Origin of the sequence: Brevibacillus sp. BD137 (assembly GCF_041644655.1) — a bacterium.
GTDB classification, from domain to species: domain Bacteria; phylum Bacillota; class Bacilli; order Brevibacillales; family Brevibacillaceae; genus Brevibacillus; species Brevibacillus brevis_D.
The window spans coordinates 115,344-173,014 of sequence record NZ_JAOTNO010000009.1 but is presented as its reverse complement, the minus strand read 5'-3'; the positions used below and the strand labels follow the sequence as shown (position 1 = coordinate 173,014).

The window sequence follows — 57,671 nt, the reverse complement described above, 5'->3', positions numbered from 1 at the left end:
GACCTGTTGGTTGTTATCTGCGATAATGCGAGATTGCTCTGTGATCGCCTCTACACTGTGGGCACTTTTCTCCATCGAATTCGTCACTTGCTCCACGACAGAAACCACACTACTGATTGTGGAATTCAACTCTTCAAAAGACGCATTGAATTCTTCTAGCAACGTATGGAAACGATACGCATCCAAATTGTACTTCTCCGATGTTTCCATCATGCTGTCATAGTCAGGAATGACTCGCGTTTCAATGAAGTCCAATACGCTTGACGAGTTTGCAGCCAGATTGTCTACGGATTCGCCCGCGACCTGGATAATGCGTTGAATATCGATCACGACCTCAGACGATTGCGTAGCCAGTCTGCGTATCTCATCCGCTACGACAGAGAAACCTCTCCCACTGTCTCCTGCACGTGCAGCTTCTATCGCCGCATTCAATGCCAACAGATTCGTCTGCTCAGAGATCGTGAGTATCGCCTCTGCCAACAGGTTGATTTTTTCCATCGATGCCTTCGAGTCCGTGATCGCTATTTCCGTTTGCGCCTTCACATTCAGATAGAGCTCTGTCGTCATTTTATCCGCAGCCAATGCATGTTCCCTCAAATCAGTTGCCCGCGAGCTGACATCCTGCGCGGTCGCAGCGGCTACTTCCGTTCTTTTCGTAATCGAGTGAATGACGGTCTCCATGTCGTTTAAGGTCGCATTCATCTCTTCTGTAGCCGCCATCGTCTCCTGCATATGGGCGAGCAAGATGCCCGTAGCCTCCGCGGTTCCGCTGGACTGCTCGCTTACTTTGTTGGTAGATTGTTTCACGTTCTGCGCATTTTCAGCGACCGAGTGTGACACATCTGTCAGCTTTCTCACAACCTCGCTCAATTGCTCACGCATGACAATGATCGACTGTGCCGTCAATCCAATCTCATCCTGCGAGCTCTGCTCGTTCACCGCCATTTTTTCCCGCAAATCAAATTGAGCCGTCTGCGTAATGATCTCCCTCATTCGATCAATCGGGCGGGTAATCCAGCGACTCAGCAGGAAGGATAGAAGCAACGCTCCTGCCACCGAACATACCAGCTTCCAGACAACAGACTCTAGATTGTCCGCCAGCTTCTGGTTTAGCTTCGTATTGTCATACACAATCTTGATGACGCGTGATCGGCTGAGATCGTTGGGATCTTTGCCTAGCTTGTACGGGACGAGGCGATAAGTGAGATCTTTCTCCTCTGTTTTTTCATAAAACTCTCTGATTTCTTGTGATTGGTATGCTTCCGTAAAAATCGGCAAGTGACTATCGATCACTCGCAAGGCTTTCCCGTCGCTTCCTGTTCTCCCCAAAGCGTACCCATCATGCGAAAAGACCAGAATGTCTTTTACCATGTCGTATTTCTCCGTGATCGCCTGTGACACAGCCAAGAAATTAAAGGTCTGGAAAAGAGCACTATCCTGCAAATTCACACTGACTTCAAACAGGTACTTTTGGTCAGTCGTAGGGAGATAAGCGAACTTTTTAATTTGACCTGTATTGACGGAAACCTCCATGCCGTCGGCAGAAAACTCGTTGCCATCCATCCGCTTTTTCAACAGCTCCGTAAATGCCCCGGCCTTGCTAAAATCAAGCCCAATATCGGTTTTGACGCTAGAATGAACGACCTTGATATTTCGGTCAATGATGAAAATATCCATCCCATATTGCTCACGCAGGGCTGCATAGTCCCACGTCCCCACCGCCGGATTTTGGCGATAGTTGTTCGTTAACACTTGCAATGTTTGTTGCATGCGAGTTTCCATGTCTTTCTCAAAAACGCCGTACGCCATATCCACATTCTTCACTGCATTCGTAACATGATCCTCTACCAGCTGGTACTGTATTGCTTGGTCAGAAATAATATTCGCCTTGAATTGAACATAGTCAATAATAGACAACACAATGGCTACCAGCATCGTAAATAAAGAAATCATCAAGGTAAGCTTAGTACGAAAAGACATCCACATTCGTTTCATAAGTCTGCTCCAAGAGGTTTTATTTTTTTAACATAACTTAACATAATTTACCACATCTTAACTTGTCAATCCTTTCATGAGTTTACTGTATTTTGGCAATATATACACTAAGATTTACCATTAACACCGTGCTTATAGTGTCAATGAACACCGTATGAACTTATGCCCCAAACCGCACTACACCGCCACTTGTTATGTTAAAATCGGCACGAACAAAGATGTGCAAAACGTATGTAGGAGGACACCCACATGCAAAATCGTCAAAACGAAATTATTATTCCTGAAAATCCTGTTTCACACTTCCTGTTCACCAGTACGAAATCCGCTGCGATCTGGTTGATTATCAGATTGTATGTCGGTTATTCATGGATTACTGCTGGATGGAAAAAAATCCAGTCCGAAAGCTGGACTGGAGATGCGGCTGGCGGAGCGATTCAAGGTTTCGTAAAAGGCTCCTTGGCAAAAGCAGCCGAAGGAAAGGACGTAACCGGGTGGTACGCCTGGTTCCTGGAAAACGTCGTATTGCCAAATGCTAAGGTATTCGGCTTCTTCGTCGCTTATGGTGAGGTACTCGTCGGACTCGGCTTGATCCTCGGATGCCTGACAGGGATCGCAGCGTTTTTCGGCGGCTTGATGAACGTCAGCTTTCTGTTCGCAGGAACGGTCAGCACCAACCCACTCCTTTTTATTTTTGCTACTTGGCTCGTTTTGGCTTGGAAGGTTGCGGGCTGGTATGGTCTTGATCGCTGGGCGCTTTCTTATCTCGGAACACCTTGGACGAGAAAATCGCGCGACGGTGTTTTGCCGATGAACAAGTAATCCTTTCTTTCCTCTCGAATGACAAAGCCACCTTTTGCGGGTGGCTTTTGTTGTCCCTTCAGTTCAATCGTTGCTGACGTAACGGACAAATTGTATGAATTTATTCCAACATGTACCCGTGATTTTTAATGAATATTTATACATGATGTTGAATGACTGTCTGATTGCTGTGCATTATTCTTTTGAGGAACTATAATTTTCTTATTTTTCAAATAATTAAACAGGAGGACTGTATGAACAAGTGGCTACTAGGCATTTCTACTGCTGTTTTCTTATTTAGTCTCTCAATCGGCTGTAGCTCAAAGCCCGCCGACAATCTCCAATCCCCCTCAGCGGAAACGACAGCAAAGCCTACTACCTCAGAGCCAATGGTCTTGCAATGGAGCATCACCGGGGAGCCGTCTACGATGGATGCCGGCATTGCAACAGATTCGACCTCGATGGACATGATCAACCTCACCTTCGAGGGACTGACCACTGTCGACCGTCAAGGCCAGATGATCAACGCCATCGCGGAGAGCTACACGCATACTCCTGACTTCACTCATTTTACTTTTACCATTCGAAAGGACGCCAAATGGAGCAATGGCGACCCTGTAACCGCTCACGATTTTGAGTACGCCATCAAGCGCAATCTCGACCCCAAAACCGCTTCCGGCTACGCGTATCAGCTCTTCTATATCAAAGGGGGCGAGGATTTTTACTCCGGAAAAGGCAAGCCAGAAGACGTCGGGGTAAAGGCAAAGGACGACTACACACTCGATTTCACCTTGCGCTCACCAACACCGTTCTTCCGCGAATTGACCTCATTCACTACCTACTACCCGCTTCATAAAAAGACCATCGAGAGCAACCCCCAGTGGGCAACAGAAGCCAAAACAATTGTGGGCAATGGCCCGTTTGTGATGGATAAGTGGGAGCATAAATCCAAGCTCACCTTCAGCAAAAGCCCTACTTATTGGGACAGCGCCAACGTCAAGCTTGATCAGATCCATATTGTCATCATCGAGGATAACAACACCGCCCTGTCCATGTTTGAAAATGGCGATCTGGATTGGGGTGGCTACCCTTCCTTTGGCTTGTCGCCGGATGCCGTTGGTCAGCTCAAGGAAGAGGGCAAGCTGCTCGTCGCAGATAACCCAGGTACCAAAGCCGTCATCTTCAATACAAAGAAACCCCCTTTTACCAATAAAAAAATTCGCCAGGCGTTTTCGTATTCGATCAACCGACAGCAATTGGTGGATAACATCCTACAGACTGGTGTTCTGCCCGCTTATGGCTGGGTTCCCGTTTCCATGGGGTTGAATCCGGACGGCTACTTTAAAGAGGATGTGGCGAAGGCCAAGCAGCTCTTGACAGAAGGCATGGAAGAGCTTGGGCTGACTCAATTCCCTAAAGTCACGTACTACTACGACACCGGAGAAACGGACAAGAAGTTGGCTCAAGCACTCCAGGACGAATGGAAGAAAACACTGGGGGTCGACATAGACATTCGCACCTCAGAATGGAAAGTGTTCAACGAGGATGTCCAAAATGGCAAATACGACTTTGGCATCTGGCTATGGGGCGCCGATTTTAACGACCCGATCAATTTCCTCGAAATGTTCAAGGACTTGGGTGGCAACAACGTCGTTCGCTTCGAGCACAAGGAATACCGCGATATGCTCGATAAGAGCTACTATGAGATCGACGAGAAAAAGCGCAAGCAACTGTTGTTTTACGCTGAAAGAATTCTCATGGAAGAAATGCCGCTGGCACCGCTGCACTTCCGTGGCAATGCTTATGTGAAAAACGATAAGGTGAAGGACTTTGTGATCCTCCCTCTCGGCGGTTCCTACTTTAAATACGCCTATATTGAAAAATAATAGAGCGCGGGCATCCTCTCTAGGCGAATCAGATAGAGAGAGATGCCCGCGCTTCCATCATAAATACCGAGCGATCATCCGAACTAACTTTGCAGGGAACTCCTGTAAATTGGTAATATCCAAAAATCTTTCATTCCCATAGATTTCGCTGATCACATCTTTGTCTTGACCGATTGCGGCTGCAAGAAAGGTAACCCCTTTTCGTTCATACTCCTGTATCGTCTGTTTCATATCTGTAACCGCATAGCTTCCGGTATAGTCATCCATTGCTTTCGGTTGTCCGTCACTTATGCTAATCAGCAGTTTTGTCTTTTGGGGGGAAGCGGCTAATCGTTCCGCCATAATTCTTAGAGCCATGCCATCGCGATTATTGCTTCTGGCATGAATCCTCATTAACCGGAAGCGATCATTGGCATCCGCTTTATCAAAGTCGGCATAGGCAAAGATCGACATTTGCTCCAATCTGGAAACATCCGCCGTATCGCCGTAGATCAAAATGGGAATATGACAAAGCTGACAATATTCATATACCGCGATTACTGCTCGTTTTGCTGCTTCTAATCTCCCGTAAGCTGACATCGATGCAGACTCATCAACCCTAAGACCAACTACAAGAGAAGGGGATTCCGTTGGCGGACGTTTCTTGGCAAAATACTTGTAATCCTTGTAAGCAACGCTGTCTGCTTGAAATTTGCTGCCATAGTAACGATTCCTCGAAAAGTCGGAAGAGATCTCATGTTCCAGATACGGAAGTGTCTTTCTGGCGATCTCTTGCACGATCGGCATGAGTCCCTGACAAAGACGAACATATTCCTGTTGGTTTTCCTCATCGTAGTCTGGACGGTGAACAATGAGCTTTACTTTTTGATGAATGGAATCGGAAATGACCTCTCTTGCCTCTCGATTCAGCTTTTTACGGAAATCACGTTCCTTTTGTTTGGCTTCCTCTGACATGGATTCAGGATTTGCCTGATGATAGTTGGGAGAGCCATCTTCACCCAATCCCGAACGTTCCATATGAGTAGAATCATCATCAGAGACACGGGAAGAGCTTTCGTCCCCATCGGCAGATTTTTTCAAGGCGATTCCCTTTTCTTCTATTTGGTTGTCTTTGCTAAAACCAGTGTCGTCAATATCTCCCCATGTCCTTATCTCTACGGCGTCGTCAGATTTTCGTTTTTTTTTTGCTCAATCTCTGCTTCTTCCAAGCTGGCAAGCAAACCATGATTTTTCAGGGCTTCTTCCAGAAGTTTTATTTCTTCCGAATCGGTTGTGATCTTGTAGATGACTTTATGATAAAGGGATTCTTTTGCGGAGGCTCCTCCGGCAATCGCATCCACCCAGTAGAAAAAGGAACGCATTCCAGCCACGCCCTTGATCGCATTGGCCCGCGCTGTTCTGTCTAAAACGACAATCATGTCCGCTAAAATACCCAACATCTTTCCATCCTGAAAACCAGTTTTGGCCATTACACGTTCGATCATGATTTCTTTGGTCGGCAGGTCCATCTTTTCCGTATGCTGAACCCTGTCTCGCAGCGCTTCGTTTAACGGTCTGGTTCCCGCATAACTGCGGTTTGTCGTGATAACCGCGATGAAGTCCGGGTGCCTGCGTATAATCTCGGTGGGAAGATTGATGCTCCCATCCAGCTCCAAGGCAGAGTTTAATGCCATTAACACCGCCGCATCACGAATAACGTTTGGTTCTTGAATTTCCAGCAGATAACCGTTTTGATAGGCTCTGACGATCTCGGAAGGGTAAAATCGGTACTCAATCGCTTCGCCATCGTTGTTTTCCGCTGCTGCACGCTCCAATAATTGCTTCATTTTTAAGGCAGCCTGTTCCTGTGTAATCCCCAGTGCTTCCATCAAAATGTCAGATATACTTTGAAACCCATCGCTTTCATATAAGGCTTTCCATAGCGTTTGCTCGGCAGGCTCCATTTTCTCTAGACGTTCAGAAGAAATGACTGGCAAAATAGCGCCGATAATATCCGATTTATCCATATCAGCAAAACAAGTCACTTTTGTATACGGCAGCCCGAAATTAGCGGATAATGCCTTGGCTAATTGTGTTTTCCCAGAACCCGCGTCACCTTCTAACAATAGATTGGCGATTTTCATTTCCCCGCGATGCCAATTGCGTTTGACTTCTTTACTAATGCGCTGTTCTTCTTCACTGACCTTATGCGTGGATGGCTTTTTCCAAACGAGCTTTTTTTCTGCATCCGTCAGCTGTCTTTCGGGTGACAGATGATCGTTTTCATTTTCAGTCATTACATTTCTACTCCCTTCATAGCGCTGGGCCACTCTGATCTTTGCCCCTTTTCTCAACAAATAGAGGAAGCAGCAAAGCCGCACCGATTATAATCAAAACCCCGCTCACCACATATACCGCAACGAGGGATAACGTCTCCTTTAAATAGCCGGATATAAACATGCCAATCACCATCATCCCCATAAAAACAGGCGTGATCGTACCAGATACCCGGCCCATAAATGCCCCTTCTGTGTTCCGCACAAGCAGCGTCTGGATTCCGCTTTGAATACAAGGGAAAAAGAAACCGCTGATCACTAATAGAACAATCATCAACCAAATCGATGTGGTAGCCCCCATTACCATCGTGCAAACGGCAGAGACAAGCAAGCCTACCATAAGCAACATCTGTGGCCTTACCTTTTTGGCTATCCCGATGATAAGAGCCCCTCCTGCCAACATGGCTGCTCCATTGGCCATAACCAACCACTGCAAAAATTGTTTGTCCCGTCCCAAATTCTCGATGACAAGAAAGATTTGAAGCGGCTGTGTCAGACCTGACGCCAATCCGACAGCGAAGAAAGTCAAACAGAGAGTTCGTAAGGATTGATTGGACCCGATATAGCGCAGTCCGGCCTTCAATTCTTCTATGAAGCCGCCGGCATCCTCAGACTTCGGTTCCTCCGCGTCACGGGGAAGCGTCGCTAAGATAAGGGAAGACCCTAGGAACAGAACGGCCGTCAAAATCAGAGAGACTGTAATTCCAAACTGGATGAAAATAAACGTGCCGATGACCGGACCTAAAACCGTAAAGACAGCGACAAGCGTTTGGGACATAGCCATTGCGCCCTGCAATTGTTCAGCCGGTACATGCCGCTTGTAAAGTTTCATGGCCGAGGGCTGAGAAAATTGAGACAGGCTGGCGGAAATAAAGGTTCCGATGAGTAGTGCCACCCATCCCCCATTCATGAGTGTAAGCAATACAGCCCCGACGGACACGGCAGACAGCAGATCGCTCCAAACCATTGTCCGCTTCGGTCGCCATCGGTCAGCAAAGGTTCCGCCAATCAGGCCGAATAGAAAAATCGGGGCGAATTCCGCAACCGAAATCAGTGATACATAAACCGAATTGTTATTCGTCAATTCGCTAACGAAAAGAAGAACGGCATAATTCCGGATCCAAATCCCCAAATGCAGTAGCACGCGGGAGAGGACAATCGTCCGAACATACACATTGGAAAACATTTCAATACCCCATATCCTTTAATAGTTTTGATAATGTGCGTAGGCGTTCGCTGATCATCTCATCGTCGTTACTCAGCCCTTGGCTGAACAGCTTCATATCTTCATGAAGACGCTCATTGTCCGTACAAATCGCCACGTTCATTGCATCCCCTTGCAGGGCAACCCGGTCGATGACGGGCTCCTGTGGGTCATAATAATGCTCATATCTGTATGCGTCGCGAAAGTGGGCCAAAGACCGACAAATCAGTATGGACATATCAAGAACGCGATGGAGAGGCAGTTCCTCTGATTGTTTCGACCATTCTTCTCCCGTGTATCTCCATACTTTGGCAGATAGATCGACCTTTCTTCTGGAGCTGCCCTCCGACACTCCCAGAGAAAGTGCTTTCGCATCTGTGTTCCTGGCGAATCGACCATCAACACGCTCATAGTTATCCGACATGACAACAGGCTTATGGTTCAAGTTCGTCGGTATTTTCATTTCCGTTCCCTCTTTTCGTTTGATTATTGCTCTTTCTTTTTTTCCTGGTGGTATCCGCGTTCTCCGTACGGCTGGATCTGGTCAAGCCATTTTTGTTCCAGTTTCTTCAGGGCATCCTTTTCATCAAAGTATCCGTCTTCCTTCTTTTTCAAAACCTCCAACACTTCAAAGACGAATGCCTCTTCTCCGTATTCATTCCATTCCTGTTGAAGCTGTTTGTTTATATGCGAACCCATTTTGAGAGTGAACAGCTTTCCGTTCATCGTCTTGAGGTTGCGGGTGACGCTGATCCAGACTTTTTGGTTTTGCGTGTTTTTGATCTGATACACCCCTGCCTGCGTTTCCGATTCTTTATACAGTTGTTTCAGTTCTTCTCGATTCATCATTTCTCCCCCAGTTTTTCATGAATGGATTTAACTAGACAAAATTTGTTTTTGTTTATTATTTAATAAACATAATGATTCATCGTCCCTTGATTGTCAAGTGCACAAAAAAACACCGGAACATGTCCGGTGCCTAATTTGGGTCGGGTTACAACGAGTACAGGGCCAATGAATCTCCAATAAACAATTGTGGAAAATGTCTACGCAAATGCTTGTAGAGACTCCCCTTCTATAACGTTTTCACCATATAATAGCGATCGTTTCCACTACCATATTCCGCAATCCGTGTCTCGATAACCGCAAAGCCTGCTTTTTGATAGAGTCCGACTGCTCCAGTATTATCAGGGCTTACAGTTAGACAAATCTGACGGAACCCATCCTCACGCAGCTGCTCCAGCAATTGGTTCAAGAAAGAGAACCCATACCCCATCCCTTTCCGATCTGCCCGGATGTAATACCCATACATGTAGCACTTGTCCGGCTGACGAAAATCCCTCAAGAGCTGGCATACCCCGACAGGATATGCCTCCTCTGCTTCCATGAAAAGTGCAACACAGCCATGTCTCGCGAGTGGTACGAGCACCCATTCATCAATCGCTCCATGTGGGCCAAAAGCCTCCTGCTCCATTGCCTTGATCATCTGAAGCTGGCTCTCTGTCAATGACTCGACGATTTCTATGCGCGTATTTTGCATTCAGTCCTCTCCCTATACGGGTTGCCGCTTCGCTCCGATGACCTGCTCTGACTTAACCGTTATATCGGCAAGCACCGCTTCGTCTAGCTCTACACCTAAGCCTGGCTGATCTGTCACGACAATCTGACTTCCGTGAATCGTAAGCTCGGCCACATCCCGCGAAATGAACGTAGGTCCTGCCAACTCATTGGAAATGATGTTTTTCTTCGCCAGTGACAAATGTGCACCAGCTGCACTGCCAATCGAGGACTCCAGCATCGAACCGATCTGACACTCCATCCCGGCCATTTCCGCCTGATTCACCAATTTGAGAGCAGGATAAATCCCTCCACTTTTCATGAGTTTGATGTTTACTTTATCTGCAGCTTTCTTCGCGATGACTTCCCGCATTTCCTTTGTCCCGTGCAATCCCTCGTCTACCATAATTGGAGTAGTCGTTTGCTTGCGAATATCAGCCAGAGCCTCAAGATCATCTGCCAAGACAGGCTGCTCCATCCAATCAATGTGACAATCCTCGATCTGTTTCATAACAAGCAAGGAGTTCGCACGGTTCTCCCAACCTTGGTTGGCGTCCACCCGCAACCCTACGTCAGGACCAACTGCCTGCCGAACAGCCCGAATTCGCTGGATATCTGTCTGAAGATCAGCTCCCACTTTTATTTTGATCGAGTCATACCCGGCTGCCACTGCTTGCCTGGCTTCAGCTGCCATGACCTCTGGCTCTAAAATGCTTAACACATACGGGAAGGAAAGAGTCGTGTGATATTTACCACCCAGGAAATGGTATACGGGTTGACCAGCTGCCTTGCCCATCAGATCATAGCAAGCGATATCGATGGCGGCTTTTGCTGCTGGTACTCCCCAAACAGCCTGGTTCATCTTCTCGTGGATTCTCTCGATATCAAACGGATTCTCACCGATCACAACAGGCGCCAAGTTATGAACGAGCATTGTATAGGTAGACTCCCATGTCTCTCCGGTGACATTTTGATCCGGTACCGCTTCTCCTAGCCCGACCAGGCCATTGTCTGTCTCCACTTTTACAATAATGGACGGCATATCCTCATAGGAGGCGTACGCGATGATAAATGGGCGTATTAGCGGCAACCTTATGGCATGGACACATACTGACGTTATTTTCATACTCGACTCCCCTCCGCAGCAGCTACTCGTGGAATGATTCGATAATAAAGAGACATGGCTTTAACAGTGCCATCTTCGCCTTTTACAAAGCCAACTGTCAGCTCGCTTCCCTCTCTATCGGTGATAAATTGATGCTCCCCAATTGGTCGCAATAGACAGTTCAGTTGTTTTCCTCCACCAAACACATCCGACGTTTTATCTATCATCATCAGGACATCCTCTACCAGATATACGATGATATCCACGCCTTCCCCACTGACGTATCGACCGACATACTCTTCTAATTGGGGAAGAGGGACGCTGTATGTCTCGAATTGGTACTGTGGCGTATTCAATGGACGCCCTTCTACGGCATGGAGTGCTGTCAATGTGGCTTTTTCGACGGGGCTTCCGATCAAATTGGCCAAAGCCATGGATGTAATTCCCCGCTCTGGAACAATCGCTAAATGGGCGGCGACACCTTTGATCGCTCCACCGTGCTTGATCAAGGTCCCCCCATAGTAGTCGGGTTGAATAGATAAGCCATACCCGTAGTACCTGCTGTAGCTGTTCTGGACATGCGGATAGATCATTTGTTTGACGCTCTCCTCAGATAAAATCCGTTCTTTGCCCACACATCCGCCCGTACGGAATATTTCAGCGTAGTTCAACATGTCATGCACTGTTGAATTCAAATGCCCCGATGCCGCTACCAGTAGCCCATCCTCCCAATTTGGATCAGGGTAAATCTCAGATACGCCATTACTCTCTTTAAAATGATAGATGGTCGTTACATCCGGTAGGTGTGGCAGATCGCTCAGAAGAAAGGTGCTGCTCTTCATGTCTGCTGGTTCCAAAATATGCTCTTTGACATAAACGTCATACGATTTCCCACTCACTCTGGCTATGACCGCTCCCAGGAGAGAATAGCAATCATTTGAATAGCTGAACAATTGTCCTGGAGAGCCCACCAGTTCATAATCTGCCAGAGCAAGAGCATCCATCAGCTCTTCGAATGTGTAGATCGGTTTCTGGTACTCCTTTTTCAAGTACCGGTGTATAGGGTTATCTTCGTCAGGCATGTCATCGAGCATGGAGTTGCGAATCGCCAGGTTATCAATGGGCAGAGGCGGCATGCCCGTCGTGTGCGTCATAAAATGGTGGATTGTCATCTGCTCCGTTTTTTGACGATCCGGGGTACGGAACTCAGGGAGGTACTTGATCACCGGATCATGAACAGAGAGCTTCTTCGCTTCCTGTAGCTGCATGATCGCCATGCATGTAAAGGACTTCGTAACGGAGGCCAATCCCATCACGGTATCAGGCGTGATTTCGAGTTCCTTTTCACGATCACGATAGCCAAAGCTTTTGCGAAACAGGCTCTGCCCATTCAAATTCACCCCCATGACGAAGCCCGGAACTCTGCCTTCCTTCATTTCTTTGTCAACCAGTTCTTCCCATTCTACTAACCAGCCTTGCTGTCTCATTTTTTCCACCTCTTTCGAATGTTGTCATACCATGCCCTACTCGTTCACCCACATGTCCTGAATAATTAAGGAGGCTAATGGATTTGGTTTGACCCCTTGAATCCGGTTACTGACGACCACGAATGTTTTTGCGGAATAGAGCGGAATCCAATAGGCCTGTTCCACGATTCTTTTTTGAATGTCTGCAAAAACCTGCTGTCGCAGTACTTGATCTGTTGTCGTTCGTCCTTTATTTAGCAGGCTATCGAGCTGTTGATCACTGAGGCGAAAGAAATTCAAGCCCCCGATCTGACTCGAATGCAGTAACAAGTGCAAAATATCTGGATCGACACTGCCATGACTCGTTGAGAACAAATCGAACTCGCCCTTCAGTGCCTGTTCAAGAGCTGTCGCTGATTCATACTTTTGGATATGCACTTCGACACCAATCTCTTTGAACATGCTTTGCACCAACTGATGTCCTGGATTTGTATCTTCGGTGAGCATCGTCAGGCTGAGCGTTTTTCCATCCTTTTCCCTTATCCCTTGCGCGTTTGGCTTCCATCCTGCTTCATCCAGCATTTGTCTGGCTTGTTCAGCATTGTACTTGTAGCCGTACTGCTCTACTGCCGCATCGTATCCGATCATCGTTGGTGGGATCGGTCCGTAGACAGGCGCCCCCTCTCCTTGCAAATCCGCCATGATCAATGCGTCTTTGTTGATCGCCAGGTTCAGTGCTTTTCTCACGCGGACATCCTGCAAGATTTCATTTTCCAAATTCATCCCAATGAAGTACTCTGCAGGCTGCATTCCTTCCAGCACCGTAAAATCTTTGTGATCCTTGTATTTCTTCGCGTCTTTCGGGGGTACAGTGGCAATATCAATCGTCCCACTGTCGAGAGCAGCCATCATGGTTTGGTTGTCTTGAATAAATTTCAGAACGAACTTGTCAGGTCTTACAGGTCCTTGATTCAGAGCAAAAGGAGCTGCCCATTTATACTCGTCGTTTCGTACCAGTGTGATTGATTCGCCTGTTTTCCAGCTCTCGAATTTCCACGGACCTACCCCCACAGGATTGCGTCCCAGCTCATTTCCGTATTTGTTTCGTGCCTCTATGGAAATAGGTTGCTGGTAGCCGCTATATGTTAAGTTAGAAAGTAACGAAGGGGAGGGCTCATCCAAATGAAAGATCAATGTGGAATCATCAGGAGCTGAAATGGATTTGATCGAGGATACGTCCGGTCCCGTAACCGGTGAGGCTGTTTTTGGATCGAGTGCACGTTCATAGCTTTGCTTAAAAACTTCCGCAGTGAGCGGTGTTCCATCATGGAACTTTACGCCAGAACGTATCTTGAACGTCATGGTCTTGCCGTCTTCCGAGATCGTGTACGATTCAGCCAGATGCGGCTTCAACTCAAACGTAAAGGGATCGAGGATCAGCAGAGCTCCTCCCAACAAGCCCCCAACAAAATTTCCCGCTGGCAACGACGTCTTTTGCGGGTCCAGCGTATCCGGCTCCATCTGGTAGCCCATGGTGATCGTCCCACCCTTTTTGGGCTGGGAGTTTTTTGCTGGTTGATTTGCTTGCTTCCCGTCTGTAGCCGGAGTGGGAGCAGAGCTACAGCCAACGATGGAAAAGACGAGTACACATATGAGTAAAACGCTGCGAATTTGGCTCTTTAACCGCTCTGATAGCATGTCGCGACCTCCATTTTTCGAGTCTTTTCCATTCGAAGCCTACTTTGTCGGTATATAGTCGCTAATTAGATCGGATTGCTTCTTAGATGAGAGATGTGGGGGTCCCGGATTGCCTTCGCAAACGGAAAACCGGGACAGGTTGATGTTACTTGAGGAGAATCATGGATGATTAAGGCGATACACAGCTCGCGGGCGTCCTTGCTGATACGGCTGTTCTTCTCCGACGATCTCTACGACCTGATGCTCGATCAGCTTTTTCAAGGCTCTTTCCGAGCTGCGGCGACTGATCTGGAGGTAATCGGCTAAATCGGAAGCGGTGAAGCGGTTATCGCGGTGAAGTTTGACATACTGCATGATTTTCGTGATAGTAGCGACACTTGCGCCAGTCTTCTCCGCTATCTCCAGCACTTCCTTGTTCTCGCTTTTTAATTGGAACGTCTTCGATTCGGTGTTCAACGGTCCAATCACTTCTTTTTCATCTGTTACCAAGTACGCACTGCTTTCCTTTGTTTTCTGGGCATGATAAATCGCTATGCGTGCGTTGGCTTCGGCCTCTTTCGCAGTTAGACCAAAACCAAACCCGATGGCAACCGTCACTTTGGCCAGCAGATCGACATTGCCCAATACTTGCATGATCTTCCCATATTCAATCATTTGCTCGATACTGCCTCTCGTGCCATAGATGATGAATTGATCCATTCCCAGCTTTTGAATGGAAGCGTCCGTCTCTTTGACGAGCTCCAGCAACTCTTGCAGCAAAATAATCGTCGCATCCTGCCATTGTGTTTCTACTGGCGGACCATCATTTTGCTGGATCGCTGCAATTCCCACAGCAATCTGTGAGTTTTTGCTAATTTTCAATTGACCATAAGCAATCGCTTGATTGACGGCATCACGAATATTTTTGTCGGGACTAACCAGCGATGCGGAAGGGATGTTCATCTCACGCAATTGGCGATATACGTAATCAACGCCAGTCAAAGCAAAATGGCTCTGTTTCTGTTCCCAAAGCTCCTTGTGGAACAAAATAATCTCCTCTACGTCAAATCTCGTCCCGCCTTCTTCAATAATCTCACTGTAGTCTTTTACATACCAAGGCGTAGAAATAATGCCCAATTCATCAGCGACCTTCTCAATATACTCCGCCTTTGGCAAATCTATCGAGATGCGGTCCAGTCCTCCTGGTACGTTCAGCAAGGTATGAAACAAAGAAAGGGAAATCGTATATTCATCGATCGGGATGTACACGGCAGGCAGCTTCTTTTGCTCTACCTTTTCCTTGGCAAAAAAATAAGGAAGTGGGCCGGCAAAAATCAGCACGTCGCAGTCATGGATTTGATCAACCAACGCAGCGCTCTCTTTGGGGTTCTGGTATGTATACGAGGTCAGTTGAATGTAATCAATGGATTGGGTATGCTTCAAGATCCTTGGCAAAAATTCTTCCGAAGAGATTACCGCTATCGTAATGGTCAATGCCCCACCTCCTCATCTCTCTTTGATTTCCAGACGTCCTTAAACACGCGGATGAAGTTTTTGCCCAAAATACGCTCAATCGCTTCATCCTTGTACCCTCTTTTGGCAAGGGCACGCACAAGCTCTGGAACCTTCGTATGTCCTTTTACGACATCAAAATCTTTGCGTCCTGCTTGGATAAACATATTGGGAGAATCGTATTTCATAAATGGCTCGATAATGTCCAGACCAAGTCCGACGTGTTCAACCCCAACCAGCTTCACGATGTGATCGACGTGGTTGATCATGTGCTCGATATCAGCCTGGTCGTCTGTGTCCGCTACGAATAGATTGACGCCATTGATGCCGATTACGCCGTTGGTGAATGCGATCGCTCTGATTTGCTCATCTGTCAGATTGCGCATGGAGCTCGCTAATGTCCGACAGTTGGAATGAGAAGCGATGATGGGTTTACGCGCTACCTCGATCAGATCCCAGAAGCCTTCGTCATTCAGATGGCTGACATCAATGATGATGCCCATTGCTTCTGCCTCTTCGACGACGCGGATGCCGAACTCCGTGAGCCCTCCCTTGCGCCCTTCCCGTACCGGACTAAAATGACTGCCATCTCCAACGAAGTTTCTCCTACTCCACACGAGACCCAAAAGGCGTACGCCCAGCTCGTAAAAAACACGGAGCATACTCAGATCATTATATAACGGTTCCGCGCCTTCCAGAGAGAGCACAAAACCAATTTTCCCCTGTCGCTTCGCGGTCTCGATGTCGCTCACGCTTTTGCAAACCATGATTTTATCAGGCGATTCATCTGCCTCTGCGTGCAATGCGCTGATTTGTTGCAGTGCTTTTCTCAAGCCCATCTCCGGCAGGAATTTGTTGTCGATATAAATCGCTGCGACAACTGTATGCACCCCACCCGCGACGAAATCAGGCAAATAATCCGTTTCAATCACTTTTCGTCTGCCATGCTCGCGCTGAATGGCAACATCCAGCAAAAGGTCAAAATGCCCGTCGATTCCATGTGTCATGCCTCATGCTCCCCCTGTTATTTCAGGTTTTCCGGGTTAAGTGGTTCAAGCTCTGGTAAAAGAAAGCGTCCGTCTCTGCGAATCAAGTGGTCATCGAACCAAATCTCACCGCCACCGTACTCCGGGCGTTGAATCATGACCATGTCCCAATGGATGTTTGACTTGTTGCCATTGGATGCCTCGTCATAGCATCGTCCCGGGGTAAAGTGGAAGCTGCCGTCGATTTTTTCATCGAATAAAATATCCTGCATAGGCTCCCGGATGAACGGGTTGACCCCCAAAGCAAACTCCCCAATGTACCGGGCACCTTCATCCGTATCCAGAATTTTGTTCAAGCGCTCCGTGTCATTGGCTGTGGCATGAACGATCTTCCCGTCCACGAACTCCAACCGTACCTTTTCAAAGGTAAAGCCTTGATAAGGCGAAGGGGTGTTAAACGACAGGACACCGTTCACCGAATCGCGAATAGGTGCCGTAAACACTTCACCGTCTGGTATGTTATATTGCCCCGGACACGGGATCGCTGGAATGCCTTTGATGGAGAAGGTCAGCTCTGTGCCAGGTCCCGTGATTTTCACGCGGTCAGTTCGCTCCATCAGTTCCTTGAGCGGCTGCATGGCTTTTGCCATTTTGGCGTAATCCATCGTGCAGACATCGAAATAAAATTGTTCGAATGCTTCTGTACTCTTATTCGCCAGCTGCGCCATGGAAGGCGTCGGATAACGGAGATAGACCCATTTCTTTTTGAGACGCACGATACTTACTTCTTTGGAAAAGGACGTAGCCAGCTTCATCTGCTCATCCGGGACATCAGACATTTCGTTGATGTTCAGCCCACCCTCGATGATGATGCACGCTTGCATTTTTTCCATTCGTTCTTTGTCCATCTCTGCCTCTAGACGGAATTGCTCCTCTGTTCCCGCTAGCAATAACTGACGACTAATCGAGGATTCACGCAGATTCACAAAGGAATGCCCGCCTGCTCGCGAAACTGCTTTGACAAGCTCCTTTATCAGAGCGGCGTCCACCTCCATCGCATCGATCAGCACGTTATCTCCCGGCTGTACATTCGTCGAGTAATTTACCAGCACATTCGCCAGCTTCGTAAGACGTGGGTCCAACATCTATCTATCACTCCTGTTCCCTTATTTTTCATAGAGATGACACGCAACCAGTCTGCCGTCTGCTTCTGTTAATAGAGGGGCTTCTGTTTTGCACACGTCCATGCATGCCCAACAACGCGGATGAAACTTGCAGCCCTTCGGCGGATTGGATGGAGACGGAAGATCCCCTGTTAACATGATCCGTTCTTTTTTCTCGTCAGGATCTGTGATAGGAATGGCGGAGAGAAGCGACTGTGTGTAGGGATGCATCGGACGTTGAAACAGCTCTTCTTTTTTCGCCAGCTCAATTACTTCTCCCAAGTACATCACCGCTACCCGATCGGCGATATGCTCGACGACACTCAAATCATGCGAGATAAAAAGATACGTGAGCGAAAACTGCTCCTGCAAATCCTGAAGCAAATTGAGAATTTGTGATTGGATCGATACATCCAGAGCAGACACAGGCTCGTCAGCGATGATGAGCTTTGGCCTGAGCATCAAGGCGCGAGCGATCCCGATTCTTTGCCTTTGTCCTCCGGAAAACTCATGGGCGTATCGCGACAAATGACTTTTGTTCAAACCGACGATCTCCAGCGTCTCCTCGATCATGGCTGTTCGCTCGCGTTTTTGAATACCATGGGCAATCAATGGCTCTGACAAAATGTGTTGGATCGTCAGCTTTGGATTGAGGGTATCAAATGGATTTTGAAACACCATTTGCATATCACGCCGCAGCTTTTTCATGTCTGGCTTCTGTAAGCTACGGATATTTTGACCTTCGAACACGATCTCGCCGTCTGTCGGCTCGATCAAGCGCAAAATGCATCTGCCCAGTGTTGACTTGCCACATCCCGACTCTCCCACGATTCCCAACGTTTCACCTGCGTTGACAGTCATGTTCACTCCATGAACGGCATGCACGTAACTTGGCGGCTGAAACCACCCTTTGCGGACAAGGAACTTCTTATTCAGATTCTTCACTTGCAAAAGAGGCGTCTTCATCCATTCACCGCCGTGCTCTCCCTGTTCTCTCGATACAGCCAACAGCGGCATTCCGACTGCTGATCCACATCCAGTAACGGGGGATTTTGTTCCAAACAAATAGGCATCGCCTTCTCGCATCGCGGAGCAAAACGACATCCTTTTGGGTAATGATCAGGGGTCGGCACACTTCCCGCGATGCTATGCAATCTCTTCAGACCTTTGGCGTTATGTGGCGTTGATTTGATCAAGCCCACGGTGTACGGATGCTTGGGGCTGCGCAGCAGTGTGCGAACATCAGCGGCTTCAATGACCTGCCCGGCATACATCACGAGTACCCGGTCGCATGTCTCGGCGACGACGCCCAAATCATGCGTGATCATGATGAGCGCCATGCCCAGCTCTCTTTGGATTTTTTTCATGACATCCAATATTTGCGCCTGGATCGTTACGTCTAGTGCAGTCGTCGGTTCGTCCGCTATCAGCAGCTTTGGATGGCAGGCAATCGCCATCGCGATCATCACGCGCTGCCGCATCCCCCCTGACAGACGATGCGGGTACTCGTGATAGATTTCATTGGCACGTGAAATGCCTACCTGCGTCAACAGCTCGACCACTCTTTGTCTCGATTGGGCTCGGTTCATGCCCTCATGCTTTTCCAGTCCTTCGCTCAATTGCTTGCCGATAGTCAGTACGGGATTCAGCGAAGTCATCGGCTCCTGAAAGATCATGGCGATCTCTTTTCCTCTGATCTTCTGCATCTCTTTTTCGCTATAGCGCAAGAGATCGGCTCCGTCCAGTTGAATACGGCCTTCAATGCTTCCGTTTTTACTGAGCAAGCGCATCATGGATAGGGAGGCAACGCTTTTTCCACATCCTGATTCTCCGACGATCCCGACCGATTCACCTTTTTTGACCTGCAAACAAAGATTGTCCACCACTTTGAAAGCCCTTTCATTTTTTGAAAACGTGGTAGTCAATCCTGTCACTTCCAACATGTTTGTCACGTTACTCACTCCTTTTTCCGGAACGGAAGCTCGTCAACTATGATTTGGGATCAAAGACATCGCGCAAGGCATCCCCCAGCAAATACACCGTAAAAACGACTGCCGTAATTGCAAGACCGGGAAAAGTAGCGAGCCACCAAGCTTCTCGCAAGTAATTTTTCCCTTCATTCAGCATCGTTCCCCACTCTGGTGTAGGAGGCTGCGCACCCAAACCGATAAAGCCCAGTGCCGAGGTCCCCAAAATGGCACTACCTATAAACATGGTCGTATAGACGATCAGTACGTTCGAGATGTTCGGAATGAACTGGCGCGTAATGATCCACCAATTCGAGCTGCCGATGGAGCGACTTGCTTCCACATAACCCGATTGCTTGATCGAGAGTGCCGCACCACGGATCAGAATCGAAAAGGCCGGGATCGATGATATTCCGATCGCGATCATCGCATTTTCCTGACTCGGTCCGAGTACAGCGACAATGGCTAGAGCCAGCACAATGCCGGGCAACGCCAGCATGATGTCCATGATTCTCATGATCACATTGTCAACAATTCCTCCGAGGTAAGCGCATGTCACACCAATCAGCGTTCCTGCTACAAACGTCATGACAGACGCCAGCACAGCTACGGTCATTGTCACTCGTGTTCCGTACAGCATCCGGGAAAAAATATCGCGGCCAATCGCATCTGTCCCTAGCCAAAAGTCTTTCGACGGTCCTTGCATAAATGCTTCGTAGTACGTTTTCGTAGGATCATGCGGAGCAATCCACGGCCCGATGATTCCAAGCAAAACAATGCAGAGCATCATCAGGAAGCTGTATTTCGCTTTCTTTTGCTGCATGATCTTCTCAAATAATTCGAAACGAGGCATGGACCATTGTCTGCTCCAGAACATGCTATACCCCCTCCTTCGCGGCGTAATCAATGCGAGGATCGAGAACCGCGTACAGGACATCAATCAAAATGACTACGAGGACATACACCGCTCCGATAAACAGCGTCGTTCCTTGAATCATCGGAAAATCCCGCGAGCTAATTGCTTGAATCGCCAAAGTCCCCACTCCCGGCCAGCCAAAAACCTGCTCGATAATCACAGCCCCACCAAGCAAGCCAGCGAGTTCCAAGCCAATGACAGCCACAATTGGAATCATCACATTGCGAAAAGCGTGCCGCAGCAGCACAACTCGCTCATTCATCCCTTTCGCACGTGCTGTTCGAATATAATCATTGGACAAAACCTCTACCATGCCAGCACGGGTGAGTCGGCTGAGTGCCGTCGCCGTCAATGTCCCCAGAGTAAACGCTGGAAGAACCATGTCTTTTAACCCCGTTCCTCCCGCAATCGGAAACCAGCCCAAATGGACGGAGAATACAAGGATGACGAGTAAACCTAACCAAAAGCCGGGTATGGACATCCCAAAGGTGGAAAAGGTCATAATCGCTCCGTCGATGGGTGTATCCTTGTATTTTGCCGCTAGGACACCCAGCCCGATACCGATCACAACTGCCACTACGAGGCTGGCTACTGCCATTTTTGCTGTCGCTGGAAAGCGATCAGCAATTTCTGTGCTGACAGGTCGACCCGTTTTCAGGGAAGTGCCGAGATCTCCTTTTAAAACGCCAGAAGCATAGTCGAGATACTGGACTACCAAAGGCTTGTTCAAGCCCAGCTCTCCTCGAAGCGACTCGATTTGTTCTACAGTCGCCCGCTGCCCCAGCATGATCCGCACAGGGTCTCCGGGGATGAGATGAATGAGCAAAAACGTAAAAACGGAGAGTCCAAACAGGACAATGATGCCCGACAATAGGCGCTTCACAATATACTGCTTCATGAGGTCTTCACCCAGATGTGAGAAACGGTATGAACTAGCTTCTTCTTGTTGCGCTCCTGCACTTTGCTCTCCTCCCTCTTTCTCCACTAACGTCACTTGTCGTTATAGTGTCGTTATTAGTTAAAAATAGTCTATTCCAAATTCACAGAAAGTTCAACTTGTTTTTTCTCGCCCCATTCAAAAAGAGCATGGTCCCTTTCTACCATGCCCTTCTGAAGAATCGTTCCGTCGTCATTCCTTGCCGTGCCTCATCTGTAGCAATACGTTTGCCGTTAGCTGTGGATGACTGAGGGGAAAATGATGAGCAACGGAGAGCCTTTCAATCTCTACATTCGCTTTCCTGAATGCATCCTCTGCTCCTTTTGTCAGCTGATACGTTTTATCCTGAGTTCCCCATACGATCTGGGCTGGAAAAGGGAGAGGCTGTGTCGCTACCGCCATTTGCCGGAATTCGTTCATAAAGTAGCGCAGCACGTCTGTATGCGTCTTGCTGATGCGCGGGGATTGCAGGAGCTTCCCTGCCTTTTCTACATAGCCTTTTGGCATTTCATACGTAGACTGAAATACCCCTTGCTCAAGCATTGCTTTTTCCAATTTGGCTGACGTTAACTGCTTTTGCAAAAAAAGCTGAAGGAGGGCTGGACTCTTCCCCAATCCCGCCTGCAGCCGAGAATACTTCGGGGCATGCAGGGGTGGCTGCAAAAGGTATAGCTTCTCGATTTTTTCCGGTACTCGCTTTGCTGCCTCCCATGCCAAAAACCCGCCAAATGAATGTCCTGCAAGATGAACCGGAGATGGCAGCTGTCGCAATGCCTCGGCCACTGCCTCGATAAAGCCCTCGAGCGGTTTTTCGTGATGGTGATAGGGCGATCTGCCAAATCCGGGCAAATCCAGTAACCATACTTCCTGTTCACCCAGCTGTTCAGCGAGCGGGAGTAAATCGCTCATCTCACTGAAAAGCCCGTGCACGAGCAGCCACGGAGTACCCGAGCCTTCTTTCTTGTACGCGGCCATGCCTGCGATTTGCTCTCGGTGAAAGCAAGGAGGTACTTTCTGATCCTTGACCGACAAACGGTAGTCGAGATCGGCAATCACACTGGGAAGATACGCCGCTACGTCGTATGCATCGATGCTTTTTTTCGCTTTCATTTGCTGAAAGGGAGCGAGCGGGAAGTCTTTCTTTACGAGAAAATCCATCGAATTGGCAGGTACCCCGAGCAAGCGGCTGCCGCCGTTATGGAGAATTTTTTTCAAGACCGATACCGGGAAAGGAATGGTTGGTGGCTTCATCCGTAATTCTTTAGCCATCAACGAAATCAGCTCTGAAAAAGCTGGCGTGGCACTCCGCTCATTTAAGGCGTAATACGTTTGATGCTCGATGTGATTTGTCTCTACAATCCCCACAATGACCTGGGCAAAATCGTCGACGGAAAGCAAGGGCAGCCACCACTCCTTACCACCGGGAAGAACAGGGATCTTACCACGCCGCATGGAGCTGATCACGAGCCCGAATCCATCTGTTTGTTCTGTGTTCCCGGTGCTTCGCGGGCCTATGATCGTACACGGATTTACCACGACCAGCGGCATTCCTTTTTGGTACGCCTCTTGTCTGAGGTATAGATCTGCCAGAAACTTGTATTTCTCGTAGCCCCCTGCCTCTCGATAAAAATCGGTTGGCGCAAAAACATCTGTCGCCAGCTTTCCACTCTCATCGTCAAACGGACTCATGTAGCCAACGATATGAATCAGCTTTTGTAGACGCTGTTGTTTATGCAATTCGTTCGCTAGTGCTGCAAGGTGACTTGCTCCTTGTAAAATCAATTCCCTCGCCACCGTTTCATCCAGCGAAATATCCATCGGGGCACCTGCATGGATGATAGTAGTTGCGCGCAATACCTGCTCGTAATCGCTCGCTGATAATCCCAAGCCCTCCTTTCGCAAATCACCCCGCACGGCCTTGCAATTAGACCTCTCTGTAGGTGTCATCTGCATCAGCAATTCATCCCACTTCTCAGGAGAACGAACTAGCGCCAGCACGGTATGACCAGTTCGTGCCAGTTGTTTTGTTACCTCCTTGCCGATAAATCCAGTCGCGCCTGTTACAAAAACGACAGCCATTGTTTCTGCCTCCTTTATATTTATAGAACTAGTCAGTACTAATTCACTTCAAAAAAATCCTACACTTGAATCAAGTGTAGAAGTGTCTGACCTGCGCCTACGAGTACCTGTGCATGACCCTGCGATTCAGCCATGAGCATCGCTCCCTCCATAATGGTCACGAACAAGACTGCCGTTTGCTGAATCGAGATATTTTCCTTGAATTCTCCACGGGCGATTCCCTCCACGAGCAGCTTTTCCGCTAGGTTCTGCCATTCGATCAGGAACTCGTTGATTCGCGCTTTGACCTCTGGTATTTGTGCCGACAGCAAGGAAAGGATCGGACAGCCTCCTACACAGGAGCGGCCCTCCAGTTCTTCTGCGATGGTGGTAAAAATCAGCCCTACCCGTGCGGAAACAGACAGGTCTGTCCGTTGCAAGATGGCTTCCAGTGCTCCTCTCAGGACGTTGATTCTGTAGCCGAGTACAGCTACGACGAGCTCCTCCTTGCTTTTGAAGTGGTAGTAAATGTTGGACTTGGAGACTTTGCTCTGTGCTACGACGTCATCCATGCTGGTATTCATGAGTCCTTTTTGCAAAAACAAATTAGATGCAGTGGCGATGACATGGTCACGGTTTGAGGATCGTTTCATAATTAGGACTATATAGTACTAGTTGGTGATTGTCAATCAGTGGAGGAGAAGAAAAAGCGCAGTTCTCTTCGACTCTGACACGCCGGCAAGGAAGATTGACTGTCCGTCTCCACTTCAAAAAGGAGACCGTCGAGCCAAAGCCACCCTACGGGCGGAAGGTTCTCGAAGAAGAAGTGTTCGACAAGCGTGGTCCCCTTTTTGAAGTTCCGACTGGGTAGGCGTTGTCAAGGTCTGCGAGCCCTGCGCTTTTTCTTCTTGCCAGCTTTGTTGGTTCAATCGCTACCTTTTAAAACCTCGTATAAAAAAGAAAAGGTTGATGCCGTCTAATACGGTATCAACCTTCATTCATTAACTAATCGCAAACCTGTTACATTTCGTTACGGCAGCAAGCATAGCTGCCGCAAGTTCATTTTCCCGGCTATCTCGTGCCCTTCTGAGATACAGGCAACGCAAAAAGTTTTTGCTGTTCACTCTAGCGATAACCTGAGTATGACTTTTCGGCAGTTCTGCACAGCTTGCTAGACCATTGATCCAGTCAGCAAGTTCCTGTTCTGGAAGCAAGCCTTTGTCTATCATGGTATCTACGATGCTCGCGAGACGTTCGTCCTCTTCGTCATTGAAAATGTGCTTTCCGTTATGTAGCACGCCCTGGATCGCTTGAAGAACGTCTCGCTGTACGGCTTCATCACTCTCTGGGCACTGCACTAGCTCTACGAATACGTCTGCTCCGTGAGCGGTACTGTGAGCCCAGCCCCCCTCGGACAAATAGCCACGCAAATCCTGTTCCTCTTGAAAATAGCGGAGCATGGCATTTTTGACGTGCTGGAAATCGGCAAGCTCCAAAAAGGGCTTCTGTCTGTGACGGCGCAAAATCAATGCAATCGGCAACGAAGAGAATGTCCTCGTAAATACAGATGGATCACCCTCGCTGCCGATCTGATAGAACAAATGCTTTTCGTCGGTCAGTTCTCGCAGAAGGCTGCGCAATTGCGCCTCCGTCAGCTTGTCCTCGTCGAGAATCCAATAATAAAATGCCGGGTAGATGAGATTATCCCGCAATTCCGGGTCGGGGTCCCCAATGTATTGCAACAATCGTGAGACGAAATCCTCCAATTGTTCCCCTTGACGCAGCTGATATTGTTCCTGCTCCAATCTTTGCAGATCCAGCACAAGCTGGGTTCTTGTATCGCTCACTTGTTCATCCCCCTTACCATAATCAAAATTTCCTCCACCACCATTTCCGGTTCATCGTGATGAATATAATGCCCGCTGCGAGTAGCTATTCTTTGCTTGCTTGAGGTTGAAAGCCGCTTGAAATCGGCCTGCAGACGTTGATCGATTGCTAAGATTTCCTCGTTCGGCCATTCCTCGTCCCACACGTCCGGCAAGCCTCTCGTAATAATCGTGACAGGTATGTCGCTTTGCCGAAAAGAGTCAACAATCTCTTGATAGCTCCCTATTTTATCGATCTTCTCGCTGTTTCGCATCGGATTCTCGTAATATTCTCGATTGGCTGCGATCAGGTTGTCAGGTAAAACCTTTTCATAGGCGAGCTCCTTATATTCGGGAACAGCGTCCACCAAAACCAGCCCCGAAACAAGCTGCGGATACAGGTTCGCAAACAATCTAGCAACCAAACCGCCAAAAGAATGTCCGATCAAAATACAAGGCGTCTCCACCTTTATCTCTTGCAGCAAGTCATACAGCTCCTCAACCAGATCCCGGCAAGTCCTTGGGACGACCGCGGCCGCTGGACTCCTGCCAATCCCCGCCCGATCATAGGATAAGGTAGACGCTTCCTGCGAGATGCGGTCTTGAACGATCTTCCATGTCTCCCCGCTATCGCCCATTCCTGCTAGGAAGATTACACTAGGTGTCCCACTTTTTCGCGAATACAGCCTATGTATCCGTCGAGACATGATCCCAGTCATCCTCCATGTAACGAACCAGCCAATTCAATGCTCGGTGTCTTTCCACAACTACTTCGTCATTCAAACCACCCGCAACCACACGATTGTTGATGCGCGCATCCACACACGCCCAGTCATAGCGGTAGATTAAATCTGCTTGGTCTAGAATCTCTTGTTTGCTTCTCACGACCGCATTGCTATAGAAAGTATCATAGTCACCTGCGCTTCTGAGGGCGTCAATCGCGGAGTTCACATCACAAATCTCATCTGGGAAATGGAGCTCTTCCACATAGCCGAGTGCCCACAGCAGTACCCAGTAGCATTCGTACATCCAAACCATCTGAATCATATCGGTTCGGTCTGGCTGTGGATCATTCAAGAAGTCTCTCTCTTTTTCCGTAAAAAATTCAGTAGCGCCAAACTGCTCAATAATTCCCTCGATAAACTCCCGCTCTTCCTTGATTTGTCCGTTTTCGGCAATCCCTCCGGCATATACCGCAATCAGACACAGGGCAATCGCTCGCTGAACCATCTCATCCTTACTCCTGATGACAGCATCCTCATCCCCTACGATGACAGGAAGATGCGGGATGTACGGGATATCTTGCTCCTGCAATAGCTTGATGCTCCGCTCCTTGCGCGCTTCGCCTGACTCGGAGGGCTGAATATGTCCATCGATCAGGTCTACACTGACCGTCACTAGAAAATCGTCCACTTCGGATTCTCCTGCCGTATTGAGAATCAGCCTTCCTTGTTTATCGAGCATGTCTCCAGTAGGGAGAAAGACGATCCCGTGTACTTCTTCGGCGATCTCCATAATGGACGCAAATGTCTTCTGATCGATCTCCTTACTCGCCACGATTCCTACCGCCACATTGAGCGCTGTAATTTGGTACAACAGCTTTTGCTGGACCTTCTCGTGGGTCGTTTCAATCTGTGCGAAGTAGCCGTACATCCCTTTTTTCATCTGGAGAAACTCTTCTTGGTCATCGTCCTCGCGCATAAGATTGAAAGTAATCTTGCTCTTGCTAAACCATTTTTTATCGGTCACGGTCACGGCCCGCTCGTCTGCGGATACCTCTACCAATTGATCACGAAAAGCCTCGACAATGGCAGCGACAACTTTCTCGCATTGTTGGATGGAGACATAGATGGTGCATTGATTCATCTGGCAACCTCCTTTGCTGGGCAAACATTTCTAAAGTGCTGAATTTTGTAATCAATAGTCAATTATGGTATCCTAACCCTGTTTAATCAAGCACAAATCTTTTTAGTTATCGGCAAATCTATCACGACGATTGAAGGTGAAACCTTTGAAAAACATCCTAGTAGAGGAGTTTTCCCCCATTTGTCCGATTCAAGCTTTTGTAGAAGAGGATGAGAACGGCGTCTTTTTTTATTTGTGGGATTATCCCGGTGAGGAGCATGCCAGCATTCGCTCTTGTTGGGTAAGAAATTACGGACCTGCACCGGACTCGATTGATTTCGCTGCCATGGAGGATGGTCAAGCTCCCATGCTTCCACGCGATTGCTGCGCTCATCCGGATGGAGCAGAGAGGCTGGACCCGGAGCAGCTCTCAATCGTTTGGCTGGAGGAAGGCGATGCAGCGGCACTTTTGTATGAGGATGAGGTGCTGTGTGTAATTCCCGGCTGGGCTGGTCCTTCCCCGGACGGCTCGCACTATCCTTCGTATGCGCGAGATTGCACCGGAGAATCTGATTTATGCTTTCCGCTAGGAACACCAGAAACGAACGCCATGTATGCTCGCATCGAGGCTGCCCAGCATTTTTGGGCGAGCTGGGACGGCAACCCTTGGCCTGACATCCAGCAGCAGTTCATGGACGCGATTACCTCGACTCTCGGCCCAGTTAAACAGTATTACGGCATTGATGGCGGACACTGGCCCCCGAAAGCATTGGTGACCATCGAAAAAGGGGACGTTACCTTTGCGATAACCCTCGGCGTATCCATTTTACGTCAGCCAAAAGTCGAGCAGTTTACAGAAGAGCCAGAGCAATTACGCCGATTCGAACTGGCCTTTGCCTGCGAAACCAAATGGCTCGCCCAAAACGAACAGCATTTGCTGGCCTACGTCAGCGGCCAAACCTCTCTACCGTGGTCGTATATGACCTTCCTCGCACAGGGTCACACCATTCCGTGCCAGGAAATCAGTCAGATCAATAGCCGCTTCTCCTCTATGCTGCTCGCAAAACCTGAGGATGCCCCGCGCATTCCACTTCCGCTCATGGCGGGTGATCCTGTGAATCTATTATGGATGATCCCAATTACCGCGGAGGAACAGCAGTATGCAGAAATGCATGGGTCTGAGCAATTGCTTCAGCACTCTGCGGGAGATGGTGCAAGCTGGATTTTTAATGGGGTTGCGAAATTTAGGAAGGAAGCATGAAGTTAGAAAACAGTTTCTAGCGGAATAAAAAGGTTATCAAATGCCGAGCGAAGCTCTCAGCAGATGATAACCTTTTCGAGTAGCGTATCAATGATTGCAATAGCTACCCTTTACCATACATTATTGCCCAAATACATTGAGTTCAGCCGCACTTGTCCATGGGTTATTGTTTACCTCACTTAAGGCACGCAGTTTAATATAGCGACCTGTCTTGGCTGCAAAGCTGGTTTCTTTCAACGTAGTATCATTTGCAAAGGTACCTGTAGCTACAGCTGTTCCCCAATTCACTCCATCACTGCTGACGTAGAACTCATAGTTCTTGATCGTTCCGTTAACTTGACCATCTTGTCTGGGCAGGTAACTAAATTTGGAAATACTATACGTTGCACCCAAGTCAATTTGAATCTCGTGCGGCATTGGAGCTACGGGGCTCCATTTCGTGTGCCAAAACGTGCTGTTGTTTCCATCAAAGGCTTTCGGGGCTTCATTGTACAATTCATCGCTGTCTACATATTTTAGCGTCCAATTCGTTTTCGGAATCAAACTGGCTTCTCCTGTAGTGACTGCCACATTCATGGCAGCATTACTTGTGCTTGTCGTCGTAATGGTTACTCCCGATTTTTCTCCCGTGTAGGTATTGCTGTTCGGATTGGTGTCTGGACTAAAAGTAGCAGCATGGTTATTATTCGTGTAATAGAATGGGTCTTGGTATTCACTCACGGATTGCTCTATGTCAATGAAAGGATGCGGGTCATTCGTGCTATTACTCATGGATTCATCAACGTGCCAAACCGCGATGCCTCCAGAAACTGTTTGCAAGCTAGCATCATATCCAACTTTCTCACGATTCTCAACTAAAAAATACGTATTATCCTTTAAAGGAACCTTTAAAACATTATAATTATTCGGGATGGCTTGTAACGTAAAATTGTTAGTGGCATTTACTACAGTTGGTGTTACAAATCCTAATTTTGCTTTTGACCAGGCATCCATATGAGTGGGTGTCGTTCCAGGTTCCTCCCCTTGGAGATTATTCCAGGTTCCATTTGCCATTATACTTAGACCACTTACATGATTATTGGCACCATAGAGATCCGGAAGGCCCAAGGAATGACCCAATTCATGGGCAGTGATACCCATCGTTGCCATATGACCAAATTGTTTTTCACCCTGCGTCGTATACATCCCTGATACTGTAACACCATCATGATTTGTGTTGGGAGCATACCACTGATGTGCCCAAATATTTGGCACTGCACCACCACTAGCCTCTTCATTACCAGCAAGAACAGTTACAATGTAGAAGCTATCTTTAGAGTCGATGACTTGATCATTATTTGTATCAAAACTAGCAAAGTTCACCACAGGATCCGCTTTATCCAGTGCATCTGTTATAACCGTCCTAATGTCTTTTCCCGATGTATCCGGATGAGCGTAATCTAATCTTACTTTCACAACTCCATCATTGTGCGTACCATATATTTCGGATGCTGGGGTGATCTGTGCTTTTCCATTACTCACTTCATTATAGTAATTCTTTACCGACTTTTGATTTGCAGAAAAGAATTTGTTGCTCCAATCGTTGTCGTTATAGGCGATATCAACATCTGTAAATCCAATTAACAAAACAAGCAATTTTTGGGCTCCTGTAACTGGCGTGATACTTCCGTCGATATTTTTTTCTAGCGATCCCGAAAATTCTTGTTGAAGCTCATTCATGAACTCCTGTTTTTTATTTGCTTGAGGGTCGTACTCATTTATCCATTCCATCAAATTTTTCTCATTTACCGCTTCTGAAGGCTTTTCGTCAATTTTATATTTTATCCCCGTCGATTGCAGATCATCTGATGTAAGTTCAGCGTAATTCCAATATCCCTCCTGATCTTGTAAAAGTACATCGCCATCCTTTGTGCTCGCCCAATGGAACCATTCATCTCCATGCATCACGGCTTGAAACGATTCACCAGACGGTTGCTTCATTTTGACAACTCCATCGTATGCGGGTGCGGCAAAAACATCCGTTTGAAAATACAAAACACAAATCAAAGAAAAAACAGACGTGAACAGGCCTTTAAAACCTCTTTGCATAAATGTTCCTCCCGATTTAGAAGTTGTTATCCTGTTGGAATGGTTTCCCCTATAGATTCATGAAGATCGCCCCCCTTTTAATGGCATGCTGAATATTCCGTCGATAAATGGACCTGATTCATACGTAGAATGAATCGACAGATCATCTATACAGAACTACCAGAATGCCCTTACCTACATTATTGGGAATTTATGGTAACATGTTAACTTTTTCTATAAATCGGGGATTTTTTTTTATCATGAACTAATAAAGCGCCCCCGTTCGGGACTTTCACCCTAGAGACGAGGTCGATTCTAGACGTACTAAAAAAAGCCGATATTGCTACGAAAGCAAATCGGCTTTTACATCATTTATTGGCGGGACACCTTGACGAGCTTCCCTGTCGAAGCATCGATAAAGCTATAGCCACTCTTCCATTTCTGTTGATAGACTAGTTGCGGTTCGGGAGCTCTTTGACCATCATACTGCTCCCACACGTAGACCAGCTCCAGGTCAATTTCTTGTTGGATCGTTTCTTTTGCTTCTGCTGCACTTATAATCTTTTTGGAATCTGGAAGGGTAACGCCCGGGTTGAGTGGGTGGAGGTTTAACTCAGTAATCGTGCCCGTCGTCTTGTCTATACCCACCATATAAAACTCATCAGACACTTCGATCCCGTTGCGTTTTCCGTGAAAAGTGAATGAATACACTTTATCCTCTTCCTTATCCAGCTTGTTCTTGTCTACCCACTCCGGAATATCTTCTTCAGGAGACTCTACGATAAGCGTTAGCTCCGTTAACGCCGGGTCAAGATAAGGTACGAGTGCTGCGATCGCTTTTTTCTTCGCTTCCTCTACACTGATTTTCTGCTCTGTTTTTCGTTCGTCTGGGAAATTCAGATCGAAGTCGATGAGCCGATCACTCTGTTCATCTGTAATGAGGCTAACCATATCAAATGCAGGCGTACCTTTATTTGAATCGTTCATCCACCGATAGGATTCGATTGTCTGAAGTCCTTCTAAAAGATTGTCCTTGTGATCATCGTATTCAAAGGCCGCACCTGAAACATCAATACCAAACTGTGTTTTCAGCCATTTCTCTCCTTGTTCGCGGGAAGCTATTTTGATGCTTTTCCCTTCTCCTTTTACATGAACACTCTCCCTTGCCATTTCTGTTTCTTCCCCTGTGACTTTGCCGGTCAGAGCATCGATCCAACCAATGGTATTCAGTTGATAAATAAGCATCGGTTTCTTTTCTGCCGGTTTTCCATTTTGAGCATAGGAAATCGGTTGCTCCCATACGTATACCAGGTCCATCTTAAGCTTGTCCTTATAGATTTTGCTTGCTTCCTCAAGTGTTATCGCTTTTTTCGGATCAGGCCAGTTCACTTTGCTAGGATCGATGAAACGATACGCTTCATAGCTAATAATATGGCCAGCATGATCAACGGATACGGAGATAGAGTTGTTGGACAGAGGGAGGTTATTGATGAGAGAGTGGTATTGCACAGTGGAGTGAGCCCATTCCAGCTTGTTGCCCTTCCCGTCACCTGATCCTGCTTTTCCCCTGCTAAGTTTTTGAGCGGCTTTCAGCTGTTTGGCTTCCGTACCGAATAAGTCCTCGATAAAAGCGGAAGCCTTCTCTCTGGCAAGCTTTTCTTCGGGATAATCAGCTGAAGCCCAGGCTGGATTTTGGATATCCATGAGGAGCAATCGGCCCGTCTGTGCATCCAGCTCAAGGCTAACGGATGAGTATGCGTCATACTCTTTTTTTTCATCTGTTTTTGGCCTGTTGGTGAAGTGCAAGCTCCAGATCGGTGCCGGATAACGGCGAAAACCGTCTTCCTCATAATGCTTATGAATTAGTCGATACCCTTTCAACTCGGGAATTACCTCGAATAGCTTATCCAGAGAATTCTGAACATCTTGGGAATAATTTTTTTGAGACTCTTTCTTTTTCACATCACTTGCTGCTTGTACTGTTGGTTGATGGGTAGTCCAAGCAGGTGCAGAGGCAAGTAAGCACGCCGCTATAACCGTCATCATGGATGAATTGAGTTTCATTGGGCACCTCCAAATTGTATTCAGATTTGCGGATAAGTTCTGTTTGACCTTACCAAGGGTAAGACGGAAGGGCAATTATTCGCGTCACATATTATTCCATTTTTATTATATAATCCCTTATCTCTATTAAAAAACACGTCCTCGCGTTAATCGGCGAGGACGTGTAGTCTAAAACTATATTTTTACGGAACGTCCCGTTCTATCAGACCCCCTGAAAAGCTCGCGTACCTTCGTTTCCGTTTTCTTGGTTGGAAAAGAGGAAAGCTCATCCTGTGGTACTCCTCTCTGAAACCGTCAACTGCGCGGAGGTTTTGCAGTTTCTTCAAACCGATGTATTCGTTTGTAGAACGTACTTCTGGGGATTCCCAGAAGTTTCGCCGCTTTCGACACATTCCCGTTTGTCTTTTGCAGCGCCTCGACTATTTGCTGCTGCACTATCTTATCGCGAAACGATAGAGAAGCCCGGTGCTCCTCCGTCCTCTGTTCAGGAAAGCTAAGGCTGGTAGAGACGCTTTTGCTCAGCTCTGCGCTTTGATGGAGCAAGGAATGCAGCTGATGTAAAAGGTCGTCGCATCTGTTCATAGAGAGAATCCGCAATTTATCCAGCACATTCATAAGCTCGCGAATGTTTCCTGGCCAGGTGTAATCCATCAGCGCGGCAAAGAATTCCGGAGGGAACACAGCATCCCAGTCATGCTTTTCACAGTAATGGTGAACGAGGTGCGGAATGTCTTCTGCCCTCTGCCTGAGTGCCGGAACATGCACGGGATAGACGTACAGACGATAAAAAAGGTCTTCTCGGAACTTCCCTTCTTTGACCAGTTGGTGGATATTGCGGTGCGTAGCCGCAATCACGCGAAAATCGACGGGTATCTCTTGGCTGCCGCCCAGCGGAGTTATTTTACGTTCCTGCAAGACACGGAGAAGCGCCACCTGCATGGAGTGCGGGATCTCCCCAATTTCGTCCAAGAAAATAGTTCCTTGGTGGGCAAGTTGGAATTTCCCCTTCGCTCCGGTTCGCTTCGCCCCGCTGAATGCCCCTTCCACATAACCGAATAGTTCGCTTTCCAGCAGCTCTGTCGGGATCGCGCCGCAATTCACCGCAACGTACGGCCCGCTTGCCCACTTGCTGTTCTCATGAATCGAACGGGCGATCACTTCTTTTCCGGTGCCTGTCTCGCCTAGGATAAAGACATTGATGTCCGCGGAAGCTACCCGCCCAAGCTCTTCCAGCGTCTTTCGAAATGCACGGCTTGTGCCAGCCTCGCCGCGGAACCGAAACGGCTTGGCGGAATCCTTGTCCTGATAGACGACCTGCCTTACCTGTTGCTCCCCTGCATTCAAAAGGTAGATACATTTTCCGATGAAACCACCGTGCTCCGCAGAGCAAATCGGCACTTCCATCCGATTTCGGTACCCGCGCATGTATATTTCTTCGGTACGCATTCCGCACCAGTTCGGAATGTTCTGACGAATAAGTCTGCTCGCCGCGACGACTTTTTGACGAGGGTTGCAAATGATGAGCGGCTGTTCCTTTTCCAGTACTTCCATCGAACCTTGAATCAATTCCATCTCGTCGTGATGAGAGCGGAGCTTTACTTCTTTCTCCAGCGTATAGGCGGCCTGAGTGACAATCCCCAGCATGTATGGATGCGCCCGGTCAACTGGGCACGAAACGTCGAGGATACCCAGGACCTCCCCGTCATCGTTGCGTATTGGAGCGGCAGCACAGCTCCAACCATGGGAAGCTATGGAATAGTGCTCCGAGCCGGTTACCATAATCGGCTGCCCCAGCGACAGCGCCGTCCCAATTGCATTTGTCCCCATCTCGGCTTCCGTCCAGCGCACGCCCTCTACGAATCGTATTTTTTCGGCTACCTCCCGGACACTTTTGCTTCCCTTCATCCAGAGCACGTAGCCTTCTGGATCGATTAAAAGCGCGATCATTCCCATCTCGCTCGCGATTTGATCCATTTTTTCGAGAAACGGGGCAGCGACGTCCATCAGCAAAGCATTCTTTTGCTGTTGGTGCCGGAGAGATTCCCCGCTCAGAATGTGCCTTCCCCGATCCAAGTACGGGCTGACTTGGGCGTTCCGGGAGCGATACCAAGATTCGATGATGGATTGGTGAATCCGTGAAGAATCCAGTACGCCTTCCTGAACGAACTGCTTCCACATCTGCGAACTTAATGCGAATTCAAACAAGATACATTCCCTCCCTCAGTAACTCGCCTGAAGTAACTCCTGCCAGAATGTATGCAAGGTCGTCTCCTTTTGTCTAAATTCTAATCAATAATGGCAGCGTTTACAATGACTGCAAATCAAAATTCCCCCTGGGTTACAGGGGGCTTTTGGTTGAGTCGATGCTTCAGGCGTGTACAGCATGACCGATGGCAGACAGCAGAGCTTCGTGAACAGCTTCTGACAACGTCGGGTGGGCAGAAATGAACGTTTCCATCATATCCGCCGTCATTTCCCCGTGGATCATGACCGTTCCTTGCCCAATCAACTCCGTCGCCCGCGGGCCTACGATGGACACACCCAGTATTTCGTTGTATTCCGGTTCCGTGATGACCTTCACCTTTCCGATGGCTTCACCGAGAATGATTGCCTTGCCATTAACGGAAAACGGGAATTCTCCGATTCTTACGTCTCCGTATTGGGATCTGGCTTGCTTCTCGGTGAGGCCGACACCAGCGATTTCCGGCGACGTGTAGATGCACCTCGGTACAGCCCGATAATTGGCTTTGGCGTCCAGACCGCATGCATGCAAGGCTGCTATTGTTCCCTCATGAAAAGCGACATGGGCGAGCTGGATGCCCCCGACAACATCCCCGCATGCGTAAATATGTGGCACGTTCGTTTGCATATGCCCGTTTACGGAAATCCCTTGCTTGCCGAATGCTACACCCGCCCGATCCAGTTGCAGTTCAACCGTCCGAGGCATCCTTCCGACAGCAACCAGCATGATCTCTGCTGTGGCTTCCCCGCTACCATCCGGATTCTTGAAACGAACGGTTTTCGTCTGCTGGTCGACCGATATCAATGACGTGGAGGTCAAGATCTTCACCCCGGTTCGTTCCAGCTGATCTCGCAGAACACCCGCAATATCCGCATCTTCGCCGGGGAGAATCTGATCCGCCATTTCAATCACTGTCACGTCGCACCCCATGCGACTGTATATGCTAGCAAACTCGCATCCGATGACGCCCCCGCCGATAATCAGCAATGTCTCGGGAATCGCCGAAAGCGACATCGCGTGTCCGCTGTGGATGATCCAGCGACCGTCAAACGGCGCAAACGGTAGCTCCATCGGCTCCGATCCCGAAGCGATGATGATTTTATCGGCTTCAATAATTTCTTCTCCCTGATCCTTCTCTACCGCTATTTGGCGTTGGCTGACAAAACGAGCCTTACCCATAAGCACCTTGATTTTGTTTTTTCTCATGAGAAATCCGATTCCCATGACGAGTTGCTCTACGATGTTGTTTTTGTAGCTCTGCACTCCCGGCCAGTCAATCGATACTTCCTGTTCGGGCACGCGAATGCCGAAGCGGCCGGCATGCTTTACTTTCTCGGCCATCTCGGCGGACTCCAGGAGTGATTTGGTTGGCATACATCCTTCGTTCAGACAGGTCCCACCCAACAACCGCTGCTCGATCAGGGTGACCTGTTTGCCCTTTTGGGCGGCAACAATCGCCGCAACGTAGCCCGCAGGTCCCCCTCCGATCACTGCAATCGTACTCATCCCATCACGTCCTTCACAAGAGCATCCGGTACGGCTCTTCAAGGTATTTTCTCAGCGTGTGCAAAAATTCAGCTGCCGGTGCTCCGTCCAGTACGCGATGGTCGAACGTCAGGCTGAGCGGAAGAATGCTCCGCCGCTGTACTTCCTCACCGATGAAGACAGGCGTTTCCTGCACAGCCCCTACGCCGAGAATGCCTGCCTCCGGCGAATTCAGCACTGGCGTAAAGAAATCAATTCCGTATGCCCCAAGGTTCGTGATGGAGAAGGTAGACCCTTGCATCTCTTCCATGCCGAGCGTCCCTTCCCGCGCCTGTGCAGCCAGCGTTTTGATCCAGCGGGAGAGGTCCAGCACCGATGTTGATTCTGCGTACCGAACGACTGGAACGACCAGCCCTTGTTCGAGCGCGACGGCTATTCCCAGGTGGACGTGCCCGTACCGATGAATCCGGTCATCGATATAGGCGCTGTTTACTTGCTTGTGCCTTTGGAGAGCGAGAACCGTCGCCCTCGCGATGAGATCAGTTACGGTCAGCTTGATTTCGTGCTCTTTTTGCGTGACTTCGTTCATTTTCTTTTGCAAAGCGATCAAATCCGTGACATCGGCCCGTGTGGTGATCGTAAGCTGGGCGCTTTCCTGCAAACTGGCCATCATTCGGGAAGCGATCACTTTCCGCATGCCCGTGACAGGCAATTGCTCCGTCGTTTCCTCCACGGCAACAGCAGGTAGCCGATCATCCTCCGCTGCTACCGCCTGCTTCGCCTCCCGTTCAGCAATCGCCTTTTCTACGTCTTCCTTTGTGATCCTGCCCACCGGTCCCGTGCCGATGAGAGATTCGACGGGGAGACCGGCCGCCTCGGCCAGCTTGCGCGCGACCGGGGAAATTTTCACTTCTTTCGCACTCGTCGGACTTGCCGCAATCGTGGCCGACTCCGTCATAGCCACGGGCTCCTCCAGCTTTTTCTCGAGAGCAGCCGTCTCGAACGTCGCCGTTGCGGCCGTTTCCTCCGCGATTTGCTCGTTTGGATGACCGATATATCCAATGACCGTTCCAGGCGGCACACCCTCCCATTCCGAAACAGTTATTTTCAACAAAACGCCGTTCGCCGGTGCTTCCAGGTCCGCTTCGATTTTTTCCGAGCTGATGCTAGCGATCACTTCTCCTTTGGACACCAGATCACCGGCTTGTTTGTTCCAATGGGAAACCGTTCCCTCTTTCATCGCCATTCCCATCTTCGGCATGAGCACCTCGACTGCCATCGGTTTTCCCTCCGTTTTCTTCTTTCTTTCTGAATCAGACGCTCAGCAGCGATTTATCGCCAAGCAGTTCGGATACCACTTGAATCACCGTTTTCGGCGTCGGTAAATACAGGTCCTCCAGTACAGGCGAGAACGGAACCGGGGTATGCGGTGCTGTAATCCGCTTGATCGGTGCATCCAGACTGTCGAAGCCTTTATCCGCAACCAAGGCCGCGATGTCGGTCGCAATGCTGCAGCGTGGATTCGCCTCGTCGATGACAATCAGCCGATTCGTCTTTTGAACGGACCCCAAGATCGCATCCTCATCGAGCGGCGACAGGCTCCTCGGATCGACGACCTCCGTTTCAATTCCTTTCCTGGCGAGCTGCTCCGCCGCCTCCAAGGCTGTATGCACCTGTTTACCGACCGCGACGATCGTCAAATCCGAACCTGCACGCTTGATGTCCGCCTTGCCGATCGGAATTGTGTAATAACCGTCTGGCACTTCCCCTGTCATGTTGTATAGCGTCTTGTCCTCAAAGAAGATTACGGGGTCATTGTCCTCGATGGATGCCAGCAGCAGCCCTTTCGCGTCAGCAGGTGTGGACGGAACCACCACTTTAATGCCCGGAATGGCCGTGAACAGAGCATAAAGGCTTTGCGAATGCTGTGCCGCCGCCCGGAATCCGGCGCCGTGTGTCGTGCGGATCGTAACGGGCACCTGTGCTTTGCCCCCAAACATGTACCGGAACTTGGCCCCCTGGTTCAACACCTGGTCCAGGCAGCTTCCGATGAAATCGTTGAACATCAATTCCGCAATCGGGCGAAGACCAGTGGTCGCGGCAGCCATCGCCGCCCCGATATAGCCCGCTTCGGTAATCGGGGTATCCAGCACCCGCTCTCGGCCGAACTCCTGAACGAGGCCTTTCGTTACCCCGAGAACGCCTCCCCATGCTTCTTCATCCTGCAAATGGTCGACCTGTGCCCCGCCAGCTACGTCCTCGCCCATCAAAATCACGTTTTTGTCTCTGCGCATCGCGAGTTTCATCGCCTCGTTGATTGCCTGCGACATGGTTATTTTTTTAGTCATGTTCCCTTCCCCCTTTGCTATCGTTTTTTCAGTACGATACGTATACGTCTGTCAACAGTTCGGACGGCTCCGGGTACGGACTGTTTTCCGAAAACGCGACTGCTTCCTCGACCGCTTTGTCAACAGCTGCTTCGATTTCACCTAGCTCGTTTTCAGTAAACAGCTTTCCAGAGAGCAGATCGTTCTGGAATTTTCTGATCGCGTCTATTTCCGACAGATGCGCCTTCTTCTCTTCATCTTTTTTGTATTTCTGGGCGTCGCCCTCAAAGTGGCCGTAGTTGCGGTACGTCACGCACTCGATCAGAGTCGGCCCCTCTCCCCGACGGGCACGCTCGATTGCTTCCTGTGCTGCCTGATAAACGGCCAGCACATCCTTGCCATCCACTCGGATGCCGGGAATGTTGTAAGCGATCGCACGGTCCGCAATGGTTTTGCAGCTGGAGGCGTACGAAAACGGCGTGGCTTCCCCATATCCGTTGTTCTCTGCTACGAACACGGCTGGCAGCTTCCAAATGGCTGCCAGGTTGATCCCTTCATGGAACGTACCCTGGTTGTTCGCTCCGTCTCCAAAGAAACATACACTTACAGCGCCTGTCTGCTTGTACTTGGCTGTCAAAGCGGCTCCGCAAGCAAGCGGATAGCCACCCCCGACAATGCCGTTTGCCCCGAGCATTCCTTTGTCCAAATCCGCAATGTGCATGGAGCCCCCCTTTCCTTTGCAAAGTCCCGTGGCTCTGCCGTAAATCTCCGCCATCATTCCATTCAGATCGCACCCCTTTGCGATGCAGTGTCCGTGCCCTCGATGCGTGCTGGTAATGGTGTCGCTGTCGTCCAGGTGCGCGCAAAGCCCGACCGCAATGGCCTCCTCCCCCGCGTATAAATGGACGAAACCAGGGATTTTCCCTTGGCCGAACAGGTCGTGCACCTTGTCCTCGAACTTCCGGATCTCCAGCATTTTTTGGTACATCCAAGCTGCCTTTTCACGGGACAACGGAATTCCTTTGACTTGCTGATCCACTTTCGTCATTTGCGTGTCTCCTCCTCGAACATGTTTTATTGGGGTCCGGCCTTTGACACAATTGATATCGCAAAAAGTATGCCAACCGTCGAAGCAGGTCACATTGCGTTTTTTTGTAACCGCTTTCCTTTTGGCGGGAAACAAAAGTGGACACCTGTCTCGTTTTGTCTCCTTTTGTACACTGGCTCACCGCGTGCCTTTGGAGTGTGGCAACGCAAAAAAACCTCCCGGCGTTATACCAGAAAGGCCTCATCTGCAAATCCTATTCTATTACCTGGAGCAGCCTTATGCCGTTCAAAATGACAACCAGCTGTTCGCAGAAATTAAAGTATTGAAGTGACCCATAAAGTTGATGTTAGACTGGCTTTGGTTTTTTGAACGATCGAACCCGGTTGGTCAATGGCAAGGTTGAACGAAAAAAGGCGCCATACGAGCTTGCGCTTCTCGCCCCAGACCCGAGCCAATAAAAACCCCGCCCCTCATGATGAGAAGCGGGATCACCTATGTTTATTTGAATGCCTTTCCTGTTACCGCATCCAGCCTAAAGCCAGAAATCGTGTCCACCGTATAAACTAGAAGTGGCTTTTGTTGCAGCTTCCCATCTATTACCGGAAGCACATACCCCAATTCAACCGGATGGCCCTGCAAAAATCGCTTGGCTGCTTCTTCCCTCGATATGACTGTATCCAATTCCGGAAACGATTCGGTCGGACTCGTGAAATAGTCCATGAAATTGACGATCTCCCCAGTTTGCCCATCCACATTGACGAGGTATTGCTGATCACCAACAATCACGCCATTATGAAGGACGTAAAAGGTGAAGCTGTACGCCGTTGCAGAAGGCATCGACATCTGGGTCTCATCAATCTTTAATTCCTCCACACGGCTGTCCAGATAGGGCTGCAAAAACTCAACGGCTTTTTCCTTGGCCTCCTCATAGCTAAGCTGAGCATTTACTGGATTGTTCTGATGCTGGGTAGATCTGGCCGTCTCTGTACCACGCCGCACCTGAAAACCTGTAATTACCCCGTTGTTTGAGTAGACGGTGATTCTGCCTAGCCCTTTCTTGGCCTTGTAGGACGTCATCTGCTCGCCCTCCATCGTCTTCTTACCACCAGTGAGGATAAATTCGTCCAGATTCACCTGAAACTGTTCCGCCATAGCCTTTGCAACCTCTTCCTCCATTTGCACAGCGACCTTCTTGCCTCCAGGCGTTACCGGGATGGAAGCGGAGTACCGGCTTTTATGCGACGCTCCCCCCCATACCTCTTCTCCTGTCACCGCATTCACGTATCCAGTCGTCTGAAGAGAGTACGTCAGCGATGTCTTCCCAGTATGTCTCGAACTCGCAAAATAGGTAAGCTCCATGAGCGACGCCACTTTCTCTGTGATCTCTTCTTCGGACAATACAGCGTCCGGTTCGGCAAACGACTCCGCAGATATTTGCAGTGGCGCGGCGTCGAACGTATTGACATACGTCACACCATTACGATTGACACCAACGACGTATCGGTCTGAGAAAACGGGTAGCCCATTTGCATAGCGCGTATAGGTCACCGCATCCCAATCACTGCCGCTGGTCTGACTCCCTTGGTATTGCTTGAATTCGTCTCCCAACAGCGCTTGTAAAAAGGCAGCAGATACTTGCTTCGCTTGTTCTTCTGTAGGCGAAGTGGCCCCTTCATTCATCGCTTTCTCATTTTCGTAACGGCTCATTTTCCCCGTGACTGCTACCATCTCTACAGATGCGTACCGCTGTTCCCTTCCTTGCTCCTTTTGATAGAAGACAATCTCATAGATTCCATCTTCTTTTCCGATGACTTTGGGTTCTATCGTCTTTAATTCCGGAACGAGATTGAACAGCTTTTCCAAGGTTTGCTTCGCGGCAGGTGATACTTCCGCCAGCTTCAGCTGCTGACCCTTTAACACGAGCGGAGCCTCTGGCTGCGTCGTCATGATAGATTCCGGATTGGTAATCAGCCGGGTAAAAATCGGCGCCAGCAAAAAGACTGCGAGCAGCACAGCTGCGGATACTCCCAATCGAACTGTCGTGCGTCGCGTTTTGCTTCTGCTTCGATGCTGTCGATCGACTTCGATCAGCTTTCTTTCCAATGTGTGCAAAAACTCGCTCCGGGGGACTGCATCCGGTCTGTTCCGAAATTCCTGTAACACTTCTTCATCGCTAGGAAATTTCATGCACACCAGCCCCCTTTTCATAAGTGTGTAACGCCGTTTCCTTTACCATCTTCATCGCACGGTGAAAGTCTACCTTGACCTTCGCCTCTGTGCAGCCGAGAATTTCCGCTGTTTCCTTCACCGTATACTCTCTGATTCCCCGCAATACGATGACGTTTCGGTACTTGGGCTTCAGTTGGAGCAGCGCTTTTTCAAAATGAGTACGTTCCTCTTTATCCTGCAGCTCTTTTTCCGGCAAACCCTCTGAGCTGGGCAACAGCTTTAGCAAGGTCCCGGCAAAAATTGTTTGCAGCCGTTTCTTTCTGTATTCATCGATGGCAACATGCTTGGCAATATGCAAAATCCAAGTGCGCATACTCGAGCGCTCCTCAAATCTGTGCAAGGATTTAATGACGCGCACAAACACTTCTTGGGTCAAATCCTCTGCGGCTTCCCGACTTCCAATAAAATGATAGAGATACTGATAGACTTCTTTGGAATACATCCTGTATATCCCTGATATGTCTTGCTGACCTCGATCTTCTCGAGCATCCAAGGCTTCTTCCTCCTCTTCTCGCGACAGGACATGATGGAATCCCACTTCTCATGATAAGAAGCGGGATCGAATACGATTATTTGAATGACTTTCCTGTTACCGCATCAAGCAAGAAGTAAGAAACCGTATCGATGGAATAAACCAAACTTGGCTTTGCTTGCACCTTCTCATTCTGAACAGGAAACATGTACCCGAGCACAGCAGGAAGGTCTTTCAAAAAGTACTTGGCGGCTGCTTCTTTGGAAATGGCGGTCTTTTTGTCCGGGAACGGAGCAGATGGCTTCGTAAAGGAGTTCATGTAATTCACGATTTCCCCGGTCTGTCCGTCTACGTTGACGAGGTAATTCTGATCCGTAACAATCACTCCGTCATGCAGCGCGTAGAAGCTAAAGCTGTATGACGTTGCAGATGGCATCCTGATCTCTTTTTGATCGATCTTCAGCTCTTTTACACTAGAGTCGAGGTACGGCTGTAAAAACTGCACCGCTTTTTCCTTGGCTTGCTCGTACGAAAGCTGGGCATTTGCCGGTTTGTTGCCATGCTGTATGGCATTGGCCATCTCGACTTTCCCGCGGACTTGGAAGCCGGTCACTTCGTTGTTGTTCGTATAGACCGTAATTCTGCCATCTCTTCCCTTGGACCTGTAAATCGTTTCCCCTTCCCCTTTCATTTCCGCTGGAGTATGTGTATCCGTCTCTAACGTGATTCCATCCATCTGGATTTGAAATTCTTCTGTCAGCACGCTCATCGCTTCATCGGCATTGCTGGCTGTGAGCTTTTTGCCGCCTGGCTTGACCGCAATGACATCCGAGTAACGGCTTTTAAGGGAAAAGGCACTCTCGATTTCTTCTCCTGTCACAGCATCCAAGTATCCGGTCGACTCCAGCGAGTATTTCAAAGCCGGCTTTCCTGTCTCCTTTTTATGCGCGGAATACGTAAGCTCCATGAGCGAAGCTACTTTCCCCGTCACTTCTTCTTTGGACATTACCTTTCCTGGCTTGGCAAACAAGGAAGAGGCTGCTCGGAGCGGGGCGCCTTCAAACGTGTTCACGTACATGACACTCGAACCGTTGACACCAACGACATAACGATCGGTGAAAACAGGTACACCATGCTCATGGCGCGTGTAGGTAACAGCATCCCATTCACCTTTTGTTGTCTGAGTGGCTTTGTACTTTTTGAAATCATCGCCCAAGAGCTTTTGCAAAAATGCCGCAGATTTTTGTTTGGCCACCGGTTCCGATGGCTGATTGTTTTGCTTCTGCATTTCCTGTTCGTTTTCGTAGCTATGCAAAGCACCAGTCGTTGCATCGAGGACCACCATGGCATACAGCTCCATCTTGCCTGGGGCAATTCTCTTGTCAAAGCGCAGCTCATACACGCCGTTTTTCGGTCCGTTCATCTTTTTGTCCATATTTTTTAATTCAGGCTGGATGGTGTAGAGTGTTTGAAGTGTTTTTTCTGCTGCTGGTGAGAGCTTCACCTGCCCTTGATTGTCCGCAGCTTGTACGGTCATTGTTGGGTGTTGCAGCCATAGCGGAGTTATCGCCAACAGGCTTGCCATAAGTAACATGCTTGCCAATTTCTTTGTATGTTTCACAGTTGTTCCCTCCCGAGGAATTTTGTGTTTGTTTTTTTGTCCTATGTAATAGTCGGAAAAACCACCGGGAGGTTACAAAATAAAAAAACCACCCTTTCAGGTGGCGATTTTCATGACCCGTGAGCAGTAGATAGAGACTCTTCTGGTGCCTCTGTTTGAAAATGCTCTCCCCATTCTCGCAAATACTCAATGACAGGTCCCAAGCCTTGCCCTAGCTCAGTCAATTCGTACTCTACTTTTGGCGGAACGACCGGATACACTTCACGCTTGACGATTCCCGCTTCCTCCAACTCTCGCAATTGTTCTGCCAGCATTTTATGATTCACACCGATGATATTTTTCTTTAATTCTCCGTACCTTTTTTTCCCTTTGGACAGCTGACAAATGATGGATACCTTCCATCTTCCCGCAAAAACCGAGACGGCAAGCTCGATTGGGCAAGGATATTCCTTGCCATTTAATAGGTACCTCATTGCTGGTTTCTTCTTCATCCCACTCACTTCCCTTTTCGTAAGTATTAACCGAAAAAGTGCGTACTTACTTTTCTTTAGTGTATTCGGTATGCTTATTTTTGTAAAACACTTTTACTGGAGGGAGCTCATCATGCATAAAGATCAAATTATAGAAGCCTATCAATTCAGACATGCTTGCAAAGAGTTTGATGAAACTAAAAAAATTACGACGGAAGACTTTGACTTTATTATGGAGACAGCTCGCCTGTCGCCTAGCTCCTTTGGTTTTGAACCATGGAACTTCCTCGTGCTGCAAGATCCGACGCTTAGAGAGAAGCTATTACCTGTCGCATGGGGTGCGCAAAAACAACTGCCAACCTCAAGTCATTTCGTCATCGTATTGGCGCGGACCAAACAAGAAATGGCCGCTGATTCCGAGTATATCCAACATATGATGAAAGACACGCAGGAGTTGCCGGAAAACGTCGTACAGCAAAAAGGCGCTGCATACGATCACTTCCTGAAAAACGACTTCTCCCTGTTTGATGACGAGCGAGTCATGTTCGAATGGGCATCCAGACAGACCTACATCGCGCTTGGCAATATGATGACATCTGCTGCAATGATTGGCATTGATTCCTGCCCCATTGAAGGCTTTGCAAAAGAAAAGGTTGAGGATATCCTTGCAGCTGAGGGGCTTCTCGACAGAGAACGCTTCGGCGTCGCTTGCATGGTGGCTTTTGGCTATCGGAAAAATGAACCCCGTGCGAAAACCCGACAAGCGAAAGGAGAGATTATTCGTTTTATCGGTTAAAATTCAGAATTGGTTACACGTAAAAAGCATTCGTATTCCGAATGCTTTTTGGCGTTCATCGTGACAAAAAAATAGTCGCCCGCAAAAGCAAGCGACTCCCTTCCCTACCTATTTACTTACTCATCCGTATACTGAAAGCCTACGATGCGACCTGCTTCATCCACAGATATCGTGATTCCCTTGCCTGTGCTGGACGGAACGTCACGTCTGCTGTCACAAAGCCATAGTCATAGTCTTCAAAACTGGAACCGCCACCGCCCCGCTCAACCTTTGCCTCTACTTTATACTTGCTTGCTTGGACTTCAAGGAACAGATTCGGAAAAATAATCATTCGCTGTTTCTCTCTATCGTTAGACCCGTTACTTTTTATTTGTCAGACTATCAAAAGACATTTCGCTTTTCCCTAGCAGATGGGTTAATCGAATCCCCATGCGATCCACTCGATTGTGATGTGGAGCTGTCATCTGAGGCCCTGCATTATTGCTTCACCCATTTGTGGGGCTGGAGTACGCTACGGATAAATGGCAGACTGCAAGCGCCAAAAGGTCGGAATGCCCATTTCAAGCGCTTTGTCATGCTCGGTCATGTTGCACAGCTAAACAATTTCAGAATTTATATGGGGTGGAACGGGGCATTTTCGCGTTTTGCGTTAAATTATTTGAGAGAGAAGGTTCGCGACCGCTATATTACGTCAAACAATATATGAAAATAGGTAATTATACTCATTTTACCACAGTTTAAATAAGTGTATTTTATCCTAGTTCCCTTGGGCATGTAAGAGAGGGTGGTATTGTTCGAATATTCGCAATTAACCTCCCGTATTCCCAATATTATGCACCCCATGATAGAATCGGAAAGGAAATTCCGCACATTTCCAATTATGTATAAAAAGGTGGATCAATTCAGATGAAAAAACTAGTATCCGTAGCTTTGCTGCTCTCCATGTTGGCTGTTTCTGCTTGTTCGAACAAGCCAGCTGATACAAAGCCAGCTGAGCAAAATGCAGCACAAACCACAGACGCTGCTAAAACAACTGAAGCTCCAAAAACAGATTCTACTACACCAGCTGCAACAACAAGCGACAAGCTGGAAGCAAAAAAAGTTCTGAACGACAAAGTGGAAATCTTGATTCCAAAAGGCTTTACTGTCATGTCCGAAGAGATGGCAAAAGCAAAATACCCGATGGAAAATCGTCCTTCCTTGATTTATACCGATGAAAAAGGTTCCATTAACATTGCGTTTAGTCATACAGAAACACCTATTCAAGACAACCTTCTCAAAGACATGAAGGACCCAATGAAACAAGCTTTCTCCAACATGTACCAAGATGCGACCTGGTATCGCGATGAAGTTATCCAAATCAACGGGAAAAATGTTGGTGTGTTCGAACTTCTGACTCCAGCTGCTGATACAAAAATTTACAACCTCATTTTCTTTACAGAGCTCGACGGCAAAATGCTGATGACCACTTTCAATTGCACCGAGGCACAAATGGAAGAGTGGAAGCCGCTCGCACAAGAAATTTTGATGTCTTATAAAGTGCAATAAGGAAACAACATTTCCCCCTTATAAAGAGTAAAAGCACCCGCCAATGGGTGCTTTTTCTGTTTGATGCATCCAACTCTTTCTACCAACGAAGCAAGGTCTCCCGATGTGGAAGTAGCGGCACTCCAACGGGTAGAGCAGGAGTTACAGACTGTCGGAAACCCTTTACCACGAATTGAACGTGGCTCTCGTATTACATATCAGTTAATTCTCGATCTCGCAAGGAAACCAAAATAACGAATCCAATCATCACCTCTGTAATGTTAAACGCTACCTGCTGACCATTCCATACTTGTGATTGCCACATGGCGAACCACTCTGCACCTACAATGGCAAATCCGAAAAACCAGATGCAAAAAGCAACCATTTGAGACTCCCACGGCTAAAGCCGCAAGCTGACACCTTCGGTATCAGTAGGATTCTTGGGTGGTAGTCGAAAGTGCATTTCTGCTATCCGTAGTTCCCCCAAGTTTAGGACTGTCTCATCAGCCCATCCTAAGACAGTGCGTATAGCATCTTAGGCTGACAGACTGTTACCATCTGCCACAGGTTGGCGCATGATATTGATGGCTCCAACCCGATCACGATGCCCATGGAATCCGCATGAACATTCGTACATTCTGTCTTTCGCTTTGTTCTTCTCTCTACAGGCTGGACAAGATTGAGAAGTGTAGGCGGGATTGACCTCCACAACTTGTATGCCAGCAAGATTTGCTTTGTAGGAGATAAATTGTTGAAGTTGATAGAAAGTCCAACTATGCAGGTTCTTTGCGTTTTTACGGCTTGTTCTTGCCGTCTTGCGAATATTCTCTAGTCGTTCAAGCTTTATGATTGATACACCTTCCTGAATAGCTGTATTGACAATTTGACGACTGATCTTGTGGTTTTGATCTTTCATCCAACGTTGCTCTTTATTGCCTAGCTTCCGAATGGTAGACAGTTTTTTGAGTTTGCCTAATTTGCGTCTACGCTGTTGGTGCTTTCTTCGTATGTACTTGTTCTGTCTTCCTTTCCCAAAGAAACAAGTCTTACCCGTAGAAGTTACTGCAACAGCAGGAACTTTCAAACCAAGATCTATACCCATGACGTTTTTGTTGATTGTTACGCTTGTAGGCACCTCTACGGAAATTTGAGCGTACCATTTCCCTGACTTTTCAATGATACGCATCAATCCAAATTTTCCTTTGCTTAACAATTCCCTGTCTCGGCTAGTCATCGCAGCACGAAACGCCGTTTTCTTCGTCTTTCCATCTACAACGATAGGGAAAGCAACTGTATTTTCAGATACCGTGTAGTTTTGATTATTGACGAAATATACAGGTTTCTTAAGAATTGGACGACCACCAAGTTTCTTACTTTTACGAAAAACACTCTTAGCATCACGTATGGATTGGTTACAGACGGCTGATGGTAGAATCGTTTCAACATTTTTTGTCGTTGTCTTTGGAAACGAACTAAGTTGTTCAGCTTGTTCCGTGAGCAGATTGACTACACGAATATATTCCTTTCCTAAATGACGAAGAATATCTGTTTGAGCAGGAAATATACGAATCTTAACGGTTAACGCTTGCATGTATTCACCCCCTTGTCTTTTGCTGTTCAACATATCTTTTAATCGTTTCACTGGAAACATTCCCTGCCGTACTTACAAAATAGGAACGTGTCCAAAGAGAAGGCAAATGCGCTAGATGTTTAAACTCCTCTCTTAATTTTTTAGATGTGACCCCTTTGATTTTTGCCATAATATCAGCAGGACTGAATGTTGGCAAAGCGTTTAAAAAAAGATGAGTATGGTCTTTGTCTGTTTCGATTGCGATAATCTCTATTTTCAATTCATCGCAAACATCCTTAACTAATTCCTTAAACCTGATTTCTACATCTGATTGGAGGAATATCTTTTTTCTGTATCGAGGACAAAAAACAAAATGATAGTTAATTAATGATACGGTAGTGGCCGTTCTTCTATAATTATCCATATACCGATTGTATCAGTTCGAATCATTTACTGCAACAAAAACACAAGAGACGTTGGAACATTAACGTGTCTAAAGACACACCTGTTCCAATCTCGCTATCATCCCACACCTAAAAGGAGTGGGCTTTCTCGCTCGAAAAATTCTGTAAGCGATGTATGCGAATGTTTTCGAGTTATTGAACGTTTTTGCATCCTTTTTTACATGACGCAGCATATTTCCTGTAGCGACCCAACCAAAAAGTGAGAATAATCCTTCCGCAATGATAATTCCGATATAAGCTATGGTGTGAGCAGTAGGATCAGTAATCGCTCGCCACATAAGTGCATTCCCCTCAAACGTGGTATCCATGGACAGAACATGTTGAACAAATTGATAGTTGGATTGGTAGTCCATCAGATTCCCTAAGAAAATGGATGTTCCAAATGCTGCGGATAATGCTACAACCAAAACCTTTACATATCGTAACGTCAAATTACTCAATGATGCTCACGCCTCTCCCTATTTCCCATATACTGTCTTTACTCATTCTCGATCAGATTGACACACCCTTTCTATTTGTAAGAAAAATCTATCTATTTTTATCACGAGTATTCATATCCATTAGATGGAAACCTAATCATACTCATTCGGAAATGGAACTAGCCCATTCATTTATGATTTTTTACCCATCCATGTTCAACAGTTTGGAACGGTTTTGTCACATGTATTTTTCTTAACAATGTTATGATGAAATGGATTCCCCCATATAACAAACAATGAATATGTGCAAGGTTGTGATTATTATTTGGAAGCCTGATCGGTCGAGCAGTCAAACTTTATACCACCAAATAGCCGATGAGATTGAACGCAGAATTTCATACGGAGAGTTCCCCCCTGGGAGCCTACTCCCTTCTGAGAGAAAACTGGCTGAGCAATTAGGTGTAAACCGAAGCACTGTTATTCTAGCGTACGAGGAACTCCGGGCATTAGGCATCATTGAGAGCAGAACAGGAAGCGGTACTCGTGTGTGTAAAAATAAATGGGAGGCAACTCCGAAGCATACACCGAACTGGCATCGATATGTAGAAGGTGGTCAATTCCTCCCGAATTTGTCTTATCTGCGTCGGATCAGAGAGGCCTTGCAAAAAGACAGCAGTCTCATCGATTTTGCGAGTGGAGAATTGTCTTCCCAGCTCTCACCTGGCAAGGAGATCAGTACCCAGATGAAGGAAAACCCCTTCACCGAATATTTGGGATACGATAATCCGCAAGGATTTACGCCATTGCGTGAAGAACTGGTCTCCTATTTGTCACGTTACCGGAATGTACAGACAACGGACTCTTCCATTCTGATCACGTCGGGTTCTCAACAATCTCTGTATTTGATCACCCAATGTTTGCTTGCACCCGGCGATGCAGTTGCTATCGAAGATCCCTCTTATTGTTACTCGTTGCCTATGTTTCAATCTGCTGGTCTCCGTCTGTTCCGCCTCCCCGTCAGCAATAACGGCATGAATCCAGAAGATATTCGAGCCTTGTATAAAAAGCATCGGATCAAGATGATCTTTATCAATCCTACTTTTCAAAACCCGACTGGGGTTTGTCTTGATCCCACTCGGCGCATGCAGCTGTTGGATGTAGCAAGCGAACTTGGTCTTCCGATTGTAGAGGACGATCCATTCAGTCTCACTTCCTATGACGGCAAGCCTCCACTGCCACTCAAATCATTGGATCAGCTTGGCTCCGTTCTCTACATCGGTTCCTTTTCCAAGATTGCTGCATCCGGTTTACGAGTCGGTTGGATGGTGGCGCCTCATTCCGTTGTCGAGCGTTTGGCAGATGCCCGCCAGCAGATGGATTTTGGCCTGAGCGTGGTACCACAAAAAATTGCGGCCCAGTTTTTGCATTCCGATAACTTCCTGCCTCATTTAGAGCGGTTACGCATGCATTTACAGTACAGAAGAGATTTGCTTGTGGAGGCACTGCAAAAAGAATTGCCCAATGAGCTTTCATTCACCATTCCCCAAGGCGGATTACACTTGTGGTGTAAAATTAACCCGGATGTGAACGACAACCAATTATTTGAAGAAGCCCTTCGCAGAGGCGTCGTTTTTGTGCCAGGAAGTGTGTATGGATCAGACTCCGGCTACGTTCGCTTTACCTTTGCGCGGCCCAAAGAAGAGGAAATTACGCTTGGTGTTGCTAAATTTGCAGATGCTTTGAAGGCTGTTTTGTCATAAAGATGGTTGTCGGCCAACCGTTGTGGTCGGGGGAAGCCCTGCCACATGTTTTCCAGTCGCCTGTATCCTCTCTGCGTTCGGGCGGTCTCCTTCCAAACATGTGACAGGGCTTTCGTACAGCTTTTGGTTACTTCAAGCTTTTAGACCGTTTTGCATACTAGAACTGGAAGCTTTCATTCACTTTTTTACTACTTGGATTCACCTATGAGTATTTTCTTTCCAAAGCTGCGTAGGAAGAAGCGCATTTCCAGTCAAAGCGCCTCTGGAGCCCATCCCAGCACTGGAATAAATGGCGGGGAATTTCAGCTTCACCTATGGAATACCTCTTTGAAACCTCTACGTTTGAAGCGCTCCCGCCATTTATTCCGGTGCGGACAGGCAAATCCCCCCTTGCGGGGCGTAGGCCGAAGCGTAGACTGGAAATGCGCTTCTTCCCCCACCACAGCAACTAAAAAAGACGACCTCCACCGCTTTTACCAAGCAATGGAGGTCGTCTGCATTTTACAAACGGACTTCCTTCATCCACTTCACATTCTCTTTTTTCTCTTCATTCACCAACAATGTAAAAACATCGGGTCGCGAGTAATGGCCAACGACATCAAAATCGAATTGGCTATAAGCGATATCGCGAATGTCCAGATCAGCGTAAAGAATCTCCTCCCGACCAAAAACAGGCTCGATGATATAGTCGCCCAATGGCCCCACAATCGCACTTCCACCTCTGCTCATCTCGTCTGGTGAAGAAGCAAGATCGTCGTAGCAGGCCAAATCAGTCGGATACATATCTTTTGTTACGTACTGATTGCTCGATAAAACGAAGCATCTACCTTCCAATGCGATATGGCGGATGGTAGCTTGCCATGCATCCCTCGCGTCTGCTGTAGGTGCGATGTAGATTTGAACACCTTTTGCATACATCGCTGCTCGCGCTAACGGCATATAATTCTCCCAACAAATCAGAGCCCCGATCTTACCGTATGGAGTATCGAATACCGGTAAAGTACTTCCGTCTCCTTCGCCCCAAATCAACCGTTCGGATGCAGTCGGCTTCAGCTTGCGATGCACGCCGAGCAACTCACCATCTGGTCCGAAAAATAAGACGGAACAATATAAGGTGCCACCGCTATTTTCATTGTCTCGCTCGATCACACCAATGACGAGATACACGCCAGCCTTGCGCGCTGCCTCCCCGAGCTTGTCTGTCTCTTCACTCGGGACGACAATCGAATTGTCCCAATAACGAAACCAGTCTTTGCGCCCTTCCGGGGAACGACTGCCTACTTTTGCTCCAAAAGTAAGTCCTCTCGGATACGCAGGGATAAAAGCTTCGGGAAAAACAACGATTTTCGCTCCTTTTTCTCCTGCTTCCAATGTCAGTGAAACCGCCTTTTCCGTACTTCCCTCACGATCCATTATGACCGATGCAGCTTGAACAACTGCTACTCGTACGTTCTGTTGCTGAATTGACATGTTACATCCCCTCCCAAATGGAGCATCTGTCTTGCTTTCCTATTATTCGGCGTACCCGACTGGCTCCCCTACTCCTGCAACGCTTTCATATCCTCGATCATTTGAGTGTAGGGCACGTCCGTCATTCCTTCATATCGGTTAACCACTGTTCCCTTTTGATCGACCAAATATAAAAACGTGTCGTGGATGACTTGATCGGAATTAGGGTCCTTTTCTATTGGCGTCTTGAATGACTTGAGAATAAACGTTTTGATCTCATCAAATCCGTAGCCAGTCAATGCATGCCAATTGGAGAAGTCAGCATTGAATTTACCGAGATAGGACTTCAATGCCTCTGGCGTATCTCTTTCTGGATCAACCGAGAACGAAACAAACTCCACATCTACGCCAGCTTCTTTTGCTTTTTTCTGCAATTCAGCCATGTTTGCTGTCATCGTAGGACAAACGGTTCCACAATACGTAAAGACAAAGTTAGCAACCCAGACCTTATTTTCCAGATCTTTTGATGAAAAAGGCTTCCCTTCCTGGTCCGTATAAGCAAATTCATTAACCGGATAGTTGTAATCATATCTTGCTGGACCACACGCAGTTACCAAAACCATCAGGATACTGAGCATGATCAACCAAGCTGTTTTTTTCATTGTACCGCCCCTCTCCTATTCCTTTTTCTCAGAGAGCCACTTCGCTAACCGGCCGATTTCTTCCGCGCTTAGCACTTTTTCATAACCAGGCATGCCATTTGCGCCGACCGTAATGATTTCAATGAGTTTTTCCTCCGTCATTTTCGAACCAACTTGCTGCAAGCCTGGACCCACCCTACCGGATAAATCATTACCGTGGCAGCTCATGCAATTATTTTTGTATAGCTGCATCGCAGTTTTCTTGGCATCTGCAACTTCTATTTGCTCTTCCGTTGCACCATTGCTGCATGCAGTTGCAACCAAGAACAGGGAACCAATCAGGAGATACTTGATGGCTTTCACAGAACCCCCTACCTTTCCTGCGGGAATAACGTTACCTTCCAAAAAGGGACGGCCTGCAACCGAGAATCAGGGCGTACAGCAGTACGCCCCCCGATTGAATTTATGTCATTATAGTGCGACCATGTTGTACATCATGATCCAGATAGAGCCGATCACGATGAGGAAGACGATAAACAACCCGAGTAAAAGCGACATCAAGTTGTAGCGTGGTTTATCCTCTTCTTTCAGGTGCATGAAGAAGAATAACTGGACAATAAACTGGAACAGAGCCGCTCCTAAATAGATGATGAGTCGCTTATCACTATCCAACCAGCCGTTCTCTAGCGCTAGAATAGGAATGATCGTGAAAACAAGCGACAAGACGAAACTGATCACATACGATTTCAGGGAACCATGACCACCGTGTTGTTCTGTCGTGCCATGCACAGATTGCTTGTTCAATTAATTCACCCCCATCACATACACGATGGTGAAGACGAAAATCCAAACAACATCAAGGAAATGCCAGAACAAGCTGATGATGTTTACTTTTCGTTTCGTTACGGGTGTAATACCGTGCTTGGCGATTTGCATGATGACGATGATCATCCACCCCATACCGAGCGTCACGTGCAAGCCATGCGTCCCTACCAATGTGTAAAAGGCAGTCAGAAATGCACTCGTTCCAATCGTTGCCCCTTCACTAACCATATGGATGAACTCGTTGATTTCCAGGAACAAGAAGGATGCCCCCAAAAATACGGTAACTCCCAGCCAGTTCATCAAGGCAAGACGATTCCCCTTATTCATCGCGAGAATCGCAAGACCGCTGGTAAAGCTACTGGTCAGCAAAATAAACGTACTCGCGTAAATCCCACTCATCTGAAACAGATCTTTTGGACCTGGACCACCATCCGTGCTGCCTTGCAGTACGATATAAGTCGCAAACAAGGTAGCAAACAAGATAACATCCGTCATGAGGTAGATCCAAAAGGCAAACGTGCGCAATTCCTCTTGGTCTGGATGATGATCATGATGTCCAGCATTCACATTAGCCATTACGTAATCACCCTCCCTGCTTCCGCCTCTGTACGTTTAATCTCTTCCACCGTGACATAGTAGTCCGTGTCATAGTTAAACGAGTGAACAACCATACATGCAATCACACCGATAAGCCCTGGTACAGCCATCCACAGCCAGTCAAAAATCAAACCGAATCCGACAAAGAACCAGAACATGGACATCACAATCGGAATACCGGAGTTTTTCGGCATATGAATCGGTTCCAGCTCTACTTTCGCTGGCTTTTCCAAGCCTTGCTCGATGCGCAGCTTTCTTTCATGCCAGTCATCTTGAGACGTTACCTGCGGCATGACGGCAAAGTTATAGAACGGAGCTGGAGAAGGGATCGACCACTCCAACGTACGAGCATTCCACGGATCGCCTGTTGTATCTCTCTTCATGTGCTTGATGCTATGTGCAATGTCCCAAATTTGGACAAGGAATGCAGCACCCATGATTACGGCACCAATCGTCGATACCAGGTTCATTTCGAACCAGCCTTTGTCCCAGCCGTACGTGTAAAGACGACGTGTCATCCCCATCAAGCCCAATGCGTATTGCGGCATGAAGCACAGGTAGAACCCGATGTTCCACAGCCAGAAAGCCCAACGGCCAATACGCTCATTTAGCTTGAAACCAAAAATTTTCGGCCACCAGTAGTACAAGCCCGCGAAGAATCCAAATACGACACCCGCAATGATCACTTGGTGGAAGTGTGCAACGAGGAAGTAGCTATTGTGATACTGGAAGTCAGCAGGTGCCACGGACAGAAGGACACCCGTCATCCCACCGATGACGAAGTTCGGGATAATCCCGACCATCCACAGCATCGGCGTTTCGAACGTAATTTTTCCTCGGAACATCGTAAACAGCCAGTTAAACACTTTCACACCTGTCGGAATCGCAATCAACATGGTCGTGACAGCGAAGAACGCATTGACGTCCGCACCGGAGCCCATCGTGAAGAAATGATGCGCCCATACGAGGAACGAAAGAACGCTAATGATGATCATGGCGAATACCATGGATTTGTAACCAAATAGCTTTTTCCGTGAGAACGTCGCAACGATCTCCGAGAAAATCCCGAACGCTGGCAAAACGATAATGTAAACTTCCGGGTGACCCCACATCCAAATCAGGTTGATGTACATCATCGGATTACCGCCGCCATCCAAGGTGAAGAAGTGCCCACCCAAATAGCGGTCGATAAACAGCAGTGCCAAGGTAACCGTCAAGATGGGGAATGCGAAAACGATCGCGATACAACTCGACAAAACCGACCAGGAAAACATCGGCATTTTCATCAAAGTCATACCAGGAGCACGCACTTTCAAGATCGTCACAATGAAGTTAATCCCGGTCATCAAACTACCGATACCTGAGATTTGAATCCCCCAAATATAGAAATCCTGACCTGGCCCCGGGTTAAAGGCTAGCTCCGAATACGGCGGGTAAGCCAGCCATCCTGCATCCGGGGAGCCCCCAATGACGAAGGACAGGTTAAACAGCATCGCCCCTGAGAAAAACAACCAGAAGCTGAGCGCATTCAGAAACGGAAAGGCTACGTCACGTGCACCGAGCTGTAGCGGCACGATGACATTGAATAAACCAAACATAAGCGGCATCGCCATAAACAGAATCATAATGACGCCATGCGTCGTAAAAATCTGATTATAGTGATCCCCACTCAAAAACTGCATCTCAGGCATGGCGAGCTGCGCCCGCATCAGGAGAGCATCTACCCCTCCTCGAAACAGCATGAGAACGGAAGCAAGAATGTACATGATACCGATCTTCTTGTGATCGACAGTCGTCAGCCATTCGCGCCAGAGCCATCCCCATTTTTTAAAGTAAGTCAGCACCGATACGATTGCGATCATACTGAGCACAATGCTGACGTCCGCACCGTAAATAAGTGGATCGCCTGTTACGAAAAATTCAGAGGCGAATTCTTTCACACTCTCCCACATCGTTGTCTCTCTCCTCCCTGTTTCTATTTCAACCGACTATTCTTTCACCCGCGCTGGCGGTTGCACTCTCGTAGATAAGCCGTGATTGTGTGAAGCAGCATACTTGGTCACCGTCATTTCGTACAAACCTTCAGGGAAAGCAGAGAAATAGCGCACATCTGATGTTCCTTGTTTGGTCAGCTCTTTGTAACCATCCAGTGTCAGCTCAGGGGAAGTATGTTTCACCTGATTCACCCATTGATCAAAGTTTTCTTGGGAAGTCGCATTCGCTGTAAAGAACATCTTCGCAAATTCTTTTCCGGTAAAGTTCGCACCTGATCCCATGTACTCACCCTGCTCATCTGCTTGCAGGTAGAGAGTCATCGACATGCCGGACATGGCATAAATCTGACCGCCGAGCTGTGGAATCCAAAATGAATTCATCGGGGCGTCAGATGTCACTTCGAAGCGTACCGGCACATCCTCTGGAAACTGCACATAGTTCACAGTGGCAATGCCTTGTTCAGGATATTGGAATAGCCACTTCCAATCCAAATTCGTCACTTGAATCGTGATCGGTTTCTTCTCGGATTCCAACGGCTTGGATGGCTCCAACGAATACGTATACCGAACTGTCACGATCCCAATTAACGTAATAATGATGATGGGAATGCCCCACCAAATGATTTCCAGTTTCGTACTGTGTTCCCAATTAGGCGTGTACTTCGCCTTTCTTCCTTTTCTGTCACGGTATCGCCATACAATGACAAACGTAAGAATTAGTACTGGAACAATCACAATTAACGTTAAAAGCGTGGATAAAATCATTAAGTCCTTTTGCTGTTCACCAATGGGTCCTTTCGGATCGAGCACGATATAGTTATCAGCGCAACCGGTCGTCAAGAACACCAGGATGAACATGAACAAAAATGACATACAGCGTACTGTCTTGGACGTCTTCATGTCCTTTTCCTCATCTCCTATCACCATGCACGGGGTACTTTTGAAACAAGTCTTACTCTAAAGCCGGACCGATAGAGTGTCACCAGCCAATGACAAAGTGGATCAACCAGCCATGTTCAAGAATCCGCTGCATTTTGGTCACTTTTTAGACATAAAAAGAAAAAGGCCACCCCATGGCGGCCTTTCCTCCT

General features: G+C 48.0%; 51 protein-coding genes (1 of these 51 only partly in view). 6 read left to right on the top strand and 45 right to left on the bottom strand.

The features are described 5' to 3' along the window. Nucleotides 1-1,995, bottom strand: partial view of a methyl-accepting chemotaxis protein gene (locus ODZ53_RS19675; RefSeq protein WP_372679345.1) — the 5' portion only. Its footprint begins 72 nt before the window's first position; the window shows 1,995 of its 2,067 coding nt (coding positions 1-1,995); it begins with the start codon at nt 1,993-1,995; the stop codon falls past the left edge of the window. A gap of 249 nt (nt 1,996-2,244) precedes the next feature. On the opposite strand from ODZ53_RS19675, the gene ODZ53_RS19670 reads away from it, so the two are divergent. Continuing rightward, on the top strand, nt 2,245-2,814 hold the full coding sequence (locus tag ODZ53_RS19670) for a DoxX family protein (RefSeq protein ID WP_372679343.1): 570 nt from the start codon (nt 2,245-2,247) through the stop codon (nt 2,812-2,814). 233 nt (nt 2,815-3,047) lie between these two features. Next, nucleotides 3,048-4,679, top strand: a complete 1,632-nt coding sequence (locus ODZ53_RS19665; RefSeq protein WP_372679341.1) for a peptide ABC transporter substrate-binding protein — start codon at nt 3,048-3,050, stop codon at nt 4,677-4,679. 57 nt (nt 4,680-4,736) lie between these two features. Here ODZ53_RS19665 and ODZ53_RS19660 read toward each other — a convergent pair whose 3' ends face one another. From ODZ53_RS19660 to ODZ53_RS19560, 21 genes are all read right to left on the bottom strand, one after another. Continuing rightward, nucleotides 4,737-5,759, bottom strand: a complete 1,023-nt coding sequence (locus tag ODZ53_RS19660) for a vWA domain-containing protein (protein WP_188066634.1) — start codon at nt 5,757-5,759, stop codon at nt 4,737-4,739. A 74-nt stretch (nt 5,760-5,833) separates the two neighbouring features. Next, entirely contained in the window at nt 5,834-6,955 is a 1,122-nt protein-coding gene (locus ODZ53_RS19655) for an AAA family ATPase (RefSeq protein ID WP_372679339.1), read from the bottom strand. Between the two features lie 16 nt (nt 6,956-6,971). Then, nucleotides 6,972-8,180, bottom strand: coding sequence for an MFS transporter (locus ODZ53_RS19650; protein ID WP_372679337.1), 1,209 nt, complete (start codon nt 8,178-8,180; stop codon nt 6,972-6,974). Between the two features lies 1 nt (nt 8,181). Beyond that, nucleotides 8,182-8,661 (bottom strand): DUF6530 family protein, encoded by a 480-nt coding sequence (locus ODZ53_RS19645; RefSeq protein ID WP_372679335.1) that lies wholly within the window; start codon nt 8,659-8,661, stop codon nt 8,182-8,184. A gap of 23 nt (nt 8,662-8,684) precedes the next feature. After that, complete coding sequence (locus tag ODZ53_RS19640) at nt 8,685-9,044, bottom strand: GIY-YIG nuclease family protein (RefSeq protein WP_372679461.1); 360 nt, start codon at nt 9,042-9,044, stop codon at nt 8,685-8,687. 229 nt (nt 9,045-9,273) lie between these two features. Further along, nucleotides 9,274-9,738: a GNAT family N-acetyltransferase gene (locus ODZ53_RS19635; protein WP_372679333.1), complete on the bottom strand. Its 465-nt coding sequence runs from the start codon at nt 9,736-9,738 to the stop codon at nt 9,274-9,276. Nucleotides 9,739-9,750: 12 nt separating this feature from the next. Continuing rightward, on the bottom strand, nt 9,751-10,881 hold the full coding sequence (locus ODZ53_RS19630; protein ID WP_372679331.1) for a mandelate racemase/muconate lactonizing enzyme family protein: 1,131 nt from the start codon (nt 10,879-10,881) through the stop codon (nt 9,751-9,753). Next, on the bottom strand, nt 10,878-12,347 hold the full coding sequence (locus tag ODZ53_RS19625; protein WP_372679329.1) for a serine hydrolase domain-containing protein: 1,470 nt from the start codon (nt 12,345-12,347) through the stop codon (nt 10,878-10,880). Before ODZ53_RS19625 ends, ODZ53_RS19630 begins: the two co-directional genes overlap by 4 nt. Before the next feature lie 36 nt (nt 12,348-12,383). Then, nucleotides 12,384-14,024 carry an ABC transporter substrate-binding protein gene (locus tag ODZ53_RS19620; protein WP_372679327.1) on the bottom strand — a complete coding sequence of 547 codons (1,641 nt, stop codon included), beginning with the start codon at nt 14,022-14,024 and terminating at the stop codon, nt 12,384-12,386. Nucleotides 14,025-14,183: 159 nt separating this feature from the next. Further along, entirely contained in the window at nt 14,184-15,497 is a 1,314-nt protein-coding gene (locus ODZ53_RS19615; protein ID WP_372679325.1) for a transcriptional regulator, read from the bottom strand. After that, the gene (locus ODZ53_RS19610; protein ID WP_199926520.1) at nt 15,494-16,522 is read right to left on the bottom strand and encodes a dipeptidase; all 1,029 of its coding nucleotides are present in this window, start codon (nt 16,520-16,522) and stop codon (nt 15,494-15,496) included. The genes ODZ53_RS19615 and ODZ53_RS19610 overlap by 4 nt, the downstream gene beginning before the upstream one ends. A gap of 17 nt (nt 16,523-16,539) precedes the next feature. Continuing rightward, the gene (locus ODZ53_RS19605; protein WP_372679323.1) at nt 16,540-17,646 is read right to left on the bottom strand and encodes an aminopeptidase; all 1,107 of its coding nucleotides are present in this window, start codon (nt 17,644-17,646) and stop codon (nt 16,540-16,542) included. Nucleotides 17,647-17,667: 21 nt separating this feature from the next. Then, nucleotides 17,668-18,630, bottom strand: a complete 963-nt coding sequence (locus ODZ53_RS19600) for an ABC transporter ATP-binding protein (protein WP_015893372.1) — start codon at nt 18,628-18,630, stop codon at nt 17,668-17,670. After that, nucleotides 18,627-19,616, bottom strand: coding sequence for an ABC transporter ATP-binding protein (locus ODZ53_RS19595; protein WP_372679321.1), 990 nt, complete (start codon nt 19,614-19,616; stop codon nt 18,627-18,629). The genes ODZ53_RS19600 and ODZ53_RS19595 overlap by 4 nt, the downstream gene beginning before the upstream one ends. Before the next feature lie 37 nt (nt 19,617-19,653). Then, on the bottom strand, nt 19,654-20,508 hold the full coding sequence (locus ODZ53_RS19590) for an ABC transporter permease (RefSeq protein WP_372679319.1): 855 nt from the start codon (nt 20,506-20,508) through the stop codon (nt 19,654-19,656). A 1-nt stretch (nt 20,509) separates the two neighbouring features. Continuing rightward, a complete protein-coding gene (nikB, locus tag ODZ53_RS19585) occupies nt 20,510-21,445 on the bottom strand; it encodes a nickel ABC transporter permease (protein WP_015893375.1) in 936 nt (311 codons plus the stop codon). A 231-nt stretch (nt 21,446-21,676) separates the two neighbouring features. Further along, nucleotides 21,677-23,563, bottom strand: coding sequence for an alpha/beta fold hydrolase (locus tag ODZ53_RS19580; protein WP_372679317.1), 1,887 nt, complete (start codon nt 23,561-23,563; stop codon nt 21,677-21,679). Between the two features lie 59 nt (nt 23,564-23,622). Further along, entirely contained in the window at nt 23,623-24,195 is a 573-nt protein-coding gene (locus ODZ53_RS19575; protein ID WP_372679315.1) for a TetR/AcrR family transcriptional regulator, read from the bottom strand. Between the two features lie 348 nt (nt 24,196-24,543). Next, on the bottom strand, nt 24,544-25,389 hold the full coding sequence (locus tag ODZ53_RS19570; RefSeq protein ID WP_372679313.1) for a DUF2785 domain-containing protein: 846 nt from the start codon (nt 25,387-25,389) through the stop codon (nt 24,544-24,546). Beyond that, nucleotides 25,386-26,114, bottom strand: a complete 729-nt coding sequence (locus tag ODZ53_RS19565; protein WP_372679311.1) for an alpha/beta fold hydrolase — start codon at nt 26,112-26,114, stop codon at nt 25,386-25,388. The genes ODZ53_RS19570 and ODZ53_RS19565 overlap by 4 nt, the downstream gene beginning before the upstream one ends. Continuing rightward, nucleotides 26,095-27,273, bottom strand: coding sequence for a DUF4272 domain-containing protein (locus ODZ53_RS19560; protein ID WP_372679309.1), 1,179 nt, complete (start codon nt 27,271-27,273; stop codon nt 26,095-26,097). The genes ODZ53_RS19565 and ODZ53_RS19560 overlap by 20 nt, the downstream gene beginning before the upstream one ends. Nucleotides 27,274-27,418: 145 nt before the next feature. On the opposite strand from ODZ53_RS19560, the gene ODZ53_RS19555 reads away from it, so the two are divergent. After that, nucleotides 27,419-28,513, top strand: coding sequence for a suppressor of fused domain protein (locus tag ODZ53_RS19555; RefSeq protein ID WP_372679307.1), 1,095 nt, complete (start codon nt 27,419-27,421; stop codon nt 28,511-28,513). Between the two features lie 120 nt (nt 28,514-28,633). Here the strand turns inward: ODZ53_RS19555 and ODZ53_RS19550 are convergent, their stop codons facing one another. The 11 genes from ODZ53_RS19550 to ODZ53_RS19500 all read right to left on the bottom strand — a co-directional run bounded on the left by ODZ53_RS19550 (nt 28,634) and on the right by ODZ53_RS19500 (nt 44,559). Continuing rightward, nucleotides 28,634-30,601, bottom strand: a complete 1,968-nt coding sequence (locus ODZ53_RS19550) for a M6 family metalloprotease domain-containing protein (RefSeq protein ID WP_372679305.1) — start codon at nt 30,599-30,601, stop codon at nt 28,634-28,636. Nucleotides 30,602-30,952: 351 nt separating this feature from the next. Further along, on the bottom strand, nt 30,953-32,644 hold the full coding sequence (locus ODZ53_RS19545; RefSeq protein WP_372679303.1) for a YcdB/YcdC domain-containing protein: 1,692 nt from the start codon (nt 32,642-32,644) through the stop codon (nt 30,953-30,955). Between the two features lie 294 nt (nt 32,645-32,938). Continuing rightward, on the bottom strand, nt 32,939-34,822 hold the full coding sequence (locus ODZ53_RS19540; protein ID WP_372679458.1) for a sigma-54-dependent Fis family transcriptional regulator: 1,884 nt from the start codon (nt 34,820-34,822) through the stop codon (nt 32,939-32,941). Between the two features lie 190 nt (nt 34,823-35,012). Continuing rightward, nucleotides 35,013-36,392 carry a dihydrolipoyl dehydrogenase gene (gene lpdA / locus ODZ53_RS19535; protein ID WP_372679301.1) on the bottom strand — a complete coding sequence of 460 codons (1,380 nt, stop codon included), beginning with the start codon at nt 36,390-36,392 and terminating at the stop codon, nt 35,013-35,015. A gap of 13 nt (nt 36,393-36,405) precedes the next feature. Beyond that, nucleotides 36,406-37,650 (bottom strand): dihydrolipoamide acetyltransferase family protein, encoded by a 1,245-nt coding sequence (locus tag ODZ53_RS19530; RefSeq protein ID WP_372679299.1) that lies wholly within the window; start codon nt 37,648-37,650, stop codon nt 36,406-36,408. Between the two features lie 34 nt (nt 37,651-37,684). Next, nucleotides 37,685-38,719: an alpha-ketoacid dehydrogenase subunit beta gene (locus tag ODZ53_RS19525; protein ID WP_372679297.1), complete on the bottom strand. Its 1,035-nt coding sequence runs from the start codon at nt 38,717-38,719 to the stop codon at nt 37,685-37,687. 28 nt (nt 38,720-38,747) lie between these two features. Further along, complete coding sequence (locus ODZ53_RS19520; protein WP_015893388.1) at nt 38,748-39,746, bottom strand: thiamine pyrophosphate-dependent dehydrogenase E1 component subunit alpha; 999 nt, start codon at nt 39,744-39,746, stop codon at nt 38,748-38,750. A gap of 498 nt (nt 39,747-40,244) precedes the next feature. Beyond that, on the bottom strand, nt 40,245-41,933 hold the full coding sequence (locus ODZ53_RS19515) for a YcdB/YcdC domain-containing protein (protein ID WP_372679295.1): 1,689 nt from the start codon (nt 41,931-41,933) through the stop codon (nt 40,245-40,247). Continuing rightward, entirely contained in the window at nt 41,920-42,468 is a 549-nt protein-coding gene (locus ODZ53_RS19510) for an RNA polymerase sigma factor (protein WP_372679293.1), read from the bottom strand. Before ODZ53_RS19510 ends, ODZ53_RS19515 begins: the two co-directional genes overlap by 14 nt. Before the next feature lie 76 nt (nt 42,469-42,544). Continuing rightward, nucleotides 42,545-44,068 (bottom strand): YcdB/YcdC domain-containing protein, encoded by a 1,524-nt coding sequence (locus ODZ53_RS19505; protein ID WP_372679291.1) that lies wholly within the window; start codon nt 44,066-44,068, stop codon nt 42,545-42,547. A 110-nt stretch (nt 44,069-44,178) separates the two neighbouring features. Then, a complete protein-coding gene (locus ODZ53_RS19500; protein WP_199926537.1) occupies nt 44,179-44,559 on the bottom strand; it encodes a winged helix-turn-helix transcriptional regulator in 381 nt (126 codons plus the stop codon). A gap of 112 nt (nt 44,560-44,671) precedes the next feature. On the opposite strand from ODZ53_RS19500, the gene ODZ53_RS19495 reads away from it, so the two are divergent. Then, entirely contained in the window at nt 44,672-45,334 is a 663-nt protein-coding gene (locus ODZ53_RS19495; RefSeq protein WP_372679289.1) for an NAD(P)H-dependent oxidoreductase, read from the top strand. A gap of 139 nt (nt 45,335-45,473) precedes the next feature. Here ODZ53_RS19495 and ODZ53_RS19490 read toward each other — a convergent pair whose 3' ends face one another. Next, nucleotides 45,474-45,665, bottom strand: a complete 192-nt coding sequence (locus tag ODZ53_RS19490) for a hypothetical protein (protein WP_372679287.1) — start codon at nt 45,663-45,665, stop codon at nt 45,474-45,476. A 575-nt stretch (nt 45,666-46,240) separates the two neighbouring features. Between ODZ53_RS19490 and ODZ53_RS19485 the strand changes: the two genes are divergently transcribed. Further along, nucleotides 46,241-46,882, top strand: coding sequence for a hypothetical protein (locus ODZ53_RS19485; protein WP_372679285.1), 642 nt, complete (start codon nt 46,241-46,243; stop codon nt 46,880-46,882). Between the two features lie 190 nt (nt 46,883-47,072). On the opposite strand, the gene ODZ53_RS19480 is transcribed toward ODZ53_RS19485, so the two are convergent. The 4 genes from ODZ53_RS19480 to ODZ53_RS19465 all read right to left on the bottom strand — a co-directional run bounded on the left by ODZ53_RS19480 (nt 47,073) and on the right by ODZ53_RS19465 (nt 49,326). Beyond that, nucleotides 47,073-47,246 carry a DUF2165 family protein gene (locus ODZ53_RS19480; RefSeq protein WP_372679283.1) on the bottom strand — a complete coding sequence of 58 codons (174 nt, stop codon included), beginning with the start codon at nt 47,244-47,246 and terminating at the stop codon, nt 47,073-47,075. Nucleotides 47,247-47,396: 150 nt separating this feature from the next. Continuing rightward, on the bottom strand, nt 47,397-48,452 hold the full coding sequence (locus tag ODZ53_RS19475; protein ID WP_372679281.1) for an RNA-guided endonuclease InsQ/TnpB family protein: 1,056 nt from the start codon (nt 48,450-48,452) through the stop codon (nt 47,397-47,399). Between the two features lie 4 nt (nt 48,453-48,456). Then, nucleotides 48,457-48,855 (bottom strand): IS200/IS605 family transposase, encoded by a 399-nt coding sequence (tnpA, locus tag ODZ53_RS19470; RefSeq protein WP_372679279.1) that lies wholly within the window; start codon nt 48,853-48,855, stop codon nt 48,457-48,459. A gap of 69 nt (nt 48,856-48,924) precedes the next feature. Continuing rightward, a complete protein-coding gene (locus ODZ53_RS19465) occupies nt 48,925-49,326 on the bottom strand; it encodes a DUF2165 family protein (protein WP_372679456.1) in 402 nt (133 codons plus the stop codon). A gap of 284 nt (nt 49,327-49,610) precedes the next feature. On the opposite strand from ODZ53_RS19465, the gene pdxR reads away from it, so the two are divergent. Continuing rightward, nucleotides 49,611-51,074 (top strand): MocR-like pyridoxine biosynthesis transcription factor PdxR, encoded by a 1,464-nt coding sequence (pdxR, locus tag ODZ53_RS19460; protein WP_372679277.1) that lies wholly within the window; start codon nt 49,611-49,613, stop codon nt 51,072-51,074. Between the two features lie 501 nt (nt 51,075-51,575). Here the strand turns inward: pdxR and ODZ53_RS19455 are convergent. From ODZ53_RS19455 to cyoA, 7 genes are all read right to left on the bottom strand, one after another. Further along, a complete protein-coding gene (locus ODZ53_RS19455; protein WP_372679275.1) occupies nt 51,576-52,544 on the bottom strand; it encodes a carbon-nitrogen hydrolase family protein in 969 nt (322 codons plus the stop codon). Nucleotides 52,545-52,612: 68 nt separating this feature from the next. Next, complete coding sequence (locus ODZ53_RS19450; protein ID WP_372679273.1) at nt 52,613-53,185, bottom strand: SCO family protein; 573 nt, start codon at nt 53,183-53,185, stop codon at nt 52,613-52,615. Nucleotides 53,186-53,200: 15 nt separating this feature from the next. Next, nucleotides 53,201-53,527, bottom strand: a complete 327-nt coding sequence (locus tag ODZ53_RS19445; RefSeq protein WP_372679271.1) for a c-type cytochrome — start codon at nt 53,525-53,527, stop codon at nt 53,201-53,203. 108 nt (nt 53,528-53,635) lie between these two features. Continuing rightward, nucleotides 53,636-53,968: a cytochrome o ubiquinol oxidase subunit IV gene (locus ODZ53_RS19440; protein WP_372679269.1), complete on the bottom strand. Its 333-nt coding sequence runs from the start codon at nt 53,966-53,968 to the stop codon at nt 53,636-53,638. After that, nucleotides 53,969-54,565 (bottom strand): cytochrome o ubiquinol oxidase subunit III, encoded by a 597-nt coding sequence (cyoC, locus tag ODZ53_RS19435; RefSeq protein WP_015893405.1) that lies wholly within the window; start codon nt 54,563-54,565, stop codon nt 53,969-53,971. Then, nucleotides 54,565-56,538 carry a cbb3-type cytochrome c oxidase subunit I gene (locus tag ODZ53_RS19430; protein WP_372679267.1) on the bottom strand — a complete coding sequence of 658 codons (1,974 nt, stop codon included), beginning with the start codon at nt 56,536-56,538 and terminating at the stop codon, nt 54,565-54,567. Before ODZ53_RS19430 ends, cyoC begins: the two co-directional genes overlap by 1 nt. Nucleotides 56,539-56,574: 36 nt before the next feature. Continuing rightward, nucleotides 56,575-57,480 (bottom strand): ubiquinol oxidase subunit II, encoded by a 906-nt coding sequence (cyoA, locus tag ODZ53_RS19425; protein WP_173627192.1) that lies wholly within the window; start codon nt 57,478-57,480, stop codon nt 56,575-56,577. Between the last annotated feature and the right edge of the window lie 191 nt (nt 57,481-57,671).

Bases quoted from the DNA above. Each gene is read 5' to 3' on its own strand.
- ODZ53_RS19475 (WP_372679281.1), bottom strand. From the start codon at position 48,452: ATGCAAGCGTTAACCGTTAAGATTCGTATATTTCCTGCTCAAACAGAT.
- ODZ53_RS19450 (WP_372679273.1), bottom strand. From the start codon at position 53,185: ATGAAAAAAACAGCTTGGTTGATCATGCTCAGTATCCTGATGGTTTTG.
- ODZ53_RS19655 (WP_372679339.1), bottom strand. From the start codon at position 6,955: ATGACTGAAAATGAAAACGATCATCTGTCACCCGAAAGACAGCTGACG.
- ODZ53_RS19650 (WP_372679337.1), bottom strand. From the start codon at position 8,180: ATGTTTTCCAATGTGTATGTTCGGACGATTGTCCTCTCCCGCGTGCTA.
- ODZ53_RS19515 (WP_372679295.1), bottom strand. From the start codon at position 41,933: ATGAAATTTCCTAGCGATGAAGAAGTGTTACAGGAATTTCGGAACAGA.
- cyoA (WP_173627192.1), bottom strand. From the start codon at position 57,480: ATGAAGACGTCCAAGACAGTACGCTGTATGTCATTTTTGTTCATGTTC.
- cyoC (WP_015893405.1), bottom strand. From the start codon at position 54,565: ATGGCTAATGTGAATGCTGGACATCATGATCATCATCCAGACCAAGAG.
- ODZ53_RS19525 (WP_372679297.1), bottom strand. From the start codon at position 38,719: ATGACTAAAAAAATAACCATGTCGCAGGCAATCAACGAGGCGATGAAA.
- ODZ53_RS19645 (WP_372679335.1), bottom strand. From the start codon at position 8,661: ATGAAAATACCGACGAACTTGAACCATAAGCCTGTTGTCATGTCGGAT.
- lpdA (WP_372679301.1), bottom strand. From the start codon at position 36,392: ATGAGTACGATTGCAGTGATCGGAGGGGGACCTGCGGGCTACGTTGCG.
- ODZ53_RS19560 (WP_372679309.1), bottom strand. From the start codon at position 27,273: ATGAATCAATGCACCATCTATGTCTCCATCCAACAATGCGAGAAAGTT.
- ODZ53_RS19670 (WP_372679343.1), top strand. From the start codon at position 2,245: ATGCAAAATCGTCAAAACGAAATTATTATTCCTGAAAATCCTGTTTCA.
- ODZ53_RS19590 (WP_372679319.1), bottom strand. From the start codon at position 20,508: ATGTTCTGGAGCAGACAATGGTCCATGCCTCGTTTCGAATTATTTGAG.
- ODZ53_RS19480 (WP_372679283.1), bottom strand. From the start codon at position 47,246: ATGGTTGCTTTTTGCATCTGGTTTTTCGGATTTGCCATTGTAGGTGCA.
- ODZ53_RS19545 (WP_372679303.1), bottom strand. From the start codon at position 32,644: ATGAAACTCAATTCATCCATGATGACGGTTATAGCGGCGTGCTTACTT.
- ODZ53_RS19490 (WP_372679287.1), bottom strand. From the start codon at position 45,665: ATGATTATTTTTCCGAATCTGTTCCTTGAAGTCCAAGCAAGCAAGTAT.
- ODZ53_RS19500 (WP_199926537.1), bottom strand. From the start codon at position 44,559: ATGAAGAAGAAACCAGCAATGAGGTACCTATTAAATGGCAAGGAATAT.
- ODZ53_RS19575 (WP_372679315.1), bottom strand. From the start codon at position 24,195: ATGAAACGATCCTCAAACCGTGACCATGTCATCGCCACTGCATCTAAT.
- ODZ53_RS19630 (WP_372679331.1), bottom strand. From the start codon at position 10,881: ATGAAAATAACGTCAGTATGTGTCCATGCCATAAGGTTGCCGCTAATA.
- ODZ53_RS19580 (WP_372679317.1), bottom strand. From the start codon at position 23,563: ATGGCTGTCGTTTTTGTAACAGGCGCGACTGGATTTATCGGCAAGGAG.
- ODZ53_RS19600 (WP_015893372.1), bottom strand. From the start codon at position 18,630: ATGAAGACGCCTCTTTTGCAAGTGAAGAATCTGAATAAGAAGTTCCTT.
- ODZ53_RS19540 (WP_372679458.1), bottom strand. From the start codon at position 34,822: ATGTGGAAGCAGTTCGTTCAGGAAGGCGTACTGGATTCTTCACGGATT.
- ODZ53_RS19495 (WP_372679289.1), top strand. From the start codon at position 44,672: ATGCATAAAGATCAAATTATAGAAGCCTATCAATTCAGACATGCTTGC.
- ODZ53_RS19620 (WP_372679327.1), bottom strand. From the start codon at position 14,024: ATGCTATCAGAGCGGTTAAAGAGCCAAATTCGCAGCGTTTTACTCATA.
- ODZ53_RS19520 (WP_015893388.1), bottom strand. From the start codon at position 39,746: ATGACGAAAGTGGATCAGCAAGTCAAAGGAATTCCGTTGTCCCGTGAA.
- tnpA (WP_372679279.1), bottom strand. From the start codon at position 48,855: ATGGATAATTATAGAAGAACGGCCACTACCGTATCATTAATTAACTAT.
- ODZ53_RS19640 (WP_372679461.1), bottom strand. From the start codon at position 9,044: ATGAATCGAGAAGAACTGAAACAACTGTATAAAGAATCGGAAACGCAG.
- ODZ53_RS19455 (WP_372679275.1), bottom strand. From the start codon at position 52,544: ATGTCAATTCAGCAACAGAACGTACGAGTAGCAGTTGTTCAAGCTGCA.
- ODZ53_RS19565 (WP_372679311.1), bottom strand. From the start codon at position 26,114: ATGTCTCGACGGATACATAGGCTGTATTCGCGAAAAAGTGGGACACCT.
- ODZ53_RS19605 (WP_372679323.1), bottom strand. From the start codon at position 17,646: ATGTTGGACCCACGTCTTACGAAGCTGGCGAATGTGCTGGTAAATTAC.
- ODZ53_RS19665 (WP_372679341.1), top strand. From the start codon at position 3,048: ATGAACAAGTGGCTACTAGGCATTTCTACTGCTGTTTTCTTATTTAGT.
- nikB (WP_015893375.1), bottom strand. From the start codon at position 21,445: ATGAAGCAGTATATTGTGAAGCGCCTATTGTCGGGCATCATTGTCCTG.
- ODZ53_RS19530 (WP_372679299.1), bottom strand. From the start codon at position 37,650: ATGGCAGTCGAGGTGCTCATGCCGAAGATGGGAATGGCGATGAAAGAG.
- ODZ53_RS19550 (WP_372679305.1), bottom strand. From the start codon at position 30,601: ATGCAAAGAGGTTTTAAAGGCCTGTTCACGTCTGTTTTTTCTTTGATT.
- ODZ53_RS19430 (WP_372679267.1), bottom strand. From the start codon at position 56,538: ATGTGGGAGAGTGTGAAAGAATTCGCCTCTGAATTTTTCGTAACAGGC.
- ODZ53_RS19635 (WP_372679333.1), bottom strand. From the start codon at position 9,738: ATGCAAAATACGCGCATAGAAATCGTCGAGTCATTGACAGAGAGCCAG.
- ODZ53_RS19625 (WP_372679329.1), bottom strand. From the start codon at position 12,347: ATGAGACAGCAAGGCTGGTTAGTAGAATGGGAAGAACTGGTTGACAAA.
- ODZ53_RS19610 (WP_199926520.1), bottom strand. From the start codon at position 16,522: ATGACACATGGAATCGACGGGCATTTTGACCTTTTGCTGGATGTTGCC.
- pdxR (WP_372679277.1), top strand. From the start codon at position 49,611: ATGAATATGTGCAAGGTTGTGATTATTATTTGGAAGCCTGATCGGTCG.
- ODZ53_RS19485 (WP_372679285.1), top strand. From the start codon at position 46,241: ATGAAAAAACTAGTATCCGTAGCTTTGCTGCTCTCCATGTTGGCTGTT.